We start from the raw sequence: 57671 nt of genomic DNA, 5'->3' as shown, positions 1-57671 counted from the left end.
GAGCACTGGTTCGTCATCACCGGCGACGCGACCGTGACGTTGGACGGTGTGGTGTTTCAGGTGGGGCCGGGTCACTATGCCGATGTGCCCCAAGGCGTTGCGCATCGCCTCGAGAACCAGGGCGATGAACCGCTCGTCATCATCGAGGTGCAGTATGGCGACTACTTCGGTGAGGACGACATCATCCGTTTGTCCGATGATTACGGGCGTACCGACGACTGAGCGCTGCTCTACACTCGATCTGTGACCGCATTTCACGCCCTTTCGCTGTTGTTGGCGCATCCGGAACTCGATGATCCGAACTTTCGCCGCAGCGTCGTGTATCTGTTGGAACACGATGAGAACGGAGCCTGTGGCGTCGTGCTCAACCGGCCGAGAATGCTCGATGTCGCCGAGCACCTTGAGCTGTCGTGTGCGGTCACACCACCGTCGGTGTTTTACGAAGGTGGGCCGGTCGAGACCAATGCGGTGCTGGCGCTCGGAAGCGATGGTTACAGCCAGCCGACGCTTCTCGACATCGAAGCGTTGAAGGCCGGGGCAGTTTCGGCGCCGCCGCAGATGCGGTTCTTTGTCGGATACGCCGGGTGGTCGCCAGGTCAGCTCGAAGCCGAGTTGGCGGGCGAGTCGTGGTTCGTGTTGCCGTTGGTTCGCGACCCGCTCGGATGCGACGACGTGTTCGGCGGCGACCCCGAGGGATTGTGGCGTCGCGTTCTGCGCCGTCAGCGCGGGCCGCTGTCATCGCTGGCGCTGTACCCCGACGACCTGATGGCGAACTGACCAGCGCATCTGAAGCGGTCAGGGTTGGATGATGATGAGCCGACGCTCGGTCATCTCCTCGATGGCGAACGCCGGGCCCTCGCGGGTGTTGCCGGAGTCGCGCACGCCCCCGTAGGGCTGCTGGTCGGTGCGAAACGACGGCATCTCGTTGATGAGCACTCCGCCGAAGTCCAGTACCTCCGCGGCGCGCATGGCCTTGGCAAGATCGGCGGTGTAGACCGCAGCCTGCAAGCCGTAGCGGGTGTCGTTGGCTCGGCGCAGGGCGTCCTCGTAGTCGGTGTAGTCGGCGAAGCCGATGACGGGGCCGAAGACCTCGTCGTGGCTGACCGCCATATCGGCGGTGACGCCGGTGAGCACCGTCGGTGCAAGCACGCCGTCGTTGAGTGTGCCGCCGGTGGCGAGCGTCGCTCCGGCGTCGACGGCCTCGCCGATCCAGCTGTGCACCCGGTCGGTTTCGCCGGGGTTGATGAGCGCGCTGACCACGGTGTCGGGGTCGGCCGGGTCGCCCACGCCGAGCTTGTCGGTGGCCGCAACGACCGCGTCGAGCAGTTCGTCGTGGATGTCGCGGTGGGCATAGACACGCTGCACCGAGATGCAGGTTTGGCCCGAGTAGCCGAAGCCGCCGGCCACGATCTTCGTGGCGGCGTTGGCGAGGTTGGCGTCGGGTTCGATGATGATCGGTGCGTTGTTGCCGAGTTCGAGGTTCACCCGCTTTCTGGCTGCGCGGGACCGGATGCCCCACCCCACATCGGGCGAGCCGGTGAAGGTGATCATCGCGACGTCGTCGTGGGTGACGAGGTGGTCGGCGGTGCGGCCGGGAACCGTCACGACGTTGAGCCAGCCTGGGGGAAGGCCGGCTTCTTCGAAGAGGCGCGCGATTCGAAGGGCGGTGAGTGGGGTGGCCGATGCGGGCTTCAACACGACCGGGGCGCCTGCGGCGACGGCCGGTGCGATCTTGTGGCACACGAGATTGAGCGGGAAGTTGAACGGGCTGATGGCAGCGACGACCCCGATCGGCACGCGTTTGACCCAGCCGATTTTGCCGGCCCCGGCCGACGATGCATCCATCGGGATGGTTTCGCCGCTGAACGTGCGGGCGGCGGCGGCGGAGAACCGAAGCGTGTCGAGCGCCCGGGTGGCCTCGATGCGTGCGGTGGTGATCGGCTTGGCGGCCTCGCAGGAGATGCTGTTCGCGAACTCGTCGAGGCGTTCGTTGAGCAGGACCGCGGCCCGGTCGAGGATCGCGGCGCGTTCGTGGGCGGGCAGCGGGCCTTGCCGGTGCAGGCTTTTGGCCACGGCGACGGCGTCGTCGATGTGGGTGATTTCGAGGCGCGGCACGGTGCCGATGAGGCGGCCGTCGAAGGGGGAGCGGACCTCCATGGTGTCGGATCCGACGATGGATTCACCGCCGATGAGTGCGGGGGTGATGACTTGAGACATGTGGACTCCTTGGAGAACGATTGCTCACATCATGTCGCGCGTCGTCGGTGCCTGTGTGAATGATTGCCCGATTCCTCAGGTCGCACCCGCAACGTGCCGATCTTGTAGGCGTGGCGACCGATTACTTCTTGTCCCGACAACTTGGGCGGCTTTCGCGCCGTACGCGCTGGGCCTCGGACCCACGAGCGCGCTGGCTGATCGCGTCGTTGTTCATCGTGAGCGTCATCGCTGGGTCGATCGGCACGGTGTCGTTGTATCGGGCGGGGGTGAGCGACACCGATTCGGGCTGGCTCGCCGTGTCGAAAGCCCGGCTCGATCTGGTGCGGGCGATGGATCTGCTCCAGCGAGATGCCGTCTCGCCCGAGGCCTCGGTGGAGGCGGCGAGTGCGTTCGCACAGCGGCGCTCAGCGATCGAGGACCAGCTTGAGGCGATCCCGACGAAGGACACCCGGCTGAAACGGGCGATCTCGGTGACCGAGGCGATCGGCGCGGCGATTCCGACGACGGATCCCACCCCCAACTCGCTGAACATCGCGACCGCACTGGCGGCGGCGCAGATCGCGACCGCCAGCCGCCAGTCGTCGCTGGTGGGAGACGAGGCGTTTCCCGATGCGCTCATCGTGGAGCTTTCGCGACTGTTGGTCGTTGCGGGTTCGCTTCGGACGCTGCCGGCAGGCACCGAGGTCTCGCCCGAGGTGCCCGCCACGGTGGCGACGCCGCTGGCGATGGTCGCCGATGACAGCCTGTTCGCCTGGGACTTCGATTCGGTGCCGGCTCCTGACGCGTTCGCCGCCGAGTACGAGGCCTGGCGCACCTCGGGTGAAGTGAAGTTGTTGAACGATGGTCTGGATCAGATGCTGTCCGGAACTGCGGGGGCCGGTGGTTCGGCAATTGCCACGGGTCCGTTGCTCGACGCCATCGACCGTTCGGGCTCCTCGTTGACGATTCTGGCCCAAAGCGCGGGCGCGTCGTTGTCCGGCGATCTCAACAGCCGTGCCGAGGCGCAACGAGGAACCGCGCTGCGGTACCTCTACAGCGGGATCGCCCTGGCCTTTTCTGCGACGGTGGTGATCTCGCTTCGTCAGAACCGGAACCGTCAGGCCGATGAGGACCTGCGCACCTCGGCGTCGACCGACGTGCTGACCGGTTTGGCGAACCGGGCGATGCTTGAGTCGTGGGTGCAGGACCACGCCGAGGAGTGCGACGAGATCGTCTTGATGCACATCGACCTCGATCACTTCAAGCCGGTGAACGACACCTATGGCCACGCCGTCGGTGACCGGGTGTTGCAGATTGCAGCGAGCCGGCTCTCCGAGGTCGCCACCAACTACGGCGGGCTCGCTTCACGCATCGGTGGCGACGAGTTCGTGGTGGTGTTGCCGCCCCAGGACGTCGACGACCTTGAGCGGATTTCGGGACGCCTGGTCGATTCGCTCATCCATTATGAGGTCGGCGGTCTCGATCTGACCGTCGGTGCGAGTATCGGTGTGGCGCGAGGCAATGGCTCGTTTCACGACCTGTTGATCGACGCCGACCTGGCGCTCTATCAGGCGAAGCGAACCGGACGTGGGCAGGCCAGCACCTTCAAGTCCGACGCCGCGGACTTCGTGGACTTCATCCGTGCAGAACTCGATCACGGCCGTGTCCGGGCCGTGTATCAGCCGCAGGTGTCGCTGCGTGACGGTCGCTGCATCGGCGTCGAGGTCTTTGCCCGGATGGTGGACGAGCAGGGCACGCTGCTGCAGGCCGATGGTTGGCTGAGCATCGTCGAGTGGATCGGCCGCACCGACGAGCTGTTCGAACATGTGATCACGGCGGTCGCTGCGGATGTGGATCGGGTCAAGGACCTGGCGTGTCGCCTGTGGTTCAACGTGTCGCCGGCGGATCTGATGCGTCCGCGGGGTGCGGAGTGGCTGTTGGGGCAACTCGCCCGCCTTGGGCTCGACCCGGAACAGGTGGGTATCGAGTTGACCAACGTCGAGGACTTCAACGACCCGCGGCGTCTGAGCAGCGTGCTTTCGGAAATCCGAGCCGCAGGATACGGCATTGCGCTCGATGAGTTCGGTGCGAAGGATGCGCCACTTGGGCACCTTCGGGACCTGCCGGTGAGCCGGGTCAAATTGAATTCGGGTCTGGTGGCGCAGGTGAACGAGTCGATGCCCCCGAGTGCGTGGATGGTGAAGTCGTTGTCCGACCTGGCGCGGCAGTTGCGCATCGAAGTTGTCGCCCAGGGGGTTGCGTCGGGCAAGCAGCTGGAGTTCCTGGCGAAACTGGGGATTCCGACCGCGCAGGGGTACCTGTTGGGGTTGCCCGGTCCGATGGATCGGGTGCCGCTTGGTGTGAACCTGCGACAGCTTGTGGGAACCGCGGTGAGCGAGGTGGAACGACGCGCCCAGGGCAGCCTGATTTCCGCCCCGGGTTCGGAGCCGGGAGCCCCGACCCATGGCCACGACCGTCGCACGGTGGTACGAACCGAGGGCGACCGGCGTCAGGTGCCGGGCTCCGGTTCGCCGGCTGCTGCGGGTGCGGGCGCGAGTGCGGCACACTCAAGCGAGGCCGAGACACCGCTCGCCGGTCGTCCGGCGCTCGCCCACCTGGTGGGTATGCCACGTCGTTCGGAGTCGACTGCCGACTGATTGAGCGGCGACTGCGACCTGCAGTCGCCGCTGACGATCGCTCGGCGGATGGTCGGGACGAGCACCTGACGTTTGGCGGGTTCGACGGCCGGCTCAAACACCGTGCTCAGGTTCGTCAGATGTCTAACGCCCTTCTTGGAGCAGCCCCGGTGTTTGCAGTACTCATGAGTGGGGAGAGCTCCTTATCGTTGTCGGCGTCGAAGCGCGTACACGTTGTGACGATCGGGCAGCCGTTCTCTGCGAAGGTGTGACCGTCGCAGACTCCTACGCAATCGTTGAGACTCGGCTGGAGGCCACATCGGTGGGGGAGGACCGTGACTTGGTGTTCGTGTGGCTCAGGACGCGAGCTCCGACAGCGTTCAAGTTTGGTGATGCGATTCAGGAGTTGGCGGGGTGCCGCGAGGCACCGTTCGGTCAGCGCTGGACGAAGCGCGTCATCGCGGGGCGGTTGAGCTCCGCGGAACCGGCAGGGGAGCTCATTGGGTCATCGTGAATCGCTCCGCCGTGGAATCCGCCACCCAAACGACGACTTGACATAATGGGTATTTACGGCGGTGGTGCCGCGAAGCAGAAGAGCGTGCAGCCCGTCAGTTGGTGGCGATCACGGCGTCGATTCCGTCGAGGAGGCGGCTCAGTACGCGTGTCGCTGCGAGTCGGTCATCGAGATCCCGCCGGGCGTCGGCCGCCAACAGGCGGATTTCGAACAATCGGTCGTTGGCGTCGTCGAGTTCATTTCTCGCGATGACCAGGTCATCATCGCCGATTCCGAGTTCTGCGGAGCGACGCCGGGCCTCGTACGCACGCTGGCGGCAGCTTCGACGGCAATAGATCGCTCGCCGGCCAATGGCTTGAGGTGAACGTGTCGGCAACGCTCGCGAACACCAGGCGCACCGAGTGGGTTTGTCGTCGCCCCGCTTCTCGGTGGGGCTCACGCTCCCGCTTTGTTTCGTCACAGTGACGAAACGTACCACGCGCCTACTGGGTCGGGAGGTAATGCTGGACGATTCTCGAGGCCTGACCGTTGGCGACCACCACCTGGACGGTCACCCCGCGAGCGTCGGGGACGGTCGTCGACAGCCCGACGAAATTCTCCAGACGAACGAGAGAGGCTGAGACCAATTCGGCAGAACTCGGGCCGGCGAGCAACTCGACGACAAGCCCGGGCGCAGCGCGAAGCGTCCGTACCGCCAATGACTTGTTGACCACGTACAGCCCGCCGGGCGGTGTCGGGTCGTCAGCGGAAACGGCGCCATCAGCGAGCGCCTGCTCGATGGCAGCGACGCCGCTCAGCAGTTGGGCCGCATCGAAGTCGATTGTCGATCGCCTCAGGTCGACAGCGGTGACGTAACCAAAATAGGTACCGTCGGCGAGTGCGCCCAGCGCGCCGAGTTCGCCCAGCGCATCGGGCCCAGCCGGCGGGGTGCCGCCAAACTCCCTGACATCGCCAGCGGTAGCGCTGTCGGGGGCGGACTCGTCGACAGCGCTGCGCGGGTCAAGGGTCGTCGTCGAAGCCACCTCGTCCGAAGCCATCCCGTCCGATCCCACAGCGTCCGAGGTCACCTCGACCGTCGTCGAGGTCACGTCGACTGTTGTCGACACCTCAGCCGTGGTCGACACTGCACCCGCAGCACCCGCAGCACTCTTCGCGTCGGCGCCGCTCCCCTCTCCCCCACATCCGGCCAACGCAGTGCCGAGGATGGCGCCGCACAGCACGAACGCCCCGAGGGTTTTCCTGCTGCGCACGCCGTATCGCATCCGATCACCGTATCGCCACAACGCCGATATCTGGCCTCGCCGAGCCTGTGAAGAAGCTGTGGCGATGCGCCGGGGACACCCCGGGAGGTGCCCGGGATCGTTACCGTTGGCGTCATGGCGCAACGAATAGTGGTGGTCGACGACGAACAGGCAATTGCAGAGGCGGTGGCACTGCGGCTCCGCAACGAGGGCTATGAGGTCGCAACCGCAAGCGACGGACTCGCGGCACTCGATCTGGTGGCCGAGTTCGACCCGCATCTCGTGGTCCTCGATCTCATGTTGCCCGGCCTCGACGGCATCGAGGTCTGTCGACGCGTCCAAGAAGGTCGCAGGCTTCCGGTGGTCATGCTGACGGCGAAAGACGACGAGACAGATATGTTGCTCGGCCTCGACGTCGGCGCCGACGACTACATCACCAAGCCCTTCAGTCCCCGTGAACTTGTCGCCCGCGTCCGAGCGGTGCTGCGTCGTGTCGACACCCCGCCCGCCACCTCCGACGAGACCATCGAGCTCGGCGCCATCACTATCGAGATCGCCACTCGCCTCGTTCGCAGAGGCGACGACATCGTCCACCTCACCCCGCTCGAGTTCGATCTCGTTGTCTGCCTCGCGCACCAAGGCGGCGCAGTGCTGAGCCGCGAGGATCTCCTCGCCAAGGTCTGGGGCTACGACGGCGACTACGGCGCCCGCACCGTCGATTCCCACGTTCGATCGGTGCGCCGAAAGCTCGGCGACGACATCATCCGAACGGTGCATGCGGTCGGCTACGCCATCGGCGACGTGACGTGAACGCATCGATCGTTCCGGGTTCCGGCGACTCGGAGCCGGCGAGTTGGTTCGCCCGCTGGCGTCCCCTCGACCGAATCGGGTCGATCCGCACGAAACTGTCGATCCTCGTCGCCGGAGCGGTCATCATCGCCGTTGGACTTGGCACCTTCGGATGGCGGCTCGGGTTTCCGTTCTGGGCCCGTATCGCCGTGTCGGTCCTGGTCGGCCTGGCAACGATGCGCCTGGTTTCCGGCGGCATTACGACGCCTTTGCGTGAAATGGCGGTCGCCGCACGCCAGATGGCCGACGGTGACTACTCGAGGCGCGTCAGTGCAAGCTCGCGCGACGAGGTCGGCCGGCTCGCGGCGGCCTTCAACGAGATGTCTGCTGAGCTCGCCGAGGTCGATCGTCAACGTCGCGACCTGGTCGCCAACGCCTCCCACGAGCTTCGGACCCCGATCGCGGCCTTGCAGGCGATGATCGAGAATCTCGCCGACGGAGTCAGCGAGCCCGACCCGAAGTTCGTCGACACCATGTACCAGCAGGTGCAACGACTCTCCTCCCTGGTCGAACAGTTGATGAACCTTTCCCGCCTCGATTCGGGCGAGATGGTGCTGCACCTCGAGTCGGCCCTGGTCGCCGACCTCATCGAGTCGGCGGTGAACGAGTTCCGGTGGCACCACGCGGACGATGAGGACCTCGAGGTCGAGGTATCGGTCAGTCCTGACGACATCCACTTCGAGGTCGATCCGCTGCTGATCTCACGGGTTGTGACCAACCTGTTGGAGAACGCGTTTCGCCACGGCGCAGCTCCGTACGCGGTCGCTGCGAGGCAATACCCGGCGGCCCATGGGCGGCCCGCCAATGTTGAGATCGTCGTGGCCGATCACGGCCCGGGCATCCCGCCCGACGAGGCCAGCCGAGTGTTCGAACGCTTTCAGCGGCTCGACCGCTCACGTCGCTCGGGCGGCTCCGGGCTCGGCCTGGCCATCGTGTCGGGCATCGTCGAACGCCATCACGGCACCGTCGGTGTCGACGACAACGAGCCCGGCGGTGCTCGAATGGTCGTGACGCTTCCTCAGCGTCAACCCAACTTCGAGCACCGCCAGGCCCAGTAACGACGCCGTAGCTACGCGCTCGCCGCGATCTCGCGGCCCAATCGGCGAAGCGCCGCGCTTGCCCCGCCGAGATGCAACTCGTACTGCTTTTCGAAAATGAAATAGCGGTGCAAGGGGTAGTCGCGGTCGCCGCCCACGCCGCCGTGGAGGTGCGCGGCGGCGAGCGACACGCGTTGGCCGGACTGGGCCGCCCAATACTGTGCGGCCGACACCTCGATGGTGGCGTCGCGGTCGGCCGCCAGCAGCCACAAGGCCTGCATGGTGGTGAGCCGGATCGACTCGACATCGATGTAGGAGTCGGCAGCGCGGTGGCCGACGGCCTGGAACGTGGCGATGGGAACGTCGAACTGCTTGCGTTCCTTGGTGTAGTCCGCCGTGATCCGCAGCGCGGATTCGGCCGTGCCGAGCGCGGCCGCGCACTGGGTGGCAACCGCACGGTCATAGGCCCACGCGATCGCCTCGTCGCCGGTGGCCAGCAACGTGGCCGCGGTGTTGGCGAAATGCAGGTTGGCATCGGGGGTTGCCGCGGTGGTTCGCACCTCGACGCGCTCTGCGTCGCCGAGATCCGACAGATCGACGAGGAACAACGCCGGTCCGGACTCGGTGCGTGCCGGCACGATGACCGCATTCGCGATCAGCCCGGCCGGCACCAGCACCTTGGTGCCGCGCAGGGACCAGGCGGGGCCATCGGCAGTCGCCGTGACGAGTTGCGGGTCGAGCGGCTCGCCGAGTTCCTCATGCCACGCCGCGGTGACGATCGCCTCCCCCGAGGCGGCCTTCGCGAGCCACCCGGCCGCGACCTCGTTGTCGACATATCGCGAGAGCACCGGGATGCCGAGACCGAGGGTTTCCCACACCGGCGCAGCCGCGGCGTGCAACGCCGATGCTCGGATGACGAGCGCCGCCTCGACGAGGCCGAGCCCCGCTCCCCCGGCGGATTCGGGGGCGGCAATACCTAACAGTCCCGCCTCGGCAAGCGCCGACCACAGTCCGGCGTCGAAGCGGGGTCCGCTACCGAGTTCGATCTCACGCAACGCTGCGGGGTCGGAGTGATCGCCGATGATCTGATCGGCGAGTTCCGCGATGGCCTGTTGTTCTTCGGTGAAGTTGAAGTTCATGGTCGTCCTTTGAGAATCCCAGCGGTCAGCCGCGAAGTGCGCGCGGTAGACCGAGCCCGAACATGGCGATGAGATCTCGCTGGATCTCGTTGGTGCCGCCGCCATAGGTGAGGATCACCAGCGAGCGATACATCATCTCGAGGCGGCCTTTGATCGCCTCGGCCGGCGAGTGGCGGTGCAGATACGAGCGTGGGCCGAGCACCTCCATCAACAGTTGGAACGCCTCGAGATAGAACTCGGTGCCGAAGATCTTGATGGTCGACGCATCGGCGATGTCGAGGTGTGCTGAAGAAGCGACCTTCCAGTTGATGAGCCGCAGGAACTCGAGGCCGGAACGGACCTTCGCGAGGTTGACCTGAACCCACTCGGAATCGATCAGCCGCTCGCCGTTGGGCAAGATGCTGGTCGCCGCGAAGTCGATGGTCTCCTCGAGGCTCTGTTCCAACAGCCCCGAACTGCACAGGGTGACCCGCTCGTGGTTGAGCTGGTTGGTGATGAGGCTCCAACCGTTGTTGAGCCCGCCGACGAGGTTCTCTTTGGGAACCCGGACGTTGTCGTAATACACCGCGTTGATGTCGTGGCTCGACAACAGGTTGAGCGGTTCGATGGTGATGCCCGGGGTGTTCTTGAGATCGACGATGATCATCGAGATGCCCTTGTGCTTAGGGGCATCGGGGGCCGTGCGCACCGCCAACCAGCAGTAATCGGCGTCAGAGGCCAGCGAGGTCCACATCTTCTGGCCGTTGATGACCCACTCGTCACCGTCGAGTTCGGCGCGGGTCCGGAGGCTGGCAAGGTCGGTGCCCGCCTCGGGTTCGGAGTAGCCGATGGAAAAGTGCAGGTCGCCGGCGAGGATCTTGGGCAGAAAGAAGTCCTTTTGTTCCTGGGTGCCGTAGTTCATGATGGTCGGCCCGACGGTGTTGATCGTGAGCATCGGAACCGGCGCTCCCGAGCGCATCGACTCGTCGTAGAAGATGAACTGCTCCATCTGCGACTTGCCCTGACCGCCGTATTCGACCGGCCAGCCGATGCCGAGCCAGCCGTCCTCGGCCATCTGCTTGACCATCTGTCGGGTGACAGGGCCACAGCCGTGTTCGACCATGAGCGCATCTCTGATCTCGTCGGTCAGCAGTTGTTCGTAGTAGGCGGCGAGTTCGTCTCGCAGAGCCGCCTGTTCGTCGGTCAAGGCGATGTGCATGGGGCGAACTGTAACGCGTTCTTGTTTGCGGGTCAGAGGTGCCTCCACGATGGCCCTCGCTGCGCCGATTAGGTTGAACAAGCCATGGCAGGCCTCACGAGCTCCCGACGACGAGATCGTCGAGTGGTGTACTCACCGGTCGATCTTCTGAGGCTTGTGGCCTCGTTGATCGCCCTCGCGCTTGTCGTGTTGTTCGTGAACTTCGGTTCCTCAGCGTTGTCCGGAGCTGAATCCGACCTGATCCATCAGGCCGAACGGCTCCCGGACGGGTTCGTGCGGCTGATCGTGCGCGTCGTCCAGGTGATCGCCCTGTTTGCCCCGCTCGTCGGTGGTTGCGTGATTCTGGCGCGGCGACAGTTCCGCCGCTTCGCGGGCACGCTCGGCGCTGCGACCGCCGGCACCATCATCGGCCGGTGGATCATGACCGATCTGTTGGACCTGTCGGTGGCCCGGTTCGAGATCACCGGCGCGCTGGCGGAGGCGAGCTTTCCGACCGCGGCCTTTCTTGCCGGGTTCTCCTCCATCGTCGCCGCCGACTCCCCGTGGATGTCGCATCGATGGCGCCGGGCGGCGCGCGTGTGGTTGTTCGTGTTGCTGGCGCTGCGGGTGCTGTCGGGCCAAACCGGGCTTCGCGAACTCATCGTCGCGGTGGCGGTCGGTTGGGTGGTCGGCTCGGCGGTGGGCGCGATCGTCGGAGCTCCCGACCGACGACCCTCGGAACTGAGCATCGCGTCCTCGCTCGCACGCCTCGGCGTGTCGGTGGCCTGGGTGAAACACGTCAAGTCGGTGTCGGGGCGCCACGAGTACCAGGTGATGACCAACGGCGCGATCTCGCTTCGGGTGCTCGTCGCGGCACGCGACGGTTGGCAGACCATGCTGCCGGGCCGCCTCTATCGGGCCGTGCGCTTTCGAGATCCCGCAGACGGTCGCCCGTTCGCCGGCCTGCGCGAACTCGCCGAACATGAGGCCCTGGTGTCGTTGAAGGCAGAAGCCGGTGGGGTTCCCACGCCGACGCTGGAGGCGATCGGCGAGGTCGACGAGGGAGGGGGCTACCTCCTGGCGTTTCGAGATTCCGATACCACACCGTTTTCCGAGGTGGCCGAACCCGGAGACGATGCCCTCACCGGCCTCTGGAATCTTCTCGTGCGTCTCCGCTGGGCGCGCATCGCCCACCGGGGCCTCGACCAGAACGCGGTCGTCGTCGGCCCTGATGGCGAAATGCAGGTCATCAACTTCGGTGTGGCCGACCTCACCGGAGACGAACGCGTGCTCAGCGGCGACATTGCGGAGCTGTTGGCCTGGACCTCGTTGCAGTTCTCCCCCGAGCGAACAGTCGATGCTGCCATCGCCGCCCTCGGGCCCGGAGTCGTGGCGCGTTCGCTGTCGCGGCTGCAGCCGTTGGCCCTCACCCGGTCCACCCGCGCCACGATCGATTCGGGAACCCTGGAGTCGATCGCCGAACTCATCCGGGAACGAACCGGCACCGATCAACAGGCGCTCGCCCCGCTCGAACGGATCAAGCCCCGCCACGTCCTCATGTTCGTCATGGGCGTGCTGGCGATCAACGCCTTGGCCCCGCAACTCGCCGGATTTCCCGAGGTGTGGAAGGAGCTGCAGAACGCCGACCTCATCTGGGTGCTCGCCGTCGCGCTGGCCAGCGCAACGTCATATATTTTCGCCGCGTTCGGCCTGAGCGGTTCGCTCGCCGAGCCGCTGCCGGCGGGTCCGAACGTGGCGTTGCAGGTGGCCGGATCGTTCGTCGGAATCGCGGCACCCGCTCAACTCGGAGGCGTTGCGTTGCAGGGTCGGTTCCTGCAGCGTCGAGGGATCGACCCGGCGGTGGTGGTCGCCGCCATCGGCCTCAATCAGATCGCCGCCTTCGCAACGCACGTGATCATCCTGATCGGGTTCGTGTGGTGGGCGGGCAGCGACGAACTCAGCCAGATCAGCTTGCCGTCGTGGGCGACGATCGGTATCGGTGCCGGTGCGGTCGCCGTGCTTGCGGCCGTTTTCCTCGCTTTGCCGTTCGGGCGGCGCGTGGTGCGCGAGACCCTCGTGCCAGCCCTGCGGCGTTCCGCCCAAGGCATCGTCGAGGTAGCGAAACGTCCGGTGCGCCTGGTCGGGCTGTTGGGCGGAACCGCCGGCGTGACGCTGAGCTACACCGCAGCGCTAGTCGCCGCGGTCAAGTGCTTCTACGGCGACGTGCCCTTCGCCCCCGTGGCGATCGTCTACCTGCTCGGCAGTTTCGTTCAGGCGGTCGCCCCGACTCCGGGTGGTCTGGGGGCCGCCGAAGTCGCCTACATCGGTGGGCTGACCGCCATCGGCGTGCCGTCGGAACAAGCGGTCGCGGCCGTGTTGGTCTACCGGTTCTTCACGTTCTTCGCTCCGGTCCTGCCCGGCTGGTTCGCCATGTTGTGGCTGCAACGCACCGAGGCGATCTGAGCCCTGCGGGGTGGTCGTAACATTGCCTGGGTGACAAACCACTTCGATCTCTGCATCATCGGGTCCGGGTCGGGTAACACCATCGTCGACGACCGATTCGACGGCTGGAAGGTGGCGATCGTCGAGCGGGGTGTGTACGGAGGTACCTGTCTCAATGTCGGCTGTATCCCGACCAAGATGCTGGTCTACCCCGCCGACCTGGTCGAGGACGCCCGAGACGCCGCTCGGTTCGGCGTCGACCTGGATGTCGGAGGCGTCCGCTGGAGCGACATCCGGGATCGGGTCTTTGGCCGCATCGACCCGATTTCCGCCTCGGGGCTCGAGTACCGCAAGGACCTGCCGAACGTCACGGTGTTCGAGGCGAACGCGGCGTTCGTCGGCCACAAGCGTCTTCGTGTCGGCGCCGAGGAGATCACCGCAGACCGCTTCGTGATCGCCGCCGGGGCCCGCAGCGTCGTGCCCGAGATTTCCGGCCTCGCCGAGGTTCCGTTCGATACCTCCGACATGATCATGCGCATCGATGAGGTGCCCGAACACCTCGTGGTCATCGGCGGCGGGTTCATCGCCCTCGAACTGGCCCATGTGTTCGAGGCGTACGGAGCGACGGTGACCGTGTTGGCCCGCGGCGACCGGGTGGCGCGAACCGAGGACCTCGAGATCTCCGAGCGGATCACCCGCCACTTCGCCGAACGCCTGGATCTGCGGCTCAACACCCGCATCCACCGTGTCGAGTTCGACCCCTCCTCCCCTGCCTCCGATGCGAAGGCCGGTGATGCCTCGAGTGCGGTCGGCAGGTATCGCGTCACGGTCGAGGGCAACGAGGGAACCGAGGTCATCGAAGCCGATCGGCTGCTCGTCGCGGTCGGGCGGATTCCAAACGGCGACCAACTCGAGGTGCAGCGCACCGGCGTGCGCCTCGACGACGCCGGATATGTGATCACCGATGCCACGATGGCCACCGACGCGGACGGTATCTGGGCCCTGGGCGATGTCTGCAACCCGATGCAACTCAAACACGTCGCCAACCACGAGGCCCGAGTGGTTCAACACAATCTGTTGCATCCCGAGGCGGTGGAACGCGTCGCCGAGGCGGTGGTTCCGTACGGGATCTTCGCCAGCCCACAGATCGCTTCGGTCGGAGCGAAAGAACATGAGCTCATCGACGCCGGGCGCCCGTATGTCGCCGCGCTCAAGGAGTACGCAGACACGGCGTACGGGTGGGCGATTCAAGACACACAGAGCTGCGTCAAGGTTCTCGCGGATCCCGCAACCGGACGCATTCTGGGTGCACACATCATCGGACCCGACGCCGCCGTGATGATCCAGATCCTCGTGATGGCGATGTCGTTCGACCTCCCCGTCGAACAGGTGGCGCGCAACATGATGTATCCACACCCTGCGTTGAGCGAGGTGGTGGAGAACGCGCTTCTTGATCTCTGCGCAGCGATGGGTCGGTGAGGGCGAAGCGCCGAACGCCTCGACGCTGACCCGCATCCGCGAACAATGTGTGTCCTCGACGGCCCGAGCCGCCTACGATCGCCCCTCGCGGTTCATACGATCGCGACGAGTTCGTTCCGGGAGACGATGACATGACGAGTGCCGAAGCGCCGGCGACGCGAACTCCCAACCGGCCGCGCCGCGACCCGGCCCTCGACGGTATTCGAGGGATCGCGGTGCTGTTGGTGTGTCTCGATCACGCGCTCGGGTTGCGGTATTCGGTGCTCACGGTCGGCCTCGACCTCTTCTTCGCGCTCAGTGGGTACCTGATCACCAGCCTGGCGCTCGCCGAGTCCTCCCAGACCGGGACGATTCGCATGAAGGCCTTCTTCGAACGACGGGTTCGCAGGATCTTCCCGGCGCTGCTGTTGTTCTTGTTGGCGTCGGTGTTGCTCGGCGCGGCAGGTCGACTCCCCACCCCGACGGTGTACATCGAGGCGTTCTTCGGTGCGGTGCTGTTGTATCCGCTCGCATTCGTCCTCGTGCCCGAGGTCATCGAGTTGCGCCTGAGTCACCTGCACTCGCTCTTTCAAGAGGAGTGGTTCTACATCTTCTGGGTCCCGGCACTGGGGTCGATGTTGGCCAAGGGCCGTATGCGGCGCGCATTTCGGGTCGCGTGCGCCATCGCCGCGCTCGGAGCGCTGTCCCGGCTGGCGCTGACCCTCGCCGGCAGCCCCGCGGTCGAGGGGGTGCTGCGGCCCGACATCATGTTCTTCGGTTCGGTCATCGCGTTCGCCCGGTACGGCTGGGTCCAGCGCACGGGCGGAGACCAACGCCCAGGACGCGCCTGGGTCTGGTTGACCTCCGCGGGGCTGGTTTTGCTCGTCGGCTCGATCGTCGTGGGTGTCATTGCGCGGCATCCCAACAGTGCGCAGTGGATGGATTCGTTGTTCGCCGGACGCGGCGACGGCGCCGCGATCGCCGAACGCTTGGCGCTGATGTCGGTTGGGTTCTCCCGGCTGGCCGCTCCCGCAGCGGTTGCGGCGACCTTCGTCTATCGCTCCGACGCGGTGGTGTTACGCGTACTTCGGAACCCGGTGCTGCGCTGGTACGGCCTGGTCAGCTATGGCCTATACCTGTGGCATCCGATCGTGTTGTTCGTGCTGCATCCGGACATGGTCATCGACGCCAAACACGTCTGGATCACCTTTCCCGGCCCGAGCTGGCGGCCGCTGTTCGACTCGATCGTGTTGAGCGCGGCGCTCGCCTGGGTGAGTTTCCGCTTCTTCGAACAGCGGTTCCTGAAGCGTTCCAACCTCGGGATCACCGCTGATGCCATCCGGACATCGAAGACGAACCCCGGGTGACCCTGCCCGCGAGTGCTGGTTGCGGCCGGTCGGATGGCCCGTGAGGACAACGTCGGGACGTTCGTCGTCCTGAGATGGTGGGCGGTGGCGATAGATTGGGGCCACTATGTCGTCGAGGCTTGAAATCGAACTGACCAGCTCCCGTCCGGATGGCACGTGGACCTGGCGCAAGGCGGGAGCCAAGCTCCCCAAAGGTGAACTCCCGGGCGACGTCGTCCCGGCCGGGGTGAACGTCGGCGACGTCGTGCGCGCCGAGGCCGACATCCTCACCGACGGCGTCATCATCTTGTCCGTGCAGGCGCCCAAGGCGGCGCGGGCCGAGCGGTTCGAAACCCTCGAGGTCGTGGGGACCCGCCGTGACGAACCACTGGTCACCCAGACCCTTGCCCCCAAAGGGCGTGGCGACGGACGTGGACGCGGCCGACGTCGCGACGGTGATGATCGCGGCGAGGGTCGCGGCCGTCGAGGCGAGGGTGAAGGTCGTGGGCGTCGAGGCGACGGCGAGGGTCGCGGGCGTCGAGGCGACGGCGAGGGCCGTCCGCGTCGCCCGGCCCCCGAGCAGCGGCCGAAGCCGAAGCGGCTGCGGCCGGCCCGGACCCACCGAAACGCGGTGCTCGAAACGCTGGCACCGGAGCAGCGCCCGATCGCCGAGCAGGTGCTGCTTGGCGGGGTGCCAGCGGTGCGCCAGGCGGTCGACCAGCAGAACGAGAAGAACCGTGCCGCCGGCCTGCCCGAGATCGGCGGCGACGAACTGGTCGCCTTGGCCGAGGGGCTGTTGCCGAAGCTGCGTTCCGCCGAATGGCGCGACCGCGCCGACTCTGCGGTCAAGTTGCTCGAGGAACTCGACCTGCGCGACCTGCGTTCGGTGGTCGTCGCAGCCGATCAGGGTGCGCGCGACGACGAAAGCCGCGAGATCGCCACGCAGTTGCGCGAGGGTCTGACCCGACGTGTCGATGAGGAACACACGACCTGGCTGGCCGAGCTCGCCACGACGCTGGCCGACGGACGTATCGTGCGTGCACTGCGGCTGAGCTCGCGCCCTCCCAAGGCCGGCGCGCCGATCCCGGCGGAGCTCATCGAGCAGTTGACGACCCAGACCACCGAGAACCTCACCCTCGAAAACAGCCAGGAGCGCTGGGCGATGGTGATCGACGCACTCGCCTTCTCCCCCATCCGCAGCCAGATCACCCCGGCCGAGGCGCCTGCCGAGCCGACCGAGGCGCTGAAGGCCGCCGTGGCCAAGGTCGCAACCCGCGTGCCGCAGATCGCGGCGTTGCTCGGCATCGAGGCCAGCGCCACGAAGCGTAAGCGCCCGACGAAGGCTCGGCCGCCCAAGCCAGCCGCGACGAAGCCCGCTGCTGAGCAGGCCGCGGTCGACGAGGCCCCCACGCAGGAGGTACCCGAGGCAGAGGCTCCGGTGGAGGCCGAGGCTCCTGAGGTTGAGGCGCCGGTGGCAGAGGCTCCTGAGATTGAGGCTTCGGTGGCTGAGGCACTTGAGGCAGAGGCTCCGGTGGCTGAGGCACCTGAGGTCACTTCCGCCGATCAGGATTCCGCCGAACAGGATTCCTGAACGCGGCGCACGGTGCTCAGTGTTCCAGCAGGTCGAGCACCTGTCGGGGATCGCTGAGCACCGTCCCATCGGGGTTCGCCGCTGCGGTGCGGGGGTTCCATCCCGCCCAGACGAACGCACACCCCGCCTCCTCAGCGACCGCACGGTCCGTGGAGCTGTCCCCGACGTAGACGACCTGTGACGCTTCGACATCGAGTCGCTCCAGCACGGGCGCTAGCCGCTTTTCGGCTCCACCGAAATCACGGCTGAACAGGGCCACCTCGGGGTTCCACCCGAGTCGGTCGAGTTCGGCGTACCCGCTCTCGTTGAACTTGTTGGAACAGATCGCCCAACGGCCGAGGCCTTCGACGAGCTCTGTGGCCCCGGCAAACGGCTGAACACGCTCGGTGTCGTAGTGCTCGACGTACGCCGTCACGTCGATGCCGCGGTCACGGCAGAACTCCTCGATCGGATGGCCGAAGGTGATCTCTTCGCGGCTGAGGCCCAGATGGAGAAACGGTTCGACCAACGCCTCATCGGAGTCGATCAAGGTTCCATCGAGGTCGAAAACGGCGATCTGGAATTGGCGCATGCACGAGTGTGGCAGTTTCGTGCGCCCCGCCGATACACCGCCCCGGTCGGCGATCGCCGGGTGGCCTCCGATGAGTAGACCGACCGGTCAAGACGGAAGTATCGTTTGGCCATGATCGACTTCGAGAAGCGTGGCCACATCGGCATCATCACCATCAATCGTCCCGACGCCCGCAACGCGGTGAACTCCGACGTTGCGCAGGGCATCGAAGCCGCCATCGACCAGGTCGAGGCCGACGACGAGATCTTCGTCGCCATCCTCACCGGCGCAAAGACCGACAAGGGCTACATCTTCTGCGCCGGCGCCGACCTGAAGCAGATGGGTGTCGACCCGGCCGGCATGAACACCGCCAAGGGCGGTTTCGGCGGCTTCGTCCAGCGCGAGCGCACCAAGCCGGTCATCGCCGCCGTCGACGGCCCGGCGCTCGCCGGTGGCACCGAACTGGTGCTCGCAGCCGATCTGGTGGTCGCCTCGAAGACCGCGGTGTTCGGTATCCCGGAGGTCAAGCGCAACCTGGTCGCGGCCGCCGGTGGTCTGTTCCGCCTTCCCCGCAAGATTCCGCGCAACATCGCCATGGAGCTGGCCCTCACCGGTCGACTCGATTTCCCTGCCGAGCGCGCTCACCACTTCGGGCTCGTCAACCACCTGACCGAGGAGGGCGAGGCGCTGGCGGGAGCGATCACGCTGGCCGAGCAGATTTGTGAGGCGGCGCCGCTGGCGGTGCGCGAGTCGCGTTCCATCGTTATCGAGTGCACCGATCAGCCCGACGAGATCGGGTGGAAGCGCTCCGGCGACGGCATCATGAAGATGTTCACCACCGAGGACTTCACCGAGGGCATCACGGCGTTCGCCGAAAAGCGTGCTCCGCAGTGGAAGGGTCGCTGATCCTCACAGCGAGCCCCACATGACGTTGCGACGCGTCATGCAACCGCCGAGGAAGATGCCCGCCGCTGTGTCGGCGGGCATCTTCGCGTTCGGCGTCCGAGCCGGCGGCCCAGACGCGAAGCCGACACGAGGGTGCCGCGTGGCCCCTCAGGTGATGATCTCGATGATCCCGTGATCGTGCAGGAACTCGGCCAACCCCGGAATGAGTCGGTACTGATCCACCGCATGCAGCGGCACCCATTGCACCTCAGCCGCATCTGAGCCGGCGACGGGATCCGTATCGTCGAGCAGGATGACCTCGAAGTTGAATACGACGAAGTGCGCCAGATCGCTGATCGACTCCGCCCAGCCCACCAACTCCGAGCACACGCCGTTGAGACCCGTTTCTTCGGCGAGTTCGCGAACGGTCGCCTCGGCGAGGGTCTCGCCGTGTTCAACACGCCCGCTCGGGATCGACCACCGTCCAGCCGCCGGCCCGTGACCCCGCCGAATCATCAACAAGGCGTCGTCGCTGACCACCACGGCCCCCACGCAGACCTCGGGACGCGACGACTCGGCGCTCATAGCTGCTTGGACACGACGAGGAGCCGGGACTTCATGTCGTGGCTTTCGAAGAAGTTCTTGGTCGAACGGTCGCCGGGCAATGCGGATGCGTCGAGCCGAACTGCGCCGCTGGCCCGTGCATGCTCGACCGCTGCCGCGAGGAGGTGATGTCCGACGCCGACCTCGCGCGCTTCCGGATGCACGAACAGCTCGCGTAGCCGGGTGCGCTGATCGAGGTTGACCGTCGTCGCATATCCGACGACGACACCGTCGAGTTCGCCGACGAAATCGACGGTGGTCGGTGCATCTCGCTCCTCCGCGGCCAAGTCGTCGAGGAGCGCCGGTCCGCCCCGCTGGGCGCCGACGAGCTCGCGGGCGAGCGCCCGGAGCTCGAGGAGCGCGCGGTCGTCATTCGACGATGCGAGCCGGGCGGAAATCACTCAGCCGTCCTGAAGCTGGGCAATCCGGCTCAGGATCGTGCGCCGACCACGGTTGGCCCGCTCGTAGACACGCACGGCGTCGAGATCGGCCGACGACATGCCGTCGAGCCGCGGGATGACCTGGGAGGCGGCAAGGGCGTCGTAGTTGGCGATTGCGAGGGTCGAGGCCGATCCCGGTGCAGCGGTTTCGGTGCCGGCCGGTGCCGGTTCCTGCGGTGCAGACGCAGGAACCGTTTCGGCGACGGCTGCCGTCTCATTGACCGGTGCGGTGGGTTCGACGGTGGGCGCCGCCGTAGCAGTGCTCGGAGTGGTCGTTGGTGCCGTTACCACCTCGACGGGCGGCGTCGGGATCGGCTCGACCTCGCGCTCGGCGTTGGTGGCGGCTGCTGGAGCCTTCTTGGCTGGCGCCTTCTTGGCCGGAGCCTTGGCGGCTGGCGCCTTCGCGGCCGGAGCCTTGGCGGCTGGAGCCTTCGCGGCTGGAGCCTTCTTGGCTGCTGGGGCCTTGGCGGCCGGAGCCTTCTTGGCTGCTGGGGTCTTGGCGGCCGGGGCCTTCGCGGCTGGTGCCTTCTTCGCCGGCGCCTTCGCTGCTGGGGCCTCGGCGGCTGGGGCCTTCTTGGCCGGCGCCTTGGCCGCGGGAGCCTTTTTCGCCGGAGCTTTGGCCGCGGGAGCCTTTTTCGCCGGAGCCTTCTTGGCGACCGGGGCCTTCTTCGCCGGCGCCTTCTTCGCCGGCGCCTTCTTCGCGGCCGCGGCCTTCTGGACGGGAGCGGTGGTCGCCGCGGCATCGGAGTCGGCGTTGACCATCACGACATCGATCTCGAACACGGGCGCTTCGCCCCCGTCGGCATCGACCTCGGACCCTTCTGCCGAGGACGAGTCGTCGAACTCATAGGGAGCGACCAGCGGTGCCCGTTTGGGGCTTTCGAAGGGCACGACGTCGGCGATCGGTGCCGAGTCCTGTTCCGTTGCGTCCTCCGTGGATGGCGAGCCACAACGCAGCTTGTCGGCGATGGCTGCCGCAAAAGCCACCTGGGCCCGGGTCCGGTCGGCGAGTTTGGGAATTGAATTGCCGAGCTCGTTGATCAGGAGGGCGGGAATGCGCAACAGCGCTTCGAGCGGGGAGGACGAATCGTGGGAGGTCACGAAGCGATTGTTGTCGCGTCCCCGATGCCGTTCAAGCTGAGGTGCCGATTGATTGTCCGTTTACCCGTCGAGCAGCGCCGCGACGATTTCGATCGACGGGCAATCCTCATCACCGGTGGGGCAGGTGAGCCGCGACCGGCGGCCGAACTGCCGTGGGTGCACGATCATGAAACATCCCATGCAGGTGAATTCGCCCTCCCGCTTCTGAACGACACCCTCGGCGAGGTCGGAGTCGGAAACCGGCGCCTCATCCTCGTCCTCTTCATCGTCGCCGTCCCCCGACGCGATGCGATCCTTCAATATGGTGTCGAGATCGGCCTCAACATCGTCGGGATCGAGGTCGTCATCGTCATCGTCGTCTTCGGCAGTCCTGCGCGCCCGCGACGCTGCCGGGGTGTCGTCTTCTTCGTCCTCGTCGTCGCCGTCTTCCGATCCGGCGTCGTCGTCAAGCTCGTCATCGACGCCGATGTCGTCGCCGTCGCCGTCGCCGTCGTCGTCGATATCACCGTCGAAGTCGGGGTCCTCGGCATCATCCGGGTCCGCCTCGTTTACGTCGTCCTCAAAGACCTCATCGTCGTCCACAACGTCACCTTTGCATCCGTGGAGCCGCTCGTGCGGCGCTGATACTAGACACACATCGCAGGTGTCATGAACAGAAACGAGGGGTTTTAACGCGAAGCCATCTGTGACGTTCGGCGCTGCTCGGCGCGGCGTTCGGCCTCGAGCCGTTCCAGATCGGCCTCGGAACTGTGGTCGACGAAGGTCATCATCGCCGCCAGCGCACGGTGCCCCGCCACCTCCGAGAGCTGATCGTGCATCTGCTGAGCGACCGTGCGATAGGTGGGGTGCCCCTGGGGGCCCGAACGCAATTCGAGCAGATGCATCGCCTCGCGAGCGTTGAACTGCATCGAATACCGAACCCGATATGCGAGCGACACCGCATATCCGGCCTGATGCTCGAAGGACGGTTCGAGATCCTCGAACAGTCGAGCCGACCGTTCCATCACGCCGTCGAAGGCTTCGGTCGCGCCGGCCTCGTCGACGGCTGCGGGACGGATGTAGCCGTGATGGGGAGTGAGCCGCTGCCATTCGATAGTCATCATCCGGTGCCGCTGCAGGTCGCGGAACGCCCCGTAGTCGCTGAGGACGTCGAACCGATAGAAGGTGCGTTCGAGTGCGCGGCCAGGCTTGTGGCGACGGTTGGTCCGGTCGCCGACGTAGGCGCGCATGACCGAAATTCGTTCCTCCACGCCCATCGCACGAACCCGATCCTCGATCTCCTCCTCCGGGCGGTCGAGGTAGGGATAGAGCATGGCGGCGACGGTTTTGATCTCGCCGTCGGGGTCGAAGTCGACCAACGTGACCGACGAGTCGCGATCGGCGGCGTCGACTTTGGGGAACAGCGTCGTGGCCAGTTCGGACATGGCATCGGCGTTGGTCCGCAGGTAGTCGCTCCACGCCCCGCCCCGTTCGGGGATGTCGACCCGCTTGAGAAACGACGGGATCACCTTGCGCAGCTCGGTGAGCATCAGGTCGGCATATGCGTTCGCCTCGGGAAGCGGAAGCGACTTGAGCCTCAGGAGCAGTGCCTCATACGCCTGCCCGGTGCCGTAGATGCCGACATTCGAAAGGGAGGCGGCCGGAAGGAGTCCGCGCAGGGCATCGAACGCTTTGGCGCGAATTGCCTGGCGGTAGACGAAATCGCTGTCGTTGGGGTTCTTGGGCGACGCGGCGCGGAAATGGTCGGTCAAGACCGGCACCAGTTCGGCGTAGGTGTCGAACATCCGGTCCATGTCGCCGACATAGCGCGCGCCGAGCGGCGACGACAGAACCTGCGGGTCGCGGAAAAATCGGTAGCGGCCGCCGAGGCGGGCGTCATAGGCGATGTAGCGGGTCGACTGCTCGAGATAGCTCATGAGCCGACCCCATTCGAGGGCCTTGGTGAGCAGATTCGATGCCTGCTCACACGCGAGGTGCACGCCGCCGAGCTGGGCCACCGAATCATCGCCGTATTCGAAGAACACCTTGTCGTACAGCGCTTCGGCGCGCTCCAGGCCCACCGTCGCATCGACATTGGCGTCACCCGATACGTCGAGTTCGTTGACGAACTCGTCGAGGAACAGTCGGCGCAGCGACTTCGCCGAGCGCGAATAGCGGGCGAACAAGGCGCCCTTGACCACCTCCGGGAGGTTCACAAGCGCGAACACCGGGCCGTCGAGATTGGTGAAATACCGGCGGAGCACGGCCCGTTCGGTCGGGGTGAATTCTTCAGCGACGTAAGGGGTCACGGTGGTCAAGACTACGCGGCCGGGTCGGCCGCGCCGCGGATCCCGTCAGCGCGCCAACACGTCGTTGGCCGACGCGATCACGCTCGGGTCGGCCCACAGATCGACCGTGGTCAGGGCCATCAGCAGGGCCCCGTCGATGACGGCGGCGTCGCCGAGCGGTCCCCCGGCGTGTTCGGTGAACTCGGCGGTGTGGATGGCGACCCCTTCGGGGGCGGAGCCGATCATCGGGTGAAGGCTCGGTACCAGGTGCGACACGTTGCCCATGTCGGTCGACCCCATGAACTGCGGGCGTTCGGAGCGGTCCTCCACGACCCGACCGATCGTGGCGGCATTGGCCGCGTAGAGCGCGTCGAGTGGGCCGTTGGTGATGAGGTCCTCATAGGCCGGCGTCGGCCAGGTCGCCGTCATGGTGCAGCCCGTGGCCGCCGCTCCCGCCTCGAGCGCCGCAAGGACGCGCACCTTGAGCGCCTCCAACGACTCGAGGTTCCCGCTGCGCACGTACCACTGCATCGACGCACGGTGCGGCACCACGTTCGGCTTGTCGCCGCCGTGGGTGAAGATGCCGTGCACCCGTTCGTTGCCGGCGATGTGCTGGCGCAGTGCCGAGACGTTCATGTATCCCAACACGGCGGCATCGAGGGCATTGAGGCCCAGGTGCGGAGCGGCCGCGGCGTGGGCGGCCCTGCCGTGGTAGTCGACGTGGAGCTCCTGGATGGCGATCGCCCAGAAGGCGTTGAGGTCGACGTCCGCGGGGTGCACCATCATGGCGACGTCGACGTCGCGAAACGCGCCCCGGTCGATCATGTGCACCTTGCCGGCGCCGCCCTCTTCAGCCGGGGTGCCGTAGACGACGAGCCGGGCGTCGAAGCGTTCGACGACGTCTGCTGCGGCGATGGCCGCGCCGAGGCCGGCGGCCGCGATGATGTTGTGCCCGCACGCGTGGCCGACGACGGGCAGTGCGTCATATTCCAACACGATCCCGACGCTCGGCCCGGTTGCTGACGGCGATCCGACGCGGGCCCGGAAGGCGGTGTCGAGCCCGAAGGCTCCGCGTTCGACCTCGAACCCGGCCGCCTCGAGTTCGGCGGTCAGCAGGTCGTGCGCTCGATGTTCCTCGAAACACAGCTCCGGGTGCTCCCACAGGTCGTGGGACACCTCGATGAGCCGATGACGGTTCGCGTCGACCGTCGAGCGGATGTGGTCCTTGGCAGTGGCGAGGTCCATGTCGCCAGCCTAGGTCTGTGAGCGCGGCTGACCGCTTCTGTGCGGTGCTTCAGCGGTGATTGAGCGCTGTTTCAGTGGTGAATGACCAGCTTGCCGAGCTGCTCTCCGCTACGGATCCTCTCGACCGCTTGCGGGTATTGGTCGAGTGGATATTCGTGGTCGATGACCACCGCCAGTCCGTCGTTCATCAACCCGGTGACGTAGGCGAACTCCTCGGGTGAACCGAGGGTGGAGCCCAGAATCTCGTGGTGCTTGAAGAACAGCCGGGGCAGGTTCAGCTCGACGATCTGTCCGGTGGTGCCGCCGCAGGTGACGAGTCGTCCCCCCGGTTTCAGCGCACCGACACAGTTGTCCCACGTCGCCGGACCGATGGAATCGACCACGATGTCGGCCTTGAGCGGGTACCGCTGGGTCGAATCGAAGCTGTCCTCGGCCCCGAGTTCCACCGACCGCTGGCGCTTGTATTCGTCGCGCGAGGTCGTGAAGACTCGCCCGCCGAGGTGTTGCACCAGCATCTGCGCGGCGGTGGCCACTCCCCCGCCGATTCCGGTGACGAGCACCGTCTGTCCGGGTTCGAAACGGCCTCGGCGCAGCATCCGCCACGCCGAGGTGAGCGCGACCGGGTACGCGGCGCACTCCGCCCAGCTACGAGCGCTCGGGCGCCGCTCCGCAGCGAAATCGGGGACCACGACGAACTCGCCGTGACAGCCCCACCGGTGCTCTCCGAGAAGCTGCAACGACGGGTCGAACACGTTGTCGATGCCGAGCGTCTCAACCGCCTCGCGGCTGGTGATGGCGGCGTTGATCGCCACCTCGTCGCCGACGGCGAGCCGGCTGACCCCCTCCCCCACCGCATCCACGACGCCGGCGCCGTCCGAACCTGGGACATGAGGAAACGACTTCGGCTTCGGCCGACCCTGGGTCTGCCAGTGGTCGATGTGATTGACCGCACTCGCAACGATCCGCACACGAATCTCTCCGGGTCCGGGTTGTGGGGTGGGCACGTCTCCCCAGCGGTATTCCCCTGGCGACTCCGATAAGAACCAAGCCTTCATCAGGTGGACTGTACCGGTCCCGCGCTGGAACCGGCGCGCACCGGCGGGGCCAACACGATCCGACCGGCATCGCCGCGAACCGCGATCACGAGATGGCTCACACGGCCGACCTTCACGCCGTCGATGAACAGCGGGGTTGCGGTCGCAAGATGCAACTCCAGGCTGCGGCGCCGACTGGTCGTGAGGTCGGGATGCGGCAGGTGTGCACCGGCGGGCGCTCGGCGCCGTGCTTTGAGGCGGTCGCCGAGGCCGAGTGACCCGCTGGTCAGATCGACGATGCCGTCATTGGGGTGCGCCTTCGGACCCAGGTTCCAGCCGCCGAGGTGGGTGCCGTTCATGGCGACCACGAAGTGCCCGCGCCATCCTCGCCGTCTGGCCACGACATGGGCGGCGGCGAGATGTTGGCGCCCGTCTGCGGTCACCTCCAACAGGTCGATCGGCATCTCGAAGGGCTCGGCGGGCGCCTGGCCGCCGAGGGAGGTGAACAGGTCTCCGCCGTCGAGCAGCACGCGGGCGCCGGGGTGTCGGGCGAGGAGCTCGGCCAACCCGCGGTCGTCGTGGGCCCGCGGTTCGTCTCCGTCCAGTTCGACGTGTCGGCCCCACGGCTGCCCCGGGCTGATCACGTCGCTTCGGTTGGCACCGCACCAGCATCGGCGACAACCCCCCGCTTGATGGCCTTAATCGCGTCGCCGGCGCAGCGGCGCGTCCCGAGATCGGGTGCGACCTCGGCGAGCTGGCCCATCACGTCGATCAGCATCTTGGTGGTGCGCACGAAATCGCCGCCCGACATGTCGTCGTCGTCGATCAGGGTGCCGAGGTCGCGGCCCGAGGCCCAACCGTGGGCCTTGATCATGAACCCGGGGTCGGGTCGCCGAGACAGCGGTAGCCCACGGGAGCGTTCGGCTTTTTCGATGACGTTCGCCAAGCGCTCGAAGCGGTTGAACCGGCGTCGGGTCGTGTTGTTCGGAAAGGCGGCGACCCCACGGCGTTCCGGGCGGCGTTCCTCATACACGATCGCCGAAACTATGGCGGTGAGCTCGGGCACGGTGAGTCCGTCAAATGCCCCGTCGTCGAGGGCGAGGGTCACCAGCAGATCGCACTCGTGGTAGATCTGGGCCAGCCGTTCGCCGCGTTCGGTCAGGGCCCAGCCGTCGAGGCAATCGAGCCCTGCCAGAAGGTCACAGATGGCGTCGAAACGACGTGCGACGGTGTTGGATCGCCGGTCGAGTTGAGTCGAGAGCTGTTCGATCGTCGCGTCGAGCGACGCCGCCTCGCCCCACGCTTCGAGGTGTTCGTCTCGGCGACGGCACCGGTGCACCGGATGGGTTTCCATGCGGGCCTTGAGCCGGTGCCACCGCGAGGGCCCGGCGGGGGCCGTCGTGGTGGCGGTCGACCTCGCGTCGACGAGTGCCGCCGCAACCGCGTCGAGGAAATCGGGATCGCGCGGTGCGTAGGGCTGTGGGAACTCGATCGTGTCGATGGCCCGGACCGGCTCGGCGAGGTCGTCGGGTGACAGCGTGACCGGACGGCCCTGTTCGTCGATGGTGCGCACCCGCAGTCGGCCCTTTCCGCGTGCGGCGACCGACACCACGGCGAGGCGAAGGCCGGCCCCGGGCGACAATTCGAGTCGCTGCGCCGCTTCGTCGCCGAAACTCGCAACGATGACGTCTCCTGGCCGGAGGAGTTCGGCGGATCGCGCGATCGCCGCGCTGCCGTCGGGGCGGTGTCGGCGTTGCGAGGTCACCCGTTGCACCAGGTCGGCGTACTCGCCGATGTCTCCACAGGAGCACCGCAGCGCAGCGTCGAGAGCTGCCCGTGCCTCCTTGGAACGCGCCAGTCGCCGTTCGAATCCGACGATCGCACGGTCGGATTGGAACTGGGCGAAACTGCGCCCGAGCACCGACAGCGCCTCGGGTCGGCTCATACGCGCCACGAGGTTCGCCGACATGTTGTACGTGGCACGGAAGGCGCTGGTGAGCGGATACTCGCGGCTCGTCGCCAGGCCGGCGACCTGGCCGAAGCCGACGAACGGCGACCACAAGACCACCGAATACCCCTCGGTGTCGATCCCGCGGCGCCCGGCACGGCCCGTGAGCTGGGTGAATTGCGCGGGGGTCAGGAAATCGTGGCTCTCGCCGTTGTACTTGGTCAGCTTTTCGATGACGACGGTGCGCGCCGGCATGTTCACACCGAGCGCCAGGGTTTCGGTGGCGAACACCACCTTCACGAGCCCCTCGATGAAGCACCGCTCCACGGCCTCCTTGAAGGCGGGGATCATGCCGGCGTGATGGCTGGCGATGCCCTGTTGCAGCGCCTGGAGCCACAGGTCGTAACCCAAGACCTCGAGGTCGTGGTCTCCGAGGCCCTCGACGGCGGCCTCGACGATGGTGCGGATCCGAGCCGCCTCCGACGCGTCGGTGAAGCGCAGGCCGGCGTCGCGGCACCGGGCGAGCGCATCGTCGCAGGCGTTGCGGCTGAAGATGAAGTAGATCGCCGGAAGCAGGTCTTCGCTCGTGAGGCGTTCGATCACCTCGAGTCTCTGGGGTGGAAGGTAACGGCCTCCGCGCGCCCCGTAGGCGCCGCCACCGCGATGTCGCGCCGCGCGGCCGGGCCCAGCGGAGTCGAAGTCGTAACCCGCCGGGTTGGGTCGATCGTCGACCAGGACGGGAATCAGGTGGGCGTGCGGTGCCCGCTTGTCGGCCACCATGTAGAGGTTCTCGAGTTCGACCGGACGGTTGTGTTCGATCACGGTTGCCGTCGGCCCGCGAACGGCCTCGATCCAATCCCCCAATTCCTCGGAGTTCGACACGGTCGCCGACAGGCACACGAGGCGAACCCGTGGGGGTAGGCCGATGATGATCTCCTCCCACACCGGGCCCCGATAGGGGTCTTGGAGGTAGTGCACCTCGTCGAGCACGACGATGTGGAGATCGTCGAGGGTGCTCGAGTTGGCGTACATCATGTTGCGCAACACCTCGGTGGTCATCACCACCACCTCAGCCTCACCGTTGATCGAGGTGTCACCGGTCAACAACCCGACCCTGCCGGCTCCGAGTCGATCACAAAGATCCGCGTACTTCTGATTCGACAGCGCTTTGATCGGCGTGGTGTAGAAGGCCTTTCCGCCCGAGTGGATGGCCATGTCGACCGCGGCGTCGGCAACCACCGTCTTACCCGAGCCGGTGGGGGCGGCGACGAGTACGGACCGTCCGTCGTCGAGTGCAGCGATCGCCTCGAGCTGGAACGGGTCGAGGGTGAATCCGTGATCGGTCATCGTCAGTCCGCTTGCGGTTGCCGCGGTGTTTCGCGACGACGCAACACGATGCGTGAGATGAAGATGGACATCTCATAGAAGATGATCAACGGCACCGACAGGACCATCAGGCTGATCGGGTCGCCCCCGGGGGTGATGATGGCGACGACGGCCACGATCGCCACGATCGCGTGCCGACGGTATTGCGCCAGCGTCGCCGGTTGAACCACCCCGAGCAGCTGCAACACCACCAGCAGCAGCGGAAACTCGAACGCCACGCCGAAGGCCACGACCATGACGGTCAACAGGCTCAGATACTGAGCGACGACGGTTTGAATCTGCGCGCTACCGGCCTGTTGTGCCAACCAGGTGAAGATCGCCGGCATGGAATAGAAGGCCAGCGCGGCGCCGAGGAGGAACAACACGACCGAGCTGCCGACAAAGGCGGTGGCCCATCGCTTCTCCTTGCGGTACAACGCCGGCGCGATGAAGGCCCAGATTTGGTAGAACACCACCGGCGACGCCAACAGCAGACCCGAGTAGCCCGAAACGCGCAGCTTCGTGGCGAACGGTGAGGTCAGGTCGAGGAAGTAGAGCTGACAGGTGGTTTGTTCGGTGTTCTTGGCGGCCTTACAGAACGGCTCGGTCAAGAAGTTGTAGATCTGGTCGTAGAAGAAATAGGCCACGATGGCGCACACGGCGACGGCGAGCGCGCACCTCACGATCCGGGTCCGGAACTCCCGCAGGTGTTCCATCATCGTCATCGCCGATTGGTCGGCCACGTCGCTGGGCCGGGTTTCAGCGCTCATCGGTCGTCCTCGACGCCCTCGGGGGTCTCGGGGGTTTCACGGGGCGAGGAGTCCTCGGCCACGTCCGGCGTGGCGCCGGCATCGACCTCGGCCTCGGTTTCGTCGGCGTTCGCACGCGCGGCGCGAGCGGCGGCTTCAGCAGCCTCCGCCGCCTCGGCGGCCCGGTCGGCCAGGCGGCGGGCTTCGGCGGCTTCGTTTTCCGCCTCAGTCGCGTACTCCATGATCTTGCGACGCGGCGACGCGACGAATTCGCCCACCTCGCGAAGCGGAGCCATGTCTGGATCGTTCATCACCTCGCGCAACTCGCTGGTGATGCCCGAAGACGCCGAACGGAATTTGGCGATCCAACGGCCGATGTCACGTGCGGTTTGAGGTAGCCGTTCGGGGCCGAGCACGACCATCGCGAGAACGAGGATCATGAGGACCTCGCCGCTCTTGAGGCTGTCGAGGATGCCGAGTAGGCCTCCAGAGGTCATGGCCAGATGCTACAGGGCGTCGCTGCGGCGCAAATGCGCCCCACAGGGTCGCCGCACAAACGTCGCCGCACAAACGTCGGTGTCAGACCGACCTCAGCCCTGGAGCGACTCGAGTTCTGCGTACCAATGTTCGGAGTTCAACAATTCGTGGAAGTCCAAGACGTCGTCGTGGGTGATCGCCTCGCCCCCGGGGCGCTCAAGCAGTTCGGCGGGAAGCTGCCACTCGCTGCAGCGAACCCCAGCGGCGACCAGGATGTCGACGATCTGGTCGTCGGCGGACTTCACCTCGGTCATGCGACACACCGGGCAGCGGAACAGGTAACTCCCGTTGCCGTTGTCGCGACAGATCCGGACCTGGATGTCGCGGGAACGCAACTCCACGTCTCCACAATCGCTGCACGTTGCACGGATGAGTGCCATGGGAACTCCCTCGTTCACTGGGTGGCTTCCTCTGTTCTTCGGCACGCCAGGACATGGAGTTAACATTTCAGGCCGTGAAGTTCGGTCGGCCTACATGATTCCCAAGCAGCTACCGGTCGGCGAAACGGCCCTTTTGTTCGCCGATCGCGGCGCGAGCGCGCAGTTGGGCGAGAACACCATCGAAAGCTTTGCCGTAGCACGGCGTCTCGGAGCGACGGCGATCGAGTCGGATCTGCATTCCTCCGCTGATGGGTTCGCGGTGTTGCGCAGGTCGCCGCGAACCGCCGGCATGCGACGTCGTCGAGTGGCCGAGGTGTCGAGGTCGCAACTGGGCGACAGCGTGGTGACCCTTGAGGAGTTCTACGAACAGGTCGGCGACGATCTCGACATCTTGTTGCACGTGCACGATGCCGATGCGGTCGAGGCGGCGTTGCACAGCGCCACCCGGTTTCGGGCGCTCGATCGGCTGTGGCTCGCCAGCGCGGACCTCGAGGCGTTGGCGCAGTGGCGCGAACGCAGCGAGCTCGTTCGTCTCGTGCATGAGATCGGCCCCGAAACCTTCGCCGGCGGAGCCGAACGCCACGCCGCGGCGCTTCGATCGCAGCGGGTGGATGCCACGATGGCCGATCGCTCGTTGTGGAACGGAGGCCGCGTCGCGCTGTACCACCGGTTCACCCGCCGGTGTTTCGCTCAAAATGCCGTGCATGAACGCATGGCGGTGACGTTGTTTCACATCGGACTCGACGGCGTGTCGTCCGCGCACCCCGACCGTCTCGTCGACGCGCATCGTGAGGTCACCCGCCCCGACGCCCCACCGGTGCGCGAGGACTAGTGCCGGCACTAGTGCCGCTGCCGAGTGCCGCTGCCGAGGGCCGTGGCTACAGGCCGCCCAGTCGATTCGGCGGCCAGATCCGCAACACCGCACGCCCGACGATGAGTTCCTGCGAGATCGTGCCGAATCGACGGCCGTCGACCGACTGCAGACGATTGTCCCCCAACACCAGGTATTCATCGGACGGAACCGTGATCGGTGCGTCGATGATCGTCTGAGTGCCGTCGGGCAGGTACGACTCCTCAAGTCGGTTCCCGTCGATGTAGACCACCCCGTCGACCGCGGTGACGGTTTCGCCCGGGAGTCCGATGACGCGCTTGATCAAGACGTCGGGTTCGTCGGCACTCATCTTGGGGTTGAGCGGCGGCCGGTTGAACACGATGATGTCGCCGCGACTCGGGTGTTTGGATGCGTACCAGACCAGCACCCGATCGCCGACGTTGAGCGTGGGTACCATCGACGGCGAGGGAATCGAATACGCCTGGAAGAGCGTCATCCGCAACAGGATCGTCAACCCGACGGCCAAAGCGATGGTGATCGTCCAACTCTTCGCGGAGCTTGCCCGGCTCGGCTTTTCGTGCGGAGAGGACGAGCGTGAGCCGTCGAGGGTGGACTGTTCCGAGGTGGTCATGGGCTCCGCTCGGGTGAATGCGGGTGGGATCGGCATCCTACCGGTTCGTTCCGTGGCGGATGAATCGGGCCCAGGCGGCGATCGGCAGGGCACCGGTGAGTTCGATGCCCGGCCCTCGCAGCGGGTCAATCGCCGGGAAAGCCGCCCCACCGTCCGATCGGCCACACGATGACCACGGCACGCCCGATCACCGAAGACTCCGACACGGTGCCGAATTCTCGGCTGTCCATGCTGTGCTCTCGATTGTCACCCATCACGAAGATCTGTCCGGGGGCCACCGTCACCGGCTGAGCCAGGTTGTTGGTGATCACATCGGGCGACAGGTAGGCGCTCTCGTCGATCGGCTCGCCGTCGATATAGACGATTCCGCCTCTGGCCTCGACCACGTCACCGGGCAGGCCGATGACGCGCTTGATGAGCTGCGCTGGCTGAGACGCGTCGTTGTTCACGGCGGCTTTGGGACGCTGGAATACGACGAGTTGGCCGTGTTCGATCGAACCGAGCTTGAAAGCGGCCTTGTTCACCGCGACGCGATCGCCAACCTTGAGCGTCGGATACATCGACTCCGACGGGATTTCGAACATCTGAACCGCCCAGGTCTGTAGCGCGAGCGCGGCAGCGATGGCGCAACCGATGATGAGCACCCAGTCGCGGACCTGCTTCCACGTCGAGACGGTTGCCGGTGCCGGGGAGGCGTCGACCGCTTCCGGCAGGGTGGAAACGTCCAAGGTGCGAATATCGCCATCGTCGTCGACGTCGCGCTCGCGTCCGTCGCGCTCGTCGCTCCACGGCAGTTCGCTGTACGGGTGGGGCGCGGTGCCGGCGTCGATTCTGCTGCGAATCTGTCGTTCCACGTCGGGCTGCAAGGAGGCGAACGGGGCCTCGTCACCGCGTTCGCGTCGCAGCGCGATTCCAGCGAGCGGCAAACGCGGCTCCGCGGTCTCAGCGGCGGCCTCGGCGCTGAGCGCACGGGCGTCCTGGCGATCGACCGGATTGGGGCCGGTGTGTGCGACGTCGGCGGAATCGAGGTGGTCGGCGGCATCCGGCACGACATCTTGGGAGCCGGACGCGGCCGGTGCGGGCGTCGGTTCACGCACGGGTTCAAACGTGAGCCCCGGGGTTGGCACCGGAGGTCCGTCGACGTCGTCGGCGTCGCGCTTGGACCGGGTTTCGGAGATCTTGAAGCGCACGGCATCGACGAGTCCCTTGCTCCAACGGCCAGCCGCCGGTGCGGTGTCGGCGTCGGCCGGTTCTGGATGGTGCGGGGGCTCGCCGAGGTGGAGTGCCGCCACCTTCGTGGGGTCGATCTCGAAACGGGTGTCGGCATCGTCAGCGGTTGGTTCATCGACCGCGGGCGCGGCGACGACAGGTTCGGAAACGGTCGCCGGCTCCGGTCGAGCGGGCCGCTCCGGTCGAGCGGGCCGCTCCGGTCGAGCAGGCCGCTGAGGAGGTGTCGGCGGCCGAGTCGGCTCCGGCGGAGAGGATCGGTCGGTCTTGACGTCGGTGTCGTGCTGTTTCGCCGGGCGGTCGATCGTCGTCGTCGCTGCGGATGCTGGTCGTCCGAGCAGCGAGTTGGCGAGCGAGCGACCGAAGTCGACGTACTCGTATTCGGCATCATGAAGTTGGATGCGGGCCGGCACGATGATCAGGCTATCGGCGGTCTTTACAAACGCGGCCGCGCCGTTTGGACCATTTCACCGCGAGGACCGACTCCTCGGCGCCGGGCTAACGGTAGCGATCGAGAATTCTCGTGGCCGCTTCGCGTCGGATGGCGATCGCCTCGGTGGCCGGCACCCAATTGTCCCGGTCCTCGACATCATGGCCGGCGCCCGCACCAGCGGCGGTACCGGTGCCGGAGTCGGAGTCGGAATCCACGATCGTGGCGTCCGGACCGGCCTCGAGCAGTACCCGCTCCATCCAGGCCCGTCCACCGACCGCCAAGGTGACGCGGCGGCGACCGTCGTCGAATCGTTCGACGGCCTCGGCTCGGGCGGTCGTTCCCATCCAGTGCGCATCCGCAGCGAGATCCAACACCAGGCGCCGCTTCGCTTCGTCGGCCTCGAACACCGTGGGTTCAGGGACGTGGACCGGAACCTCGAAGTGGGCCGCGGACGCGACGGCGCTGCGGATCCGATCGACGCGAAACACGCGTTGGTCTGCGGCCCGGTGACAATACCCGGCCACATACCAGTGCCCCTCTGCGGAGTAGATCCGGTGGGGGTCGATCAGGCGTTGTGACAACGTGTCGGTACCGGCGGTGTAGTACTCGATCTCCACGCTGGTCGATTCCTGTTGACCGCTCCGCAACGTCGCCAACACCTCCGAATCGGCAGGTCCCAGCGCAACCTCGATGGCGCCGTCGGGCACGCCGAGGGCAACCCGCAGCTTTCCCATGGCGCGAGACAGCGGCCCATTTTCGGGCTCCGCGGCCGCGAGGCCCGCTCCGGCGATCAGCACGTTGAGCGCTTCGGTCGCCGTCAATCGGAGCGGCCGGCGGAAATGGTCGCCGAGCCGAACCGAAACGACGTCGGACTCATAGACGACATCGATGTAGTCGTCCGGGTAGTACGGCGGAACGCCCACCAGCAGCACCACGTCGAGGTCGGCCAGGACCTGATCCTGAGTGATCGAGAAGCGTTCGGCGATGTCGCCGATCGATGGGGCGCCCTGTTCGACGATCCAGGGAATCATCGCCAGGATTCGCCGATAGCGGTCTGCCGAAGTGATGCGCTGGCTCATCGGGCCAACCCCTCGAGATAGGTCACGAATTCGTCGCGCACGTCGGCCGGTTCGACGATGACGGCGTGGTCGAGCATCGACAGCACCAGGGTGCGAAAAGCGCGTCGCCCGCTGACCACGCATCGAACCTCGACGTCGCCGTCGGCGCGCTCGGTCCACTCGGCGTCGGGGCCGAAGCTGTCGCGCACCACGGGGGCGTGGTCGCGGTCGATCTGCAACGTGACCGCGGTCGGTGGGTCGTCGCCGAATCGCCACGGTTCGAGGCGCAGCGCACGGGTCGACGTCGGTGCTTCGAACGAACCCGGGGTGCCCGGGTCGACCGAGCCGTCGAAGCGGTCCACCCGAAAGCTCCGAATGGCCTCCTTGTCGAGGTCTCGGCCGGTGAGATACCACCGCCCGTTCTGGTAGTCGAGGCGGTGGGGTTCGACGGTGCGCATCGCCGAGCGGTAGGCGAACCGCACGACCTGCCCCGACGAGATCGCCTCTCGCAGGACCCCGACCTCGGCCGATACCGACACGTCGGCCATCGGAGCCATCGCCTCGCTCGGAGGCAACTCGAGTTTCAAACCGGCGTCGGAACGCTGCGAACCCTCAAGCCCGCGAAGCGAGATCGCGTCCATGGCGAACTGCAACGCGGCGCGCTCGTCCGGGTCGAGTTCGGGGTCGGGCAGGTAATAGAGCTCGGGAGGAATCCGGTAGCCGACCTCGCGTTCGTCCCATTCGGACAGCGTGACCAGCTCGAGCGGCACTCCGGCCTGGCGTAGTTCGTCCTTGTCGCGCTCGAACTGGCGGCGAAAGCTCATCGGCTCCGCCGGATATCCGGCGATCTGCTCGCCGATCTGTTCGACGGTGAGCGGCCGCCGAGTCGCCAACAACAGCGCCGTGAGGTTGAGGAGCCGCTCGAGTTTAGAGATGCCGCTGGAGGTGGAGTCGGTCGCTGCCATATCGGGGGCCGAGTTTAGAGACGCTTGACCGCGGTGCCGGGCGCGAACTTTGTGCAGAACACGACACCTGGTGTCGCATTCTGCACAAACTCTGCCGACGTGTCGCCCGACGTGTCGCCCTCAGGCGCCATCGAGTTCACGGACGGCGAGTGCTCCGGCCGCCGCAGCGGCGTCGAAGAACAAACGGTCGCGGGTCACGTCGCGGCCCATCGTGGTGATCCTCAACCCTGCCGCGTCGAGGATGGCCTCGATGTCGGGCGGCTCGACGTGCACCGCCGCGCCATGAGCGGGGTCGATGTCGCCCGCACCCTCGACGACCGCCACGCGCGGACGGCTGCGCGCCAGACGCAGCGCGGTCTGGGTGTGGTGGCTGACCCCCTGATGCCGCGAGCGCTCGTCCCCCGACGATGCCCGCAGGCACATGACCGCTCGGCCACCGAGGGCATCCACCGTGTCGACGATGTGCGCGGCCTCGATGGCGGTGGAGCCGAGTTCGGTGCCCGTGCCCACCACCCCCGGACCCATGCCGGCGATGACCACCTCCGCGCCGGCGACGTGAACCGCAAGGCTCAGAGCGGAAGCCACCGTCACCGCTTCGAGGTCGCCGCCGAACGCGTGGCCGGCGCTCACCGTGGCGTCGATCGCGCCGAGATCGCGCAGCGACACGACGAGGTCGCTCAAGGCCATCGGCAACGCGGCGCCATCGGTCATCACGTAGACGACGCGGGTTCCGGGCCGTATCGCAGCGATGGTCGCCGCCACCACCCCGACCTGGCTGTGGACCTGGGTCGCCACGACGACCGCCCCGCCCAGGGAGGCCGGCAGATCCGGGTGCAACAGCTCCGAGGTGCCCACATCGCTCTGCAGCGAGGTGTACCGCAGTTTCATGACGTGGTCGGGTCCGGGCAGGTGCAGTTCGCGTCGCGACAGGTTCCAGTGCACGACATGGGAGCCCCCGGTTCCGAGGCCGAGATCGACCGCGGTGGTGTTGCACACGACCTCGTCGCCGACCGCAACCGTTCCGAGGAGGTCGCTCAGCACATAGGCCCGCGCCGTGGCCCCGTCGGGCATCAGCACCTCGACGCGTTGCAACCCGGCGCGTTCTGATACCACCGAGGTGACGGTTCCGGTTCGAAAGTGAGGCACGACCCTCCTGTGGTTCGTTCTCAGGCGTCGACGATCACAACGACGCGATCAAATGATCCACCCGTTCGTCGTGCGATTTGAACGGGTCCTTGCACAACACGGTGCGCTGTGCGTCATCGTTGAGTTTCAGGTGAACCCAGTCGACGGTGTAGTCGCGGCGGCGTTCCTTGGCGCGTTTGATGAACTCGCCCCGCAGTCGGGCACGGGTGGTCTGGGGTGCGGTGTCGACGGCATCGGCGATGTCCTGGTCGGTCACGATCCGTTCGACCAGGTCGCGCCGCTGCAGCTTGTAGAACACCGAACGGTGCCGGCTGATGTCGTGGTACTGAAGATCGATCAGCGCCACTTCGGGTGCCCCCATCGCGAGTTGATGGCGCTGCCGGTAGGCGTCGATCAGGTTGAACTTGGTGACCCAGTCGAGTTCGCGTTCGAGGCTGAGCGGATCGCGTTCGATGCCGGCCATCACGTGTTCCCACATGGCGAGTGACTGCTTTTCCTGCGGGGTCATGTCGTGTGATTGTGCGTAGCGCTGCGCCCTCGATAAGAACTCGCTCTGCAGTTCGAACGCGCTTGCTTCGCGGCCATTTGCGAGTCGGACCCGAACCGAACAGGTCATGTCGTGGCTGATCTCGCGGATGGCGCGAATCGGGTTGTCGAGGGTGAGGTCGCGCAACACGACGTTGCGGTCCTCGAGCATGCGCAGGATCAACGAGGTCGTGCCCACCTTGAGAAACGTCGGGTACTCCCCCATGTTCGTGTCACCGACGATGACGTGGAGGCGACGGTACTTGTCGACATCGGCGTGGGGTTCGTCGCGGGTGTTGATGATCGGCCGGCTGCGGGTCGTGGCCGAACTCACGCCCTCCCAGATGTGTTCGCCGCGTTGGCTCAGGCAATACAGCGGTCCCCGGGCGGTGTTGAGCACCTTTCCGGCGCCGCTGTAGATCTGACGGCTGATCAGGAATGGGATCAACACCTCGTCGTAACGGTTGACGGTGTCGTCGCGGGTCGTGAGGTAGTTCTCATGGCACCCGTAGGAGTTGCCGGCCGAGTCGGTGTTGTTGCGAAACAGGTAGATCTCGGCGTCGGTGCCTTCTTGGCGAAGGCGTTCCTCTGCCGACGTGACGAGGCCCTCCAGAATGCGTTCGCCCGCCTTGTCGTGAGCGACGAGGTCGTGCAGCGAATCGCATTCGGGGGTGGCGTATTCAGGATGGGAGCCGACGTCGAGGTACAGGCGTGCCCCGTTGCCGAGGAACACGTTGGACGAACGGCCCCACGACACCACCTTACGAAACAGGTAGCGGGCCACCTCATCTGGGGAAAGACGGCGCTGGCCGGGCAGCGTGCACGTGACGCCGTACTCGCTTTCCAACCCGACGATGCGCCGTTGCACCGTCCTACTCCTCGGGGGGCAGCAGCGCCGCCAACTCGTCGCCGGTGATACGTCGGAAACTGCGGCGGGGCGCCTGGCGTTCGAGCACCGCGACCTCGAGTTCGGGCTCGGGGAGACGCCGGTCCGGGCCTTCGAGCGCGCCGACCGCCCCGGCCAACGCGTCGGCGAGCGGTGCCCCTGCGACGAACGCGTCGGCGAGACGTTCGCGAATGGCCTCGGCATCGCCTCCGAGCACGGTGAAATTCGCTTCGTCGACGAGCGTCCCGTCGTAGTGGATGTGAAACAACTGGTCGTGTTCCGCGCTGGAGCCGACCTCGGCGACGAGGATCTCGACCTCGAGGGGCTTCATCTCGTGGGTGAACACCTGTCCGAGCATCTGCGCGTACTGATTCGCCAGGCTTCGAGCATCGACGTCTTCACGGCTGAAGGCGAACCCCTTCAGGTCCGCGTGGCGCACGCCGGCGATGCGGAGTTGATCGAATTCGTTGTACTTGCCGACCCCGGCGAACCCGATGCGGTCATAGATCTCGGAGATCTTGCGCAGCATGCGGCTCGGGTTCTCGGCACACAACAAGATGCCGTCGGCATAGGTGACGGCCACGAGTGAACGACCTCGGGCGATGCCCTTGCGCGCGTAGTCGGCGCGGTCCTTCATCATCTGTTCGGGAGCGACGTAGAACGGAGCGGTCATGACACACCTCCCCGGCGGGACTCGATGCGGCCGATGAGGTCGCGACTGCGGGTTTCGAGCTCCTCGTCGTCGAGGCGTTGATAGCCCTGCGCGGTCACCGTGGCGACGACCGGGAAAATCTTGCGGATCAGGTCGGGGCCGCCGGTGGCGGAATCCTCATCGGCGGCCTGCCACAGCGCCTCGATGACCAGATCGACGGCCTCCTCGCGGCTGAGCGCGGGGCGAAACCCGAGCTTGGCCACGGTCGAGGCGTGCATCGAACCGGATCCGGTCGCTGCGTAGTCGTGTTCCTCGTAGCGTCCGCCGGTGATGTCGTATTGGAACAACCGGCCGTTGCCGCGTTTGGTGTCGTAGCCCGCGAACAGTGGCACGACCGCCATCCCGCTCATCGCCGCCGGAAGGTGATTGCGGATCATCTGGCTCAGCTGGTTCGCCTTGCCCTCGAGGCTCAGGTGGTTGCCTTCGACCTTTTCGTAGTGTTCGAGCTGCAACTGGAACAACCGGACCATCTCGATCGCCGGCCCCGCGGCCCCGGCGATGGCCACCGCCGAATAGCGATCGGCGGGGAAGACCTTTTCGATCGTGCGGTGGCTGATCCAGTTGCCCGAGGTCGCACGTCGATCGCCGGCGATGACGACCCCATCGGCATAGCGGATGGCGAGGCAGGTGGTGCCATGGGTGATCGCCGCGGCATCGCTCGGGCCAACGGTGATCGGCTCGGAGCGAAGCCCGACCCGTTTCATCAGCTCACCGAAATCTGGGCCGGGGTCTTCACCCGGTGTGAAACTCGGCAGCATTTCGGTTACTCGCCGCCCTTTTGGATGTAGGACTTCACAAAATCCTCCGCGTTGGTTTCGAGGACGTCGTCGATCTCGTCGAGCAGGTCATCGAGTTCGGCTTTGATGCGCGACCCGGCCTCGCTGGGAGCGAGATCGTCGACATCGGTGTCGTCGGTGCGAGTGGGAGCGTTCTTTCGGATCTGTTCGCGTTCGGCCACAGTCGTTACCTCCAGAACCTTCAACGTAGCGTGATACGCCCCGGGTTCCGACGCATGGTCGTCGGCCCCGACCGCTCGCCGGTCGCCCACCGACTGCTCGCCGGTGGTTCGCCGGTCGTTCAGGCGCCGAGGCGACGGACCAACTCGGCGGCATCCTCACAGCCGTCGAAGAGCGCCTCGACATGGGCCCGGGTGCCTTTGACGGGGTCCATCATCGGGACCCGCCGCAGCGCCGACTCGCCGACATCGAACACCAGCGAATCCCAGTTGGCGCTGACCACCGCATCTCCGAATTGGGCGAGACTACGGCCGCGGAACCAGGCGCGGGTCGACTCCGGCGGCTCGATGACGGCCCGGGCGACCTCGTCGTCGCTGCAGATGCGTTGCAGCCCGAGACGGGCGGCCAGCGAACGTTCGGGGCGCAGGTCGTGGTACTGCAGGTCCATCGCTGCGAGGCGGGGGTTCGACCAGGCGAGACCGTGTCGCTGCCGATAGGCGTCGAGGAGGCGGTATTTCGCGACCCAATCGACCGTGTCGGCGAGTTCCATCGGGTCGCGTTCGAGGGTGGCCAACACGTCGTGCCATCGCTGTAGCACCTCATTGCCGGCCTCAGCCCCGATCGACTCGAGGATGCCGTGGCTGGCGGCGGCGTCGACCTGGCGAAAAATTTCCCATTGGATGTCCAACGCCGTCATGGTCGACCCGTTGGCAAGTTCGAGCGGTTCACGCAGGGTGAGGTCCCGGGACACGGTTCTGACAGCGGACACCGGAGCGGCGAGGCGGATCGGATCGGTGACCAGTCCGGCGTCGATCGTCGCCAACCACAGCGCGGTGGTGCCGACCTTCAAGAGCGTCGCGACCTCGCTGATATTGGCGTCTCCGATGATGACGTGAAAGCGGCGATATCGCGACGCGTCGGCGTGGGGCTCGTCGCGGGTGTTGACGACGGGGCGCTTTAGCGTCGTTTCGAGCCCGATTGCCTCCTCGAAAAAATCCGCTCGTTGTGAGATCTGAAACACGTCTCCGCTCGCCGGCACGCCATCGGCCTCGCGTCCGACCTTGCCGGCACCGCAGAAGATCTGGCGGGTGACCAGGTGTGGGGTGGCGCCGGCGGCCAGGTGGGCGAACGGGGTGGAGCGCGCCAGCAGGTAGTTCTCGTGGCACCCGTAGCTCTGCCCCTTGCCGTCGGAGTTGTTCTTGTAGATGACTACCTCGCGACGGCCGGGAAGTTGACTGTTTGCCGCGGTCATCGCCCGGCGAAGTATTTCGTCACCTGCTGCGTCGTAGCGCACGACTTCGCGCGGGGTGCGGCACTCGGGAGTCGACAGTTCCGGGTGAGCGTGGTCGACGTAGAAACGGCTTCCGTTCGACAGCACCGTGTTGACCAGATGCGCCTCCACCTCCGGGGCGAAGGTGGACACGCTGATGTCGCCGGCGCCTCCCGGGCGCGCACCACTCGGAGTCGTCCCCGGGTGCTCGGCGTCTCCGACCCGTGCGTCGTTGCTCGGCGTCTCGTCGTGGAAATCCCACGAGGTGCCGCTGGCGGTCGACGCCCCACGCTGTCGAAGACCGGTGTCGACGTAGGCCGAGACCAGGATCGACGACGCCGTCATCGGGCTCATCGAGGTCGGCTCGGCTCCGTCAGGTGATCGCACGATGATGCCGTACTCGGTTTCGATTCCGCACACGATCGGCAACACCACGGGTTCGACCCTACCCGCTTCGTCGCGAAACCGAGACCGCCGCGCTCGTCACGAAGTACTGTCCGCGACCGAAACTCAGCGCGGTCGCCTGGTCATAGAACCCGAGCCCGAGACGCCCCTCGGCGCCGTGGTCGAGTTTCGGTGTCGCCGCGTAACACGACCGGCGCTGACCACCGACGGTGTTTTCGCAGTCGGGCAGCGCAACCGAAACCGGGGCGCTCCACGGCCCGATCGGCGACTCGGCGAAACGGATGGTCGCCTGTCCGATGAATCCCGGCCACGGCGAGTACACCATCACGTAGAGCCCGCGCGAATCGTCCCGAGACACGTTGAACGAGGAGGCCGGAGCGTTGTAGCCCACAAAGGCGCCGGCGTCCATCGGCAGGTGGCCGGCCGGGGCCGAGAGGTCCGTCGCCGTCCACCCAGCGCCGTCCCAGTAGGTGTAGTCGGCCCGGACATGCGCGCGGTGGGGCGCAACTCGGGCGACGCGGCACGGGCCGTAACCCGCGTAGTCGGCAGGGTTCGACGGGTGATCGCACTGGTACGCATACAGGTACCCGTCGGGGGCCAACACCGAAGCGGTCCCATAGGCACGCCGCCCGAAGAGGTTCTGTTCGAGGATCCGTAGTTGCACGGGCAGATGTTGCGGCGGCGATGCCGGGTTGTACTGGTACTCGCCGATCGAAACGCCCTTGTACTCAAAATCCTCAGCGCTGCCGAGACACATGTTCGCCAGGTACACCAGCACTCGATCGGTTCCGTCACCGTTCGGCACCGTGACCGCGGAGATGGGCCACATCGCCTTGTGTGCCCGGGAGGTGGGGCATGCACCGAACGATTCGGTCGGACGAGCGAGCAGGTACGGGACCCGCTGGGCATCCGACGCGTCCGCCGGAGAGGTCGACGCCGTGGCGGGCGCCCACGCTGCGGTTCCGCTCACGAAATACCGCATGGAACCGTCGGGGTTCGGGGCCGTGGAATCGCCGAAAAGCCAAAGGGTCGAGCCGTCGGACAGACGGGTGGAAACCCCGGCGTCGCGATCGATATCCGCGAGCGAACTCGACGATGAGCGCACGGCGTGGGTGGCGCCGACGACCCCGGTCGTGGCGACGTTGAGCGCGCCGATCACCGCGGTGGCACAGGGCAGGGTCCGGTCGCGTTGGATTCCCGAACCGGTGCCGACGTTGCGCAGCGTCGCGCAGAACTGATGTGCGCCATCGGCAAGTCCATTCACGGTCACCTGCCAGCGGCCGTCCGTCGCGACGACCGCGGGCCGACCCGCCACCTCCACCCGGACCGGCGCTCCGTCGGGATCGGTCGCCGTTCCCGCAACCGTCACCTCCGATCCGACAATGCGCACCGAGGAGACGAACCCGATCGGCCGCCGGTCGGCCACGACGTGACGGCGACACCCCAACTCACGGTTGGCGCCGAGGGCCCGGTTGATCGCCACCACACAGGTCGTGTGGGTGCCCGGTTCAGCGAACGACATCGTCAGGTCGTAGCCGGAGTTGATCGGACCGCGGGTCGCGGCGGCGACATCGGGCCGTGCATGCGCCGCCGGGGCCGCGGCGACTTGTGGATCGTCGATGGTGCCGTCCACCTTCGAGGTCACCATGACGTCGATGGGGCCTCCGGCATCGGGATCGACCGCCCATCCCGCAACCCGCACCGAGGTCGGCGTGATGTCGAAGGCGTCGACCGATCCGAACGGGTCGATCGACGGCACCGTGATCGTGCGACATCCCAGCATCACGTCGGCGCCGTTGCCCACGTTGTGGACGCCAACGCAGGCGGTGTGGCGGCCGGGCGGCGCGGCGATGGCGACGTCGAAGCCGTGGGTCGCTCCGGCCGCAGGGTAGGCCGCACCGACATCGGGCCGGTGCGTGCTGGCCGCGGCCGAGACCCGATTTCCGTTTGCCACCGCGGCGGTGATCAGGATCGGCGAGGCGGTGTCGCGGTCGATCGCCCAACCGGTGAGCCGGATCGCACGACCGTCTGTGCTCAACCCCACCGAATCCAACGATCCGATGGGGATGCTCGGGTGATCACACGCGCTCAACGCCGTCGTGACCACCATGAACGCGGCGATCGTGGCCGCCCAGCGCCTCGTGTTCATCCTCGCCTCCGCCGCCGTCGTGTCAGGGGGTTGGCCGGGTCACAGGTACTGACCCGTCACGACCGCTTCGATCGCCCGGCCACCTTCGAAGTGATCCTCTTGTTGGATCAGCGTGCGAATGTAGACGATCCGTTCGCCCTTTTTGCCGGAGATCTTCGCCCAGTCGTCGGGGTTGGTGGTGTTGGGCAGGTCTTCGTGTTCCTTGAATTCCTGGTGCGTCGCGGTCACCAGGTCGCTGAGGCGAACCCCTCGAGTTCCGGACACGAGCTCGCGTTTGATCGCCAACTTCTTCGCCCGGCGCACGATGTTTTCGATCATCGCCCCGGACGCGAAGTCCTTGAAGTACATGATCTCTTTGTCACCGTTCTGGTAGGTCACCTCGAGGAACTGGCTGGATTCGTCCTCCCGGTACATCTCCTCGACCGTTCCTTCGATCATCGCCAGGAGTGCCTTGTGGCGGTCTCCTCCACCGAGCGAATCGATCTCCACGCCGTCGACGGGGGTGTCGTCGGTCAGGTAACGGCCGAACACCGCAGCGGCCGCGGCGCGGTCGGGCCGACCGATTTTGATTTTCACATCGAGGCGTCCCGGCCGCAGGATCGCGGGGTCGATGAGATCCTCCCGGTTGGATGCGCCGATGACGATCACGTTCTTGAGCGTCTCGACCCCATCGATCTCAGCGAGGAGCTGCGGCACGATCGTCGATTCCATATCGCTGGAGATGCCGGTGCCCCGCGTGCGAAACAGCGACTCCATCTCATCGAAAAAGATGATGACGGGGGTCCCGTCCGCCGCCTTCTCGCGGGCGCGGGTGAACACGTCGCGGATGTGACGTTCGGTCTCGCCGACGTACTTGTTCAACAGCTCCGGGCCCTTGACGCTGATGAAGTAACTCGCAGACTCCCGACCCGTGGCCGCGGCGACCTTCTTGGACAGCGAGTTGGCCACGGCCTTGGCGATGAGTGTCTTGCCGCAACCGGGCGGGCCGTACAGCAAAATGCCCTTCGGCGCCGGCAAGGCGTACACGTTGAACAGATCCTGGTGGAGAAACGGCAGTTCGACCGCGTCGGTGATCTGTTCGATCTGGTCGTCGAGGCCGCCGATATCGCTGTAGGAGATATCGGGCACCTCCTCGAGCAACAGGTCGTCGACCTCGCCGCGTGGAAGCTTTTCGAGCAGCACCATCGAGCGGGTGTCCATGAGGAGCGAGTCGCCGCTGCGTATCGGCACGCCGACGAGCGATTCACCGATGGTCGCCACGCGTTCCTCATCGGCACGGCCCAACACGATCGCCCGGGTTCCATCCTCGAGCACCTCGCGCAGATTGACGATCTCGCCGACGGTGTCGGGTCGACGAACCATCACCACCGCGTAGCTCTCGTTGAGCACGACCTCGGCCCCGGCGATGAGCGTGGCGGGATCGACCGACGGGCTCACCTCGACGCGCATCTTGCGGCCCGAGCTCATCACGTCGGCGGTGTCATCGTCGTTCATTTCGAGCAGCGTGGCGTACGCCGATGGCGGCTGGGTCAACTTGTCGACCTCGTCGCGCAGCGCGGCGATGTGGTCGCGCGCCTCACGCAAGGTGAAGGTGAGCTTCTCGTTCTGGGCGACGGCCTGGGCGAGCTGTCCCTTGGTCTCCAGCAACCGTTCTTCGAGGGTCCGCACGCGCTTCGGTGCGTCCTGGATCCGCCGTTGCAGCAGCGTGATCTCGTCGTGAAGCTCCGCAACCTCGTTGCGCAGGGTTTCCACCTCGGGGCTGTCGTTCGGTTCGGTCACCGTCCACCTCCCTGGAGCTCGTGGTCGTCGGCGTTGGCGGTTGCGACTCGCTGAGGCCTCGCCGTGACGAGAACCGTCCCTCGGCAAGCTAACACCGTGCCGGCGGAATCCAACTCACCCCGTCGAACATGTCGATTGTCACCTCGGCGGAGTTGCCCGAAACCGTCTTGCTTGTGGTTAGAATCGATCGCAGGCGTCGGGACCGAACACCCGCACCGAACAATCCGAGGAGCATGGAACTATGGGTATGAAGGTCTGGATCGATCAGGATCTGTGCACCGGCGATGGCCTTTGTGAGGAAATCGCCCCGAAGGTGTTCAAACTGCTCGACGACGGGCTCGCATATGTCGTGAGCCCCGACGGCACGGTCCACTCCGACCCGGGTGGCGCCGAAGGGCTAGCAGAGGTTCCGGACAGCGAGATCGAAGGCACGATCGAGTCCGCCGAGGAATGCCCCGGCGAGTGCATCTTCATCGAGGTCGACTAACCGACTACCGAGCTCGGTCGTCGTCATACGACGCGATGATGCCCCCGCCGATGGCGGGGGCATCGTCGCGTCTGCGCGCCTGCCTACCCCGATTGCCGGCCACATGCCCCGTTTGCCTGTTCTCCGATAACCAGTGGTCGTGATCACGACCACTGGTTATCGGAGAACAGGCAGTTTGGGTGGTCTATCGCAGGCAGGAACCCGACGGCACCGGCACCGGGCTGGCGGTCTGGAGCACCTCGCGCACGCTTTGCGCGGGAATTCCGTAGGCGGTCTGCGGATCGTCGGGTGCGACCCCGAAGGCCAGGCCCTCAACTTGGCCCTCCGGGGAGATGAGCGGCCCCCCGGAAACACCGGGGCTGATGCGCGAACCGAGAATCAACACGTCACGCGCCGAGCTGTCCTGTCCGTAGATATCAGTGGAGTTGACCGTGCGCTGCCCCGCGAGGGAGAACGGCGAGATCGCGAGGCTGCCACCGCCCGGAAATCCGAAGATCGCACCGTCGGGCGCTGTCTGGTCCTCGGTGAGCGGCAACGCCGCCACGTCGAGTTCCTTGGCGAACAACACCGCGACGTCTCGGTGGGTGTCCACCGCATGCAGGGTCGCCGTCTGCGTCAGGCCCTGATCGTTGCTGAGTTCGATGCGCGTGGCTCCGGCGATCACGTGAGCGTTGGTCACCACGACACCGGGCGAGACGACCACCCCGGACCCGAGCGACAACACCTCACAGGTCTCGGCGCGCACGCGCACGGTGGACTCGATGGCCGAGTCGGTGACCTCGGTCGACAGCGGCGTCTCGAGCGGCGCCTCGGGCTGCAGTCCCCCGATATCGATCTGCTCCATGAGGTGCCACAGCCCGTCGAAGGCGCCGAGGCCGAGGGATTGAGACACACCGTCGAGCACATCGGGGGCCGGGCCGAGTGCGCGATTGAGTCGACTCGCCACCACCGACGAGCGGGCGATGTCTGCGGGCCATCCCGGAACCATCGTCATCGTCGGAAGCACCATCCACGCCATCAACGCGGTCGACGCCAGGCCGAGCAGCGCACCTCCGGCCGAATCGAGCAGGTCGAAAGCCGACTCGTCGACCGCAGCGCTGGCGCGGGACCCCAACCAGGTCCCCACCGCGTTGCCGAGAACCGCACCGACGACCAGAACCGCGAGCGAGCGCAACAGTGCCGGGGCATCGGTGGCCACCTCGGTCGCGCTGGCGATTCGGCGCAACACGATCGACGCGACGAGGATGCCGCCGAAGAGCCCGAGCCACGAAAACGCCCGATGCACGAACCCGGCGCGCCAACCACCGAACACCGCCGAAAGGGCGAACAGGACCAGCGCGACGTCGAGGGCGTTCACCCTCCCGGGCACCTCGCCGAGGTGAGGAACCCTGTGTGAGCCACCATGCGATGATCGGGGCGCACCGCCTGGCCCTCGATGTACCACCCGCGGTTGAGCACTTCGAGGGTCTCCGCCAGGATGAATCCGTCGCGTTCGAGGGCGTCGCGAAACTGCATCACCTGCACGATGCTCGGCGAGTACGCAACGATGATGCCCCCGGGCCGCAACGCGGTTCGTGCGTGGGGCACCACCTGCCACGGTTCGGGCAGGTCCAACACCACGCGGTCGAGGTCGCGTTCATCGATGCCCTCGTAGCAGTTGCGAAGCTGCACGTCATAGCGTTCGAGGGCCTCCTCGCCGAGGAACTTGCGTACGTTCGCCTGGGCGCGTTCGGCGAAGTCCTCTCGAAGCTCGTAACCGGTGATGTGCACGCCGGTGCGCAACATGCCCATCGACAGCGCACCCGATCCGACACCTGATTCGAGCACCCGCATGCCCGGTCCGATGTCGGCCATCATCAGGATCGGCCCGATGTCTTTGGGATAGATGACCTGCGCTCCGCGTGGCATCTTGAGAATGAACTCGCTCAGCGTCGGGCGCAGCACCGTGTAGGTGGCGCCTCGCGTCGAGGTCAGCACGGCACCCTCCCCGGCTCCGATGATCTCGTCGTGGGCGATGTAACCGGCGTGAGAATGAAACTCCTTGCCGGATTGCAGGGTGAGGAGGTAGCGGCGGTGCTTGTTGTCCAACAACACCACCACGTCGCCTTCATGGAGTTCCGATGCACTCACTCGCGGTGATCCTTCGTGGTTAGTTCGACGGGTTGTGCGCCGCCCGCACGTTCGACGAGGCGGCAAAAGGCGCAGACTTCCGAGGGGCTCGGCGATCCGCACGTCGCACAGGTCCCGAGGGCTTCGCGTTGCTCGTCCGCCTCGGGCGTGAACAGCGCGGAGGCGCGACGCAGAAAGCTCAGGTAGAAGTCCGACTTGGTGCCGGGGCTCTGGCGCTCGAGATCGTTGAGCAGGTTCTTGTAGCCGATGTGTTTGTTGCCGGCCGCCATCGGGCACTCGTCGATGACGTAGTCGATGCCGCTGACGACGCAGTAGGCCGCCATCTCGCGTTCCCCGAGGCGGATGAGCGGCTTGACCTTCTTCGGAAATCCGTCGCGGGCCTCGAGCACGGGCCGTTGCCGACCGAGGTACTCCGTTTGCCAGCGCATCACGTTGCCGAACAGCACCGCCGCCTCATCGTCGAGGTTGTGACCGGTGACGAGCACGTCAAAGCCTCCGTCGAGTGCGACGTCGTCGAAGATGTGTCGCTTCGACAGCCCGCACGCCGAACACGGCGCCCGACGCGCGGCCTTCGACCCGTCGGGGATGTCGTATCCGTACTTCTCGACGATGTCGACCTCGATGAGTTCCGCGCCACGACGCTTCGCATACGTTCGGGCGTAGTCCTTGGAGACGTCGCTGTACTCGCCGATTCCCAGGCCGATGTAGAGCCCCGTCGTCGCGTAGCCGAGGTCCAACAAGATGTCCCATACGGCGAGGGAGTCCTTGCCGCCCGACACTGCGACCAGCACCTTGTCCTGCGGGTCGATCATGTCGAATTCGTGAACCGCCTTGGCGACCTGATCGCGGCAAAACTTCGTGAAATGCGGCGCGCAGAAGTTGGAGTTGTGGCGGCGTAGATCGATGACGGCTGGTTCGCGGCACACCGTGCACTTCATGGCGCTGTCGCCTCCTAACCGCCGCTGATGACCGGGCGGATCTCGATGACGTCGTCGTCGTCGAGCATCGAATCGCCGGGGACGAGTTCGCCATTGCGTACGAGCAACACCGACTCACGGTTGAACTCGAGTCGGTTCAACAACTTGATGACACTGATGGGCCCCGAGACCTCGATCTCGCGGGTTGGGTGACGCAACGTGACCTTCACACCCCTAGTTTGGCCGATCGCCGGGCCGGTGAAATCACCGGCGAGTTCACAGCGCGCATCGTCGCGGCTCAGCGGTAGATGCGGGTGCGTGGAACCCGGCGTTTGCGAGGGCCCGCCTTCGCCGCGCGCAGTGCGGCGAGTTCGGCGTCGAGGGCATCGGCGTTGCGTTGAAGCCTCGCGACCTTGCGGCTCGGTACGACACGGCGGTCATAAGCCGCCCCGAGGCGTTCCGAGCGGCGCACCGCCCGCTGCTGGCGAGGTGAGCCGGTGGGACGCCGATCCGCCTGGCGTTGTGCACGCGAAAGCTTCCGGGCAACGCGAACCGTCGACCGCGACGGCGCCGTGGCGGTGTTGAGGCGGCGACGAGCGGCCTGCTGTTTGGCGAAGACCTTTCGTTCCTTGCGTTTCATCGCGGGTCTCGCGGTCACGACGTACTGCTCGCCGGGGCGCAGGTCGGTCGCATCGATAGTGACCGGATCGCCGACCTTGCGAAGCTGGTCGATTCCCCAACCGATGGCAACCGACGCGGCGAAGCCTGCGAATCCTCCGCCGAAGGTTCGGTCGAGCGCGAGGGAACGGAGCCGTCGCGTCGTGGCGCTCACGCGCGCCTCACCTCGATGATCGTGTTCTTTCGGACCCCGACCCGGCGGCCGAGGATGAAGGCGATGACCAACACACCCAACGCGACGATGGCGCCGACGGTGATCAATTGGCTTTTCGCGCCTTCGACCGTGCCGGTGGCCTCGTCCTGAATCGCCGACAGCTTGGCCTTGATGTCGTCGGGGGTGATTTTCTCGGTGCTCACGACGCTGCGTCTTTCTTCTTGTTTGGATCGTTCTTGAAGCCCAGATAGCCGGCGACGGCGATGACGATGATGGCGGCGACGAAGGTTGCCGCATACGGCACGAGCGACGCCGCACCGCTGTTGTGGTCGAACCATGGCGCCGACTGCAGGCCGCGAAGCAACGCCATCAGCAAGAACACCATCCCGACCCCCACGAGAAACGCCCCGCCGAGCCCGTAGCCCAGGTATCGCCCGAGGGATTTGAGCGGATCGACGGTCTCTTGTTTCGCGTAGCCGACGACGAGTCCCTTCAATTCGTTGACGTGATCGGCCGGCTTCGTGCGTGGTGCGTTGGCATCAGCCATCGGTTCTCCTCGGATTCGTCACGACGGCTTCCTTTCCTAGTGGTTCTCCTCGCCGCTCACAAGCACGGCGAGGTCCTCGAAACATTCGAGCAGGATGCGGCGACGCTCATCCACGTCGCATGATGCCAGGATCCGTTGGCGATCGAACGGGTTGAGCGGCAGGACCGCGGCCATCTGAAAGGTCGCCAGCGCCGGGTCGTCGGCGAGTTCGATCTCCTCGATCGGGCCGCGACCGGTTCGTTCGGACACGAGTCGCACCAGATGGCGAAACGACGTGTCCAGCTCCAGCCACCGGGGGTCGTCGTCGGCCGCTACCGGCGAGGAACGGTCCGGCAGCGGTCGAACGAGAGCCCGCGGGTAGGGGTCGTCGGCCAGCCAGTCGACCACCTCGATGCGTTCGGTGCCGATCGCCAGGACCTGCCACGTGCCATCGAGGGCCTGGTCGGCTCGATGCACGACGGCGCGACAGCCGATCATGCACCGTTGGTCGCCGCCGCCCACCTCGCTGCCGCGCTCGATCAACACGACGCCGAACCCGTTGCCCGCCGCGAGCACATCCTCGATGAAACGCAGATAGCGGGGTTCGAACAGGCGAAGTGGTAGCAATCCGGTCGGCATGAGGACGGTTCCGAGCGGAAACATCGGCAGCGACTCGGGGTCGGTCGTGCCAATCGGGTCGCTGTCCCCGTCGACGGCATCGGTCATGGGCGCGGCACGCTCGGGCCGACGAGCGCCGGGTCGATCGAATCGGGATAGTCGATCAGCGCGGCCGCCAACGCATCTTCGGCGTTGGTGTCCGCGCCGGTCACCTCGCGCCCGACGGTGTTGATCACCGTTGCGAAGCTGATTCGTTCCTCGCGCGCCTGGGCCCAGCCGCTCAACGCCGTGACCGATCGCAGCGTGCCCGTCTTGGCGAAGACCCGTCCGGCCCCAGGGCTGTTGTGGAACCGGTCGCGCAAGGTGCCCACCTCTCCATTGGCGGTCGGCAACCCCGCGGCGAGCACGCCCTGGGACGGGTCGGGGTCGGAGTCGTCGCCGTTGAGGGTTGCCAGGATCAGATCGCAGGTGACCCGGCTGCCGTCGTCGAGTCCGCTGCCGTCCAACAGGGAGATCTGCGACATGTCGGTGCCGAGACCGCCGAGCCGGTCGACCATGGCGACCAACCCCGCAGCGGTCGATCCCTCCCCCGACACCTCGCGGCCGATGGCCTTCACCAGCAATTCCGCGGTGTTGTTGTCGCTGAAGGTCAGCATCTGCGCCAGGAGTTGCCATACGGGACGCGAGGCGATCTCCAACACGGTGTTCGTCGTCTCGGGAGCCTGGCCGCTCGCCGGCGCGCCGCCGACAGCGATGCCACGGGCGCTCAGCAGTTGGGTGAATGCGTCGGCGGCCCAGGCGGCAGGGTCTGAGGCAGGTTGCGCGCCCCCGCCAGCACCCGGAATCGGGCTGTAGGTTCGGGCATCGTTTACGCTGAGCGCGCTGAGCGGGCCGACCTGTCCCTGGGCCAGCATCCGGCTCGGCCACGTCGACACGGTTCGCTCGGCGTCGAAGAACGAGTCGTCCCCGACGACCGACCCGGTGATGGCGGTGATCCCGAGCGCCGCGAGCTCATCGGCGATCGCCTCGATACTCGTGTGTGCCCCCTTGCCCCACTTGAACGTCGACCGGTACGTGTCGGACTCCAGCAGCGGATCGCCGCCGCCGATGATCCAGAGGTCGCCGTTGATGACGCCACCGTCGATCGGAGCGGTCGTGGCGAAACGGGTCGTGAAGGTGTGGTCGGCTCCGAGCACCTCGAGCGCGACCCACGCCGTGAGCAGCTTCTGGTTCGACGCCACGGCGAGTGCCTGATCGGTGCCGTGGGACACGATGACGCGCTCGCCGTCTCGGACCTCGAAACAGCTCGTGTCGCTCAGGGCAGCGAGCTTCGGAGCGATGGCGTTGTTCAGCCGCCGGTCCGCTTGGGGAGCGACGAGGAACTTGGGGACCCGTCGAGCCGACAGAGCCGCGGTGGTGGCGCTCGGCGAGTTGGCGGCGGACGAGGTCGCGGGAGTCGCCGCATCGGAGCGTGCCGATTCGTCACTCCACGCCCACCCTCCGACCAGGAGTCCGGCGACGACCATCCCGGCGCCCACCAGCACTGCCGACCGGCTTCGGCGCGGCCGGGCACCGGGTGAGGCGTCGACGCGCCCGACTCGCCCGGTGGGCCCGGCGTGCTGCGACCGTCGTCGCGTTGGTTGCGGCGGTTGCTGCTGCGGGGCCTGATGCAAGAAGTCGTCGGTCGGCGGGCGGTCGGTCATGGTCGGCGGGTCACGCGTTCTGTTCGTGGTGGCGGCGGAACTCGGCGTAGCGGGTCAGGTGCTCGAGTGCGGTGACCGCACGATTGGCGGTTGCGTAACACACACGGCCCGATGCCCTCACCGCCGCGGGACCGGCGTTGGTCGGATCGGAGATCGCGAGCTCGGTGCAACACAGGATCGGCTTACCGGTGGCCTCGGAGATCTCGGCCGCGGCGTGGGCGAAGCGGGCGTCTTGGCGGCGGTGGTACTCGACGATGCGCTCGAGGCCGTGATCCGGATAGAACGGTCCGTCGACCATCATCGCCGCCTGGTTCGATTGGATGCCGAGTCCGAGATAGACGATCGAATCCACCGAGGGGTGCCGGGCGATGAGTTCCATCACCGTCGGAATCGTGTCGCGGGTTTCGCCGCCGGCGAGATCGACCGGGTTGTTTCGGCTCCAGCGCGGCGGAAGGTGCTCATCGATCGCTGCGAGCAGATCGTCGGGCAACTCGACGAGTTCGAGGGTGCGGCTGGCGGAAATGGCATCGGCGGTGACCACTCCCCACCCACCTGCGGTGGTCATGACCACCACGCGATTGCCCGCTGGCAATGGCTGCGTGGCCAGGGTGGCCGCCGCTTCGAAGGCCTCCTCGACGGTGCGCGCCCGGGTGAGGCCGCCTTGTCGACATGCGCCATCGAAGACACGATCGTCGGTGGCGAGCGAGCCGGTGTGGCTCGACGCGGCCTTCGCTCCCCCGGCGGTTGCGCCGCCCTTCACGACGACCACCGGCATTGTCGGGGTGATCTGTCGAACGGCGTCGAAAAAGCCGCGACCATCCTCGAGCCCTTCGACATAGGCGAGCCCGACCTTGGTCGCCGGGTCGGACTCGTAGAACCCCAGGAAGTCCGCCACGCCGGTGGCGGCTGCGTTGCCTGCCGACACGGCGCGGCTGATGCCCACGCCGGTGGCCAGCGACAGGTTGAGAAACGACGAGATGAAGTTCCCCGACTGTGACGCCACGCCGATCGGGCCGGCGGGCGGGTAGGGCGCGACGATCTGTGCGCAGAGTTGTGCCGGGGTCGATACCACCCCTTGGCCGTTCGGTCCGGCCAGCAGGATTCCAAGTTCCTCGCACAACGCGACGAGATCGGCTTCGTCGCGGCGTCCCTGTTCCCCCGCCTCGCCGTAGCCGGCCGAGGTCAAAAACGCCGCCTTGACGCCCTTCGCCGCGCACTTGCGCAACAGGTCCGGGTTGGCGTCTTTGGGGGTGCAGACGAAGACCAGGTCGATCTCGCCGGCCGGAAGCTCGTCGATGTCGGGCACCGACTGCACGCCGAGCACCTCGGCCCCGTCTCGATTCGTCGCGAACACCTTGCCGGGGAAACCGCACGCCAGCACGTTGTGCAGCGACACGAACCCGAACTTGCCGGGGTGGGTCGAGGCTCCGGCGATGAGCACGCCACGCGGCTCAAAGAGCGCCTTGAATTGCTCGTCGGTGGGCATCAGCGGGTTCCTTCGGTGGTGAGTTCGACCAACGCGTCGACCGCGATCGGCGTGCCATTGGCGATGATGAGCGGGTTCAGGTCGATCGAGTGCACCGCCGGGTTCGAGGCTGCGGCATCGCTCAACGCGACCAGCACTGCGGCCAGTGCCTCCCGGTCGACCGCTGGTTCGCCCCGGAACTCACCAAGCAACGCCACCGACTCGAGCGCATCGATCATCTCGTGGGCATCGGCTGTGGTGATGGGCACGAGCCCGACGGCGACATCGCCGATCGCCTCGGCGAGCACACCGCCGATCCCTACCATGACGGTCAACCCGAACTGCGGGTCGCGGGCCACTCCGGCGATGAGTTCCCGGGTGCCGCTGATCATCGCAGCGACGAGCACGCCGACCTCTCCGTCGTCGGGCAGTGCGGCGTCGAGCAGCGACTGGGCGGCCTGTCGCGTAGCGTCGGCGCCGGTGAGATGAAGGCGCACCAGGCCACGTTCGGTCTTGTGGGCGATGGTGTCCCCGCAGAGCTTTGCGACAACCGGCCAACCGATCTCCTCGGCGGCGGCGACTGCCGCCTCGGCGGTGGCCACGACGCGTTCGGGGGCGATCGACACGCCGAACGGCTCGAGGAACGCCTTGGACTCGGCTTCGGACAGCGTGTGGGTCGCGGGCCGGGTGAGGGGCGACGAAGCTGGTGAGGACATGGCGGCCATCCTACGCGTCGAGGCGGTTGTGACCGTGGCCCTCGGTCCTCGCGTCGGCACTAGCGTCGCAGCCATGCAGATTCTCTCCGCACTCTTCCTGGACGAGATCAACCTTCGCCAGGTGGCCGGTCCATCGACTCGCATCGATATGAGCGGCATCCAGTTCTCGGCGGTGCCCCCGGGCCCCTATCCGGTGACGGTGTCGCCTCATCTGGTGGTCATCATCCGCTGCGCGCCAGGCGAAAACACCGTCGCGGCGCTCGAGGTGACGTTCCTGCGCGACGGGGAACAGATTGCCCGCAACGCTCAGCCCGTCGACATCGAACAGGGCAAGTTCGGCTATCGCCTCGTGCGGGCGGAGTTGAGCTACGACGAACCGGGCACGGTGGAGGCCCACGTGCGCCTCGACGGTGGCCCGGCGACGGTCGTGCCCTACAGCTTGCTCGCCGCCGGGTGAACCCTCGCCAGCCGCTCAACCGTTCTGTAGGTACTTTCGGTGGCCAGGGCCACCGAAAGTACCTACAGAACCCAGGCGGGGGCGATGCTCGGCGGCCCGAAGCCGGTGACCGCCTGCGAGGCGTCACATGAGGTTCGCCGCCGCGCTCAGCGAGCACCCGCTCGCCACGCAGGCGGTCGGCGAGGTCGTTGGTCAGGTGCTCGAATCCCTCGACGCCGCCCCCGACATCGCCATGGTGTTCGTCAGTCGATCCCATGGCGGGGCCATCGAGGACATCGCCCGCGTGGTCCGAAGGCTCCTCAACCCGCGGGTGCTCGTCGGGGCGACCGCCGCCGGCGTCCTCGGGGGCGGCCAGGAGATCGAGGGCGGTGCTGCCATATCGCTGTGGGCCGCCCGGTTCGGCGTCGATGTCGAACCCGTCCGCCTCGAGGCGATCCCCACCGCTGAGCATCTGTTGGTCGCCGGTGGCGCCGCGCTTCAGGCCGACGAGGGGACGTTGTTGCTGCTCGCCGATCCGTTCTCCTTCGCCATGGACCAGGTGATCGACCACCTGCGAGTCGTGGCCCCGGGGGTGACCATGGTCGGCGGGATGGCCTCGGGGGCGCTCGGCCCTGGGGGCAACACCCTGGTCCTCGACGACGAACGGTTCACCACCGGCGCGGTCGGGGTATGGCTGCCCGACACGGTCGATGTTCGCGCCGCGGTATCACAGGGTTGTCGACCGATCGGCGAGCCATTCGTCGTCACCCGCGCCGAACGCAACGTGTTGTACGAGATCGGCGGCCGAAGCGCAGTCGAACGCATCAACGAACTGGTCGAATCGAGCACCGATGCCGAAAAGCGACTGATGGCCGCGGGGTTGCACATCGGCCGGGTGATCGACGAGGCCCGGCTCGAACACGGCCGCGGCGACTTCCTGGTCCGCAGCGTGCTCGGAGCAGACCGTTCGGTGGGTGCGGTGGCGATCGACGACGAGATCCCGGTCGGCGCCACGGTGCAGTTCCAGGTGCGCGATGCCGCCTCCGCCCATGAGGACCTCGTATCCAGGCTTCGCGAGCTCCACGAGGGCGGCGTCGCCGGTGCGCTGGCCTTCAACTGCACGACACGGGGACGCGGGCTGTTCGACGGACCCGATCACGATGCGGGGCTGATCGTCGAGATGCTCGGCGGTGCGGTCGCCGGGATGATGTGTGCGGGTGAGATCGGGCCGGTGGGTGGGCGCACCCTGGTCCACACCCAGTCGGTAGCGTTGGCGATCTTCGGCAACGGGTGACCTCGGGGACCGCCGCGCGGTTCGCGGCCGCGCGGTGCACCTTCGCGCGGTGTGCCGCCGCACGGTTCAGCGTCGTACCGCGCTCGTGGTGTCGGTCGCTGCGCCGGTGTCGCTCGCTGCGCTGGTGGTGCTCGGGGTGGGGTGCTCCTCATCAACGCAGAGTTCCGCCGAAGCCGGCTCGCCCCGCCCGTGCGGCGCGCCCGACGTGGCGAGGCGTCGCGGCGCGGCGAGTAGCATGGCGCGCGCCCGGGCCCGCCGAGTTGCTTCGGCGGCCGTCGACGTGTCGGTGACCGGGCGACGACATGTTTCGCTCGACGCCGTTTCTTTCGGAACCCGACGGGCACCTCACCCACGACCGCCCGACGCCATGTGCACGTCGGCACACAACACATCTCGAAGGGGCTCCCTGGTGGCTTTCACCGCTGAACTCGACACGCTCGGCATCAACGTGATTCGCGGGCTCGCGATGGACGCCCCGGCGAAGGCCAACTCGGGCCATCAGGGCACGGCCATGGCGCTCGCTCCCCTCGCTCATGTGCTGTTCACCCGGGTGATGCGATACGACGCATCGGCACCGCAGTGGGCCGATCGCGATCGCTTCGTACTCTCGGCCGGCCACGCCTCGATCCTGCAGTATTCCCTGCTGTACCTGACCGGATACGGGTTGACCCTCGACGACCTTCGCGACTTTCGTCAGTGGGACTCGCTCACCCCTGGCCATCCCGAGGTTCACCACACCGCCGGCGTCGAGGTCACCACGGGTCCGCTCGGCCAGGGCATCGCCAACGCGGTCGGCATGGCGATCGCCGAGCGTTCGACCAGGGCATCGTTCGGAGAGGCGGT

Annotated in this window: 56 protein-coding genes (2 of these 56 only partly in view); 15 read left to right on the top strand and 41 right to left on the bottom strand. The window is 66.6% G+C overall.

Features of this window, described 5'->3' with window-relative positions:
* Positions 1 to 222: the 3' end of a phosphomannose isomerase type II C-terminal cupin domain gene (locus M9952_08365; GenBank protein ID MCO5312932.1), read on the top strand. The gene continues 231 nt to the left of window position 1, outside the view; only the last 222 of its 453 coding nucleotides appear in the window; its start codon lies off the left edge, out of view; its stop codon occupies positions 220 to 222.
* Positions 223 to 243: 21 nt separating this feature from the next.
* Positions 244 to 777, top strand: a complete 534-nt coding sequence (locus tag M9952_08360) for a YqgE/AlgH family protein (protein ID MCO5312931.1) — start codon at positions 244 to 246, stop codon at positions 775 to 777.
* A gap of 18 nt (positions 778 to 795) precedes the next feature.
* On the opposite strand, the gene M9952_08355 is transcribed toward M9952_08360, so the two are convergent.
* Positions 796 to 2217: an aldehyde dehydrogenase family protein gene (locus M9952_08355; GenBank protein ID MCO5312930.1), complete on the bottom strand. Its 1422-nt coding sequence runs from the start codon at positions 2215 to 2217 to the stop codon at positions 796 to 798.
* A 110-nt stretch (positions 2218 to 2327) separates the two neighbouring features.
* Between M9952_08355 and M9952_08350 the strand changes: the two genes are divergently transcribed.
* Complete coding sequence (locus tag M9952_08350) at positions 2328 to 4853, top strand: EAL domain-containing protein (protein ID MCO5312929.1); 2526 nt, start codon at positions 2328 to 2330, stop codon at positions 4851 to 4853.
* A gap of 587 nt (positions 4854 to 5440) precedes the next feature.
* Here M9952_08350 and M9952_08345 read toward each other — a convergent pair.
* Positions 5441 to 5785, bottom strand: coding sequence for a hypothetical protein (locus tag M9952_08345; protein ID MCO5312928.1), 345 nt, complete (start codon positions 5783 to 5785; stop codon positions 5441 to 5443).
* A 43-nt stretch (positions 5786 to 5828) separates the two neighbouring features.
* Entirely contained in the window at positions 5829 to 6608 is a 780-nt protein-coding gene (locus M9952_08340; GenBank protein MCO5312927.1) for a hypothetical protein, read from the bottom strand.
* Between the two features lie 114 nt (positions 6609 to 6722).
* Here M9952_08340 and M9952_08335 point away from each other — a divergent pair, with 114 nt between their 5' ends.
* Both M9952_08335 and M9952_08330 read left to right on the top strand, forming a co-directional pair.
* A complete protein-coding gene (locus M9952_08335; GenBank protein MCO5312926.1) occupies positions 6723 to 7397 on the top strand; it encodes a response regulator transcription factor in 675 nt (224 codons plus the stop codon).
* A complete protein-coding gene (locus M9952_08330; protein MCO5312925.1) occupies positions 7394 to 8494 on the top strand; it encodes an ATP-binding protein in 1101 nt (366 codons plus the stop codon). Before M9952_08335 ends, M9952_08330 begins: the two co-directional genes overlap by 4 nt.
* Positions 8495 to 8505: 11 nt before the next feature.
* On the opposite strand, the gene M9952_08325 is transcribed toward M9952_08330, so the two are convergent.
* Both M9952_08325 and M9952_08320 read right to left on the bottom strand, forming a co-directional pair.
* Positions 8506 to 9612, bottom strand: coding sequence for an acyl-CoA/acyl-ACP dehydrogenase (locus M9952_08325; protein MCO5312924.1), 1107 nt, complete (start codon positions 9610 to 9612; stop codon positions 8506 to 8508).
* 25 nt (positions 9613 to 9637) lie between these two features.
* Positions 9638 to 10810 carry an acyl-CoA dehydrogenase family protein gene (locus M9952_08320; GenBank protein ID MCO5312923.1) on the bottom strand — a complete coding sequence of 391 codons (1173 nt, stop codon included), beginning with the start codon at positions 10808 to 10810 and terminating at the stop codon, positions 9638 to 9640.
* 126 nt (positions 10811 to 10936) lie between these two features.
* Here M9952_08320 and M9952_08315 point away from each other — a divergent pair, with 126 nt between their 5' ends.
* The 4 genes from M9952_08315 (at position 10937) to M9952_08300 (ending at position 17626) form a co-directional block, all read left to right on the top strand.
* Positions 10937 to 13252 (top strand): flippase-like domain-containing protein, encoded by a 2316-nt coding sequence (locus M9952_08315; protein ID MCO5312922.1) that lies wholly within the window; start codon positions 10937 to 10939, stop codon positions 13250 to 13252.
* A gap of 30 nt (positions 13253 to 13282) precedes the next feature.
* Positions 13283 to 14710: a mycothione reductase gene (locus M9952_08310; GenBank protein ID MCO5312921.1), complete on the top strand. Its 1428-nt coding sequence runs from the start codon at positions 13283 to 13285 to the stop codon at positions 14708 to 14710.
* Between the two features lie 131 nt (positions 14711 to 14841).
* Positions 14842 to 16056 (top strand): acyltransferase, encoded by a 1215-nt coding sequence (locus M9952_08305; GenBank protein MCO5312920.1) that lies wholly within the window; start codon positions 14842 to 14844, stop codon positions 16054 to 16056.
* A 106-nt stretch (positions 16057 to 16162) separates the two neighbouring features.
* Positions 16163 to 17626 (top strand): hypothetical protein, encoded by a 1464-nt coding sequence (locus M9952_08300; GenBank protein MCO5312919.1) that lies wholly within the window; start codon positions 16163 to 16165, stop codon positions 17624 to 17626.
* A gap of 16 nt (positions 17627 to 17642) precedes the next feature.
* Here M9952_08300 and M9952_08295 read toward each other — a convergent pair whose 3' ends face one another.
* Positions 17643 to 18197, bottom strand: a complete 555-nt coding sequence (locus M9952_08295; protein MCO5312918.1) for an HAD hydrolase-like protein — start codon at positions 18195 to 18197, stop codon at positions 17643 to 17645.
* A 111-nt stretch (positions 18198 to 18308) separates the two neighbouring features.
* On the opposite strand from M9952_08295, the gene M9952_08290 reads away from it, so the two are divergent.
* Complete coding sequence (locus M9952_08290) at positions 18309 to 19082, top strand: crotonase/enoyl-CoA hydratase family protein (protein MCO5312917.1); 774 nt, start codon at positions 18309 to 18311, stop codon at positions 19080 to 19082.
* Between the two features lie 147 nt (positions 19083 to 19229).
* On the opposite strand, the gene M9952_08285 is transcribed toward M9952_08290, so the two are convergent.
* The 12 genes from M9952_08285 to M9952_08230 form a co-directional block, all read right to left on the bottom strand.
* Entirely contained in the window at positions 19230 to 19646 is a 417-nt protein-coding gene (locus tag M9952_08285) for an NUDIX domain-containing protein (GenBank protein MCO5312916.1), read from the bottom strand.
* Positions 19643 to 20065, bottom strand: coding sequence for a GNAT family N-acetyltransferase (locus M9952_08280; GenBank protein MCO5312915.1), 423 nt, complete (start codon positions 20063 to 20065; stop codon positions 19643 to 19645). The genes M9952_08285 and M9952_08280 overlap by 4 nt, the downstream gene beginning before the upstream one ends.
* A complete protein-coding gene (locus M9952_08275) occupies positions 20066 to 21205 on the bottom strand; it encodes a hypothetical protein (protein MCO5312914.1) in 1140 nt (379 codons plus the stop codon). It lies immediately after the preceding gene.
* Between the two features lie 60 nt (positions 21206 to 21265).
* Positions 21266 to 21787 (bottom strand): hypothetical protein, encoded by a 522-nt coding sequence (locus tag M9952_08270; protein MCO5312913.1) that lies wholly within the window; start codon positions 21785 to 21787, stop codon positions 21266 to 21268.
* An 86-nt stretch (positions 21788 to 21873) separates the two neighbouring features.
* Positions 21874 to 23493 carry an FAD-dependent thymidylate synthase gene (locus M9952_08265; protein MCO5312912.1) on the bottom strand — a complete coding sequence of 540 codons (1620 nt, stop codon included), beginning with the start codon at positions 23491 to 23493 and terminating at the stop codon, positions 21874 to 21876.
* A gap of 45 nt (positions 23494 to 23538) precedes the next feature.
* Positions 23539 to 24717, bottom strand: a complete 1179-nt coding sequence (locus M9952_08260) for an amidohydrolase (protein ID MCO5312911.1) — start codon at positions 24715 to 24717, stop codon at positions 23539 to 23541.
* Between the two features lie 71 nt (positions 24718 to 24788).
* Entirely contained in the window at positions 24789 to 25772 is a 984-nt protein-coding gene (locus M9952_08255) for a zinc-binding dehydrogenase (protein ID MCO5312910.1), read from the bottom strand.
* Entirely contained in the window at positions 25772 to 26395 is a 624-nt protein-coding gene (locus M9952_08250) for a hypothetical protein (protein MCO5312909.1), read from the bottom strand. Before M9952_08250 ends, M9952_08255 begins: the two co-directional genes overlap by 1 nt.
* Complete coding sequence (locus M9952_08245) at positions 26392 to 29046, bottom strand: DEAD/DEAH box helicase (GenBank protein ID MCO5312908.1); 2655 nt, start codon at positions 29044 to 29046, stop codon at positions 26392 to 26394. Before M9952_08245 ends, M9952_08250 begins: the two co-directional genes overlap by 4 nt.
* Before the next feature lie 2 nt (positions 29047 to 29048).
* Positions 29049 to 29834, bottom strand: a complete 786-nt coding sequence (tatC, locus tag M9952_08240) for a twin-arginine translocase subunit TatC (GenBank protein ID MCO5312907.1) — start codon at positions 29832 to 29834, stop codon at positions 29049 to 29051.
* The gene (locus M9952_08235) at positions 29831 to 30310 is read right to left on the bottom strand and encodes a twin-arginine translocase TatA/TatE family subunit (protein MCO5312906.1); all 480 of its coding nucleotides are present in this window, start codon (positions 30308 to 30310) and stop codon (positions 29831 to 29833) included. The genes tatC and M9952_08235 overlap by 4 nt, the downstream gene beginning before the upstream one ends.
* Positions 30311 to 30403: 93 nt before the next feature.
* Positions 30404 to 30730 carry a hypothetical protein gene (locus M9952_08230; GenBank protein MCO5312905.1) on the bottom strand — a complete coding sequence of 109 codons (327 nt, stop codon included), beginning with the start codon at positions 30728 to 30730 and terminating at the stop codon, positions 30404 to 30406.
* A gap of 94 nt (positions 30731 to 30824) precedes the next feature.
* Between M9952_08230 and M9952_08225 the strand changes: the two genes are divergently transcribed.
* Positions 30825 to 31562, top strand: a complete 738-nt coding sequence (locus M9952_08225) for a hypothetical protein (protein MCO5312904.1) — start codon at positions 30825 to 30827, stop codon at positions 31560 to 31562.
* A gap of 46 nt (positions 31563 to 31608) precedes the next feature.
* Here the strand turns inward: M9952_08225 and lepB (M9952_08220) are convergent, their stop codons facing one another.
* The 12 genes from lepB (M9952_08220) to arc all read right to left on the bottom strand — a co-directional run bounded on the left by lepB (M9952_08220) (position 31609) and on the right by arc (position 45704).
* Positions 31609 to 32193, bottom strand: coding sequence for a signal peptidase I (gene lepB / locus M9952_08220; GenBank protein MCO5312903.1), 585 nt, complete (start codon positions 32191 to 32193; stop codon positions 31609 to 31611).
* Positions 32194 to 32318: 125 nt separating this feature from the next.
* On the bottom strand, positions 32319 to 33833 hold the full coding sequence (lepB, locus tag M9952_08215; protein ID MCO5312902.1) for a signal peptidase I: 1515 nt from the start codon (positions 33831 to 33833) through the stop codon (positions 32319 to 32321).
* A gap of 85 nt (positions 33834 to 33918) precedes the next feature.
* On the bottom strand, positions 33919 to 34932 hold the full coding sequence (locus M9952_08210) for a WYL domain-containing protein (GenBank protein ID MCO5312901.1): 1014 nt from the start codon (positions 34930 to 34932) through the stop codon (positions 33919 to 33921).
* Complete coding sequence (locus tag M9952_08205) at positions 34929 to 35876, bottom strand: WYL domain-containing protein (protein MCO5312900.1); 948 nt, start codon at positions 35874 to 35876, stop codon at positions 34929 to 34931. The genes M9952_08210 and M9952_08205 overlap by 4 nt, the downstream gene beginning before the upstream one ends.
* Before the next feature lie 120 nt (positions 35877 to 35996).
* Positions 35997 to 37022 (bottom strand): DUF3866 family protein, encoded by a 1026-nt coding sequence (locus tag M9952_08200; protein ID MCO5312899.1) that lies wholly within the window; start codon positions 37020 to 37022, stop codon positions 35997 to 35999.
* A gap of 34 nt (positions 37023 to 37056) precedes the next feature.
* A complete protein-coding gene (gene pafA / locus M9952_08195) occupies positions 37057 to 38415 on the bottom strand; it encodes a Pup--protein ligase (protein ID MCO5312898.1) in 1359 nt (452 codons plus the stop codon).
* 4 nt (positions 38416 to 38419) lie between these two features.
* Positions 38420 to 39106: a proteasome subunit alpha gene (prcA, locus tag M9952_08190; protein MCO5312897.1), complete on the bottom strand. Its 687-nt coding sequence runs from the start codon at positions 39104 to 39106 to the stop codon at positions 38420 to 38422.
* Positions 39103 to 39849 (bottom strand): proteasome subunit beta, encoded by a 747-nt coding sequence (gene prcB / locus M9952_08185; protein ID MCO5312896.1) that lies wholly within the window; start codon positions 39847 to 39849, stop codon positions 39103 to 39105. Before prcB ends, prcA begins: the two co-directional genes overlap by 4 nt.
* A gap of 59 nt (positions 39850 to 39908) precedes the next feature.
* On the bottom strand, positions 39909 to 40103 hold the full coding sequence (locus tag M9952_08180; GenBank protein ID MCO5312895.1) for a ubiquitin-like protein Pup: 195 nt from the start codon (positions 40101 to 40103) through the stop codon (positions 39909 to 39911).
* Positions 40104 to 40222: 119 nt separating this feature from the next.
* Positions 40223 to 41806, bottom strand: a complete 1584-nt coding sequence (locus M9952_08175; protein MCO5312894.1) for a proteasome accessory factor PafA2 — start codon at positions 41804 to 41806, stop codon at positions 40223 to 40225.
* A 10-nt stretch (positions 41807 to 41816) separates the two neighbouring features.
* A complete protein-coding gene (locus tag M9952_08170) occupies positions 41817 to 43925 on the bottom strand; it encodes a DUF4185 domain-containing protein (GenBank protein MCO5312893.1) in 2109 nt (702 codons plus the stop codon).
* Positions 43926 to 43964: 39 nt separating this feature from the next.
* Positions 43965 to 45704 (bottom strand): proteasome ATPase, encoded by a 1740-nt coding sequence (gene arc / locus M9952_08165; GenBank protein ID MCO5312892.1) that lies wholly within the window; start codon positions 45702 to 45704, stop codon positions 43965 to 43967.
* Between the two features lie 241 nt (positions 45705 to 45945).
* Here arc and M9952_08160 point away from each other — a divergent pair, with 241 nt between their 5' ends.
* Positions 45946 to 46191, top strand: coding sequence for a ferredoxin (locus M9952_08160; protein MCO5312891.1), 246 nt, complete (start codon positions 45946 to 45948; stop codon positions 46189 to 46191).
* 184 nt (positions 46192 to 46375) lie between these two features.
* Here the strand turns inward: M9952_08160 and M9952_08155 are convergent, their stop codons facing one another.
* From M9952_08155 to M9952_08105, 11 genes are all read right to left on the bottom strand, one after another.
* Positions 46376 to 47548 carry a CvpA family protein gene (locus tag M9952_08155; GenBank protein MCO5312890.1) on the bottom strand — a complete coding sequence of 391 codons (1173 nt, stop codon included), beginning with the start codon at positions 47546 to 47548 and terminating at the stop codon, positions 46376 to 46378.
* A complete protein-coding gene (locus tag M9952_08150; GenBank protein ID MCO5312889.1) occupies positions 47545 to 48321 on the bottom strand; it encodes a tRNA (adenine-N1)-methyltransferase in 777 nt (258 codons plus the stop codon). Before M9952_08150 ends, M9952_08155 begins: the two co-directional genes overlap by 4 nt.
* The gene (locus M9952_08145) at positions 48318 to 49259 is read right to left on the bottom strand and encodes an adenine nucleotide alpha hydrolase family protein (GenBank protein MCO5312888.1); all 942 of its coding nucleotides are present in this window, start codon (positions 49257 to 49259) and stop codon (positions 48318 to 48320) included. Before M9952_08145 ends, M9952_08150 begins: the two co-directional genes overlap by 4 nt.
* Before the next feature lie 14 nt (positions 49260 to 49273).
* Complete coding sequence (locus M9952_08140) at positions 49274 to 49468, bottom strand: MoaD/ThiS family protein (GenBank protein MCO5312887.1); 195 nt, start codon at positions 49466 to 49468, stop codon at positions 49274 to 49276.
* A gap of 68 nt (positions 49469 to 49536) precedes the next feature.
* Positions 49537 to 50070, bottom strand: a complete 534-nt coding sequence (locus tag M9952_08135) for a hypothetical protein (GenBank protein MCO5312886.1) — start codon at positions 50068 to 50070, stop codon at positions 49537 to 49539.
* The gene (locus tag M9952_08130) at positions 50067 to 50273 is read right to left on the bottom strand and encodes a hypothetical protein (protein MCO5312885.1); all 207 of its coding nucleotides are present in this window, start codon (positions 50271 to 50273) and stop codon (positions 50067 to 50069) included. The genes M9952_08135 and M9952_08130 overlap by 4 nt, the downstream gene beginning before the upstream one ends.
* Positions 50270 to 50617: a phage holin family protein gene (locus M9952_08125; GenBank protein MCO5312884.1), complete on the bottom strand. Its 348-nt coding sequence runs from the start codon at positions 50615 to 50617 to the stop codon at positions 50270 to 50272. The genes M9952_08130 and M9952_08125 overlap by 4 nt, the downstream gene beginning before the upstream one ends.
* A gap of 36 nt (positions 50618 to 50653) precedes the next feature.
* Positions 50654 to 51322 carry an LON peptidase substrate-binding domain-containing protein gene (locus M9952_08120; protein ID MCO5312883.1) on the bottom strand — a complete coding sequence of 223 codons (669 nt, stop codon included), beginning with the start codon at positions 51320 to 51322 and terminating at the stop codon, positions 50654 to 50656.
* Positions 51319 to 52752 carry a D-alanyl-D-alanine carboxypeptidase/D-alanyl-D-alanine-endopeptidase gene (dacB, locus tag M9952_08115; GenBank protein ID MCO5312882.1) on the bottom strand — a complete coding sequence of 478 codons (1434 nt, stop codon included), beginning with the start codon at positions 52750 to 52752 and terminating at the stop codon, positions 51319 to 51321. Before dacB ends, M9952_08120 begins: the two co-directional genes overlap by 4 nt.
* 175 nt (positions 52753 to 52927) lie before the next feature.
* Positions 52928 to 54403 carry a CoA-binding protein gene (locus M9952_08110; protein MCO5312881.1) on the bottom strand — a complete coding sequence of 492 codons (1476 nt, stop codon included), beginning with the start codon at positions 54401 to 54403 and terminating at the stop codon, positions 52928 to 52930.
* Positions 54403 to 55098 (bottom strand): acetate--CoA ligase family protein, encoded by a 696-nt coding sequence (locus M9952_08105; protein ID MCO5312880.1) that lies wholly within the window; start codon positions 55096 to 55098, stop codon positions 54403 to 54405. Before M9952_08105 ends, M9952_08110 begins: the two co-directional genes overlap by 1 nt.
* 73 nt (positions 55099 to 55171) lie before the next feature.
* Here M9952_08105 and M9952_08100 point away from each other — a divergent pair, with 73 nt between their 5' ends.
* The 3 genes from M9952_08100 to tkt form a co-directional block, all read left to right on the top strand.
* Positions 55172 to 55555, top strand: coding sequence for a hypothetical protein (locus M9952_08100; GenBank protein MCO5312879.1), 384 nt, complete (start codon positions 55172 to 55174; stop codon positions 55553 to 55555).
* 127 nt (positions 55556 to 55682) lie between these two features.
* Positions 55683 to 56828, top strand: a complete 1146-nt coding sequence (locus M9952_08095; GenBank protein ID MCO5312878.1) for an FIST C-terminal domain-containing protein — start codon at positions 55683 to 55685, stop codon at positions 56826 to 56828.
* A 409-nt stretch (positions 56829 to 57237) separates the two neighbouring features.
* Positions 57238 to 57671, top strand: partial view of a transketolase gene (gene tkt, locus M9952_08090; protein MCO5312877.1) — the 5' portion only. Its footprint extends 1531 nt past the window's final position; the window shows 434 of its 1965 coding nt (coding positions 1–434); its start codon is at positions 57238 to 57240; its stop codon lies off the right edge, out of view.

The organism is Microthrixaceae bacterium, assembly GCA_023957975.1.
Taxonomy (GTDB): domain Bacteria; phylum Actinomycetota; class Acidimicrobiia; order Acidimicrobiales; family Microtrichaceae; genus JAMLGM01.
The sequence above is the reverse complement of the archived record's forward strand: the minus strand, read 5'-3'. Positions and strand labels throughout refer to the sequence as shown.

Excerpts from the sequence above, each read along its gene's own strand:
- M9952_08355 (MCO5312930.1), bottom strand. The coding sequence starts at position 2,217 with ATGTCTCAAGTCATCACCCCCGCACTCATCGGCGGTGAATCCATCGTC.
- M9952_08340 (MCO5312927.1), bottom strand. The coding sequence starts at position 6,608 with ATGCGATACGGCGTGCGCAGCAGGAAAACCCTCGGGGCGTTCGTGCTG.
- M9952_08335 (MCO5312926.1), top strand. The coding sequence starts at position 6,723 with ATGGCGCAACGAATAGTGGTGGTCGACGACGAACAGGCAATTGCAGAG.
- M9952_08325 (MCO5312924.1), bottom strand. The coding sequence starts at position 9,612 with ATGAACTTCAACTTCACCGAAGAACAACAGGCCATCGCGGAACTCGCC.
- M9952_08320 (MCO5312923.1), bottom strand. The coding sequence starts at position 10,810 with ATGCACATCGCCTTGACCGACGAACAGGCGGCTCTGCGAGACGAACTC.
- M9952_08305 (MCO5312920.1), top strand. The coding sequence starts at position 14,842 with ATGACGAGTGCCGAAGCGCCGGCGACGCGAACTCCCAACCGGCCGCGC.
- M9952_08300 (MCO5312919.1), top strand. The coding sequence starts at position 16,163 with ATGTCGTCGAGGCTTGAAATCGAACTGACCAGCTCCCGTCCGGATGGC.
- M9952_08295 (MCO5312918.1), bottom strand. The coding sequence starts at position 18,197 with ATGCGCCAATTCCAGATCGCCGTTTTCGACCTCGATGGAACCTTGATC.
- M9952_08290 (MCO5312917.1), top strand. The coding sequence starts at position 18,309 with ATGATCGACTTCGAGAAGCGTGGCCACATCGGCATCATCACCATCAAT.
- M9952_08285 (MCO5312916.1), bottom strand. The coding sequence starts at position 19,646 with ATGAGCGCCGAGTCGTCGCGTCCCGAGGTCTGCGTGGGGGCCGTGGTG.
- M9952_08260 (MCO5312911.1), bottom strand. The coding sequence starts at position 24,717 with ATGGACCTCGCCACTGCCAAGGACCACATCCGCTCGACGGTCGACGCG.
- M9952_08255 (MCO5312910.1), bottom strand. The coding sequence starts at position 25,772 with ATGAAGGCTTGGTTCTTATCGGAGTCGCCAGGGGAATACCGCTGGGGA.
- M9952_08245 (MCO5312908.1), bottom strand. The coding sequence starts at position 29,046 with ATGACCGATCACGGATTCACCCTCGACCCGTTCCAGCTCGAGGCGATC.
- tatC (MCO5312907.1), bottom strand. The coding sequence starts at position 29,834 with ATGAGCGCTGAAACCCGGCCCAGCGACGTGGCCGACCAATCGGCGATG.
- M9952_08235 (MCO5312906.1), bottom strand. The coding sequence starts at position 30,310 with ATGACCTCTGGAGGCCTACTCGGCATCCTCGACAGCCTCAAGAGCGGC.
- M9952_08230 (MCO5312905.1), bottom strand. The coding sequence starts at position 30,730 with ATGGCACTCATCCGTGCAACGTGCAGCGATTGTGGAGACGTGGAGTTG.
- M9952_08225 (MCO5312904.1), top strand. The coding sequence starts at position 30,825 with ATGATTCCCAAGCAGCTACCGGTCGGCGAAACGGCCCTTTTGTTCGCC.
- lepB (MCO5312903.1), bottom strand. The coding sequence starts at position 32,193 with ATGACCACCTCGGAACAGTCCACCCTCGACGGCTCACGCTCGTCCTCT.
- M9952_08210 (MCO5312901.1), bottom strand. The coding sequence starts at position 34,932 with ATGAGCCAGCGCATCACTTCGGCAGACCGCTATCGGCGAATCCTGGCG.
- M9952_08205 (MCO5312900.1), bottom strand. The coding sequence starts at position 35,876 with ATGGCAGCGACCGACTCCACCTCCAGCGGCATCTCTAAACTCGAGCGG.
- prcA (MCO5312897.1), bottom strand. The coding sequence starts at position 39,106 with ATGACCGCTCCGTTCTACGTCGCTCCCGAACAGATGATGAAGGACCGC.
- prcB (MCO5312896.1), bottom strand. The coding sequence starts at position 39,849 with ATGAAACGGGTCGGGCTTCGCTCCGAGCCGATCACCGTTGGCCCGAGC.
- M9952_08170 (MCO5312893.1), bottom strand. The coding sequence starts at position 43,925 with ATGAACACGAGGCGCTGGGCGGCCACGATCGCCGCGTTCATGGTGGTC.
- M9952_08160 (MCO5312891.1), top strand. The coding sequence starts at position 45,946 with ATGGGTATGAAGGTCTGGATCGATCAGGATCTGTGCACCGGCGATGGC.
- M9952_08145 (MCO5312888.1), bottom strand. The coding sequence starts at position 49,259 with ATGAAGTGCACGGTGTGCCGCGAACCAGCCGTCATCGATCTACGCCGC.
- M9952_08125 (MCO5312884.1), bottom strand. The coding sequence starts at position 50,617 with ATGGCTGATGCCAACGCACCACGCACGAAGCCGGCCGATCACGTCAAC.
- M9952_08120 (MCO5312883.1), bottom strand. The coding sequence starts at position 51,322 with ATGACCGATGCCGTCGACGGGGACAGCGACCCGATTGGCACGACCGAC.
- M9952_08110 (MCO5312881.1), bottom strand. The coding sequence starts at position 54,403 with ATGCCCACCGACGAGCAATTCAAGGCGCTCTTTGAGCCGCGTGGCGTG.
- M9952_08105 (MCO5312880.1), bottom strand. The coding sequence starts at position 55,098 with ATGTCCTCACCAGCTTCGTCGCCCCTCACCCGGCCCGCGACCCACACG.
- M9952_08100 (MCO5312879.1), top strand. The coding sequence starts at position 55,172 with ATGCAGATTCTCTCCGCACTCTTCCTGGACGAGATCAACCTTCGCCAG.
- M9952_08095 (MCO5312878.1), top strand. The coding sequence starts at position 55,683 with ATGAGGTTCGCCGCCGCGCTCAGCGAGCACCCGCTCGCCACGCAGGCG.